Origin of the sequence: Cystobacter fuscus, from assembly GCF_044360685.1 — a bacterium.
Lineage (GTDB): Bacteria > Myxococcota > Myxococcia > Myxococcales > Myxococcaceae > Cystobacter > Cystobacter fuscus_C.
In genome coordinates this window covers 9,813,176-9,870,846 of record NZ_CP043491.1, presented here as the reverse complement: position 1 = coordinate 9,870,846, position 57,671 = coordinate 9,813,176, and the positions used below count along the sequence as shown (strand labels likewise).

General features: G+C 65.3%; 44 protein-coding genes and 1 pseudogene (2 of these 45 running past the window's edge). 19 read left to right on the top strand and 26 right to left on the bottom strand.

Translation table 11 applies throughout. The features are described from left to right. Window positions 1-866, top strand: partial view of a M16 family metallopeptidase gene (locus F0U63_RS40425; RefSeq protein ID WP_395838871.1) — the final stretch only. Its footprint begins 1,879 nt before the window's first position; the window shows 866 of its 2,745 coding nt (coding positions 1,880-2,745); its start codon lies off the left edge, out of view; it ends in the stop codon at window positions 864-866. Window positions 867-880: 14 nt separating this feature from the next. On the opposite strand, the gene F0U63_RS40420 is transcribed toward F0U63_RS40425, so the two are convergent. Then, on the bottom strand, window positions 881-1,624 hold the full coding sequence (locus F0U63_RS40420) for a glutathione S-transferase family protein (protein ID WP_395838868.1): 744 nt from the start codon (window positions 1,622-1,624) through the stop codon (window positions 881-883). A 260-nt stretch (window positions 1,625-1,884) separates the two neighbouring features. Between F0U63_RS40420 and F0U63_RS40415 the strand changes: the two genes are divergently transcribed. Further along, window positions 1,885-2,784, top strand: coding sequence for an alpha/beta fold hydrolase (locus tag F0U63_RS40415; protein WP_395838865.1), 900 nt, complete (start codon window positions 1,885-1,887; stop codon window positions 2,782-2,784). Further along, on the top strand, window positions 2,781-3,422 hold the full coding sequence (locus tag F0U63_RS40410) for a hypothetical protein (RefSeq protein WP_395838862.1): 642 nt from the start codon (window positions 2,781-2,783) through the stop codon (window positions 3,420-3,422). The genes F0U63_RS40415 and F0U63_RS40410 overlap by 4 nt, the downstream gene beginning before the upstream one ends. An 86-nt stretch (window positions 3,423-3,508) precedes the next feature. On the opposite strand, the gene F0U63_RS40405 is transcribed toward F0U63_RS40410, so the two are convergent. Then, on the bottom strand, window positions 3,509-5,569 hold the full coding sequence (locus F0U63_RS40405) for a 3-hydroxybutyrate oligomer hydrolase family protein (protein ID WP_395838859.1): 2,061 nt from the start codon (window positions 5,567-5,569) through the stop codon (window positions 3,509-3,511). Window positions 5,570-5,769: 200 nt separating this feature from the next. Here F0U63_RS40405 and F0U63_RS40400 point away from each other — a divergent pair, with 200 nt between their 5' ends. Beyond that, complete coding sequence (locus F0U63_RS40400) at window positions 5,770-7,338, top strand: CocE/NonD family hydrolase (protein ID WP_395838856.1); 1,569 nt, start codon at window positions 5,770-5,772, stop codon at window positions 7,336-7,338. Window positions 7,339-7,522: 184 nt separating this feature from the next. Here the strand turns inward: F0U63_RS40400 and F0U63_RS40395 are convergent, their stop codons facing one another. The 4 genes from F0U63_RS40395 to F0U63_RS40380 form a co-directional block, all read right to left on the bottom strand. Next, complete coding sequence (locus F0U63_RS40395; protein WP_395838854.1) at window positions 7,523-8,353, bottom strand: hypothetical protein; 831 nt, start codon at window positions 8,351-8,353, stop codon at window positions 7,523-7,525. 186 nt (window positions 8,354-8,539) lie between these two features. After that, complete coding sequence (locus tag F0U63_RS40390) at window positions 8,540-9,031, bottom strand: hypothetical protein (RefSeq protein WP_395838851.1); 492 nt, start codon at window positions 9,029-9,031, stop codon at window positions 8,540-8,542. Between the two features lie 50 nt (window positions 9,032-9,081). Beyond that, window positions 9,082-9,597 (bottom strand): SH3 domain-containing protein, encoded by a 516-nt coding sequence (locus tag F0U63_RS40385; RefSeq protein WP_395848501.1) that lies wholly within the window; start codon window positions 9,595-9,597, stop codon window positions 9,082-9,084. A gap of 84 nt (window positions 9,598-9,681) precedes the next feature. Further along, the gene (locus F0U63_RS40380; protein WP_395838849.1) at window positions 9,682-10,308 is read right to left on the bottom strand and encodes a TetR/AcrR family transcriptional regulator; all 627 of its coding nucleotides are present in this window, start codon (window positions 10,306-10,308) and stop codon (window positions 9,682-9,684) included. 283 nt (window positions 10,309-10,591) lie between these two features. On the opposite strand from F0U63_RS40380, the gene F0U63_RS40375 reads away from it, so the two are divergent. The 4 genes from F0U63_RS40375 to F0U63_RS40360 all read left to right on the top strand — a co-directional run bounded on the left by F0U63_RS40375 (window position 10,592) and on the right by F0U63_RS40360 (window position 14,215). After that, window positions 10,592-11,671: a hypothetical protein gene (locus F0U63_RS40375; protein ID WP_395838846.1), complete on the top strand. Its 1,080-nt coding sequence runs from the start codon at window positions 10,592-10,594 to the stop codon at window positions 11,669-11,671. Window positions 11,672-11,750: 79 nt separating this feature from the next. Continuing rightward, on the top strand, window positions 11,751-12,137 hold the full coding sequence (locus F0U63_RS40370; RefSeq protein ID WP_395838844.1) for a VOC family protein: 387 nt from the start codon (window positions 11,751-11,753) through the stop codon (window positions 12,135-12,137). A 13-nt stretch (window positions 12,138-12,150) separates the two neighbouring features. After that, on the top strand, window positions 12,151-12,843 hold the full coding sequence (locus tag F0U63_RS40365) for a Coq4 family protein (RefSeq protein WP_395838842.1): 693 nt from the start codon (window positions 12,151-12,153) through the stop codon (window positions 12,841-12,843). Between the two features lie 622 nt (window positions 12,844-13,465). Beyond that, the gene (locus F0U63_RS40360; protein ID WP_395838839.1) at window positions 13,466-14,215 is read left to right on the top strand and encodes an SLC13 family permease; all 750 of its coding nucleotides are present in this window, start codon (window positions 13,466-13,468) and stop codon (window positions 14,213-14,215) included. Window positions 14,216-14,651: 436 nt separating this feature from the next. Here the strand turns inward: F0U63_RS40360 and F0U63_RS40355 are convergent, their stop codons facing one another. Further along, a complete protein-coding gene (locus F0U63_RS40355) occupies window positions 14,652-15,983 on the bottom strand; it encodes a putative sensor domain DACNV-containing protein (RefSeq protein WP_395838837.1) in 1,332 nt (443 codons plus the stop codon). A gap of 408 nt (window positions 15,984-16,391) precedes the next feature. Here F0U63_RS40355 and F0U63_RS40350 point away from each other — a divergent pair. Further along, window positions 16,392-16,709 (top strand): annotated as a pseudogene (locus F0U63_RS40350) (DapH/DapD/GlmU-related protein); the annotation flags it as partial. Window positions 16,710-17,440: 731 nt separating this feature from the next. Here F0U63_RS40350 and F0U63_RS40345 read toward each other — a convergent pair. The 6 genes from F0U63_RS40345 to F0U63_RS40320 all read right to left on the bottom strand — a co-directional run bounded on the left by F0U63_RS40345 (window position 17,441) and on the right by F0U63_RS40320 (window position 25,320). After that, on the bottom strand, window positions 17,441-18,247 hold the full coding sequence (locus tag F0U63_RS40345; RefSeq protein WP_395838834.1) for a hypothetical protein: 807 nt from the start codon (window positions 18,245-18,247) through the stop codon (window positions 17,441-17,443). Continuing rightward, on the bottom strand, window positions 18,244-22,254 hold the full coding sequence (locus tag F0U63_RS40340) for a hypothetical protein (protein ID WP_395838832.1): 4,011 nt from the start codon (window positions 22,252-22,254) through the stop codon (window positions 18,244-18,246). Before F0U63_RS40340 ends, F0U63_RS40345 begins: the two co-directional genes overlap by 4 nt. A gap of 119 nt (window positions 22,255-22,373) precedes the next feature. Beyond that, window positions 22,374-22,823: a transposase gene (locus F0U63_RS40335; RefSeq protein WP_395838829.1), complete on the bottom strand. Its 450-nt coding sequence runs from the start codon at window positions 22,821-22,823 to the stop codon at window positions 22,374-22,376. A 186-nt stretch (window positions 22,824-23,009) separates the two neighbouring features. After that, complete coding sequence (locus F0U63_RS40330) at window positions 23,010-23,684, bottom strand: glutathione S-transferase family protein (protein ID WP_395838827.1); 675 nt, start codon at window positions 23,682-23,684, stop codon at window positions 23,010-23,012. Window positions 23,685-23,704: 20 nt separating this feature from the next. Continuing rightward, a complete protein-coding gene (locus tag F0U63_RS40325; RefSeq protein WP_395838824.1) occupies window positions 23,705-24,247 on the bottom strand; it encodes a hypothetical protein in 543 nt (180 codons plus the stop codon). Window positions 24,248-24,288: 41 nt separating this feature from the next. After that, on the bottom strand, window positions 24,289-25,320 hold the full coding sequence (locus F0U63_RS40320; RefSeq protein WP_395838822.1) for a histone deacetylase: 1,032 nt from the start codon (window positions 25,318-25,320) through the stop codon (window positions 24,289-24,291). A 280-nt stretch (window positions 25,321-25,600) separates the two neighbouring features. Between F0U63_RS40320 and F0U63_RS40315 the strand changes: the two genes are divergently transcribed. The 4 genes from F0U63_RS40315 to F0U63_RS40300 all read left to right on the top strand — a co-directional run bounded on the left by F0U63_RS40315 (window position 25,601) and on the right by F0U63_RS40300 (window position 30,469). After that, window positions 25,601-27,523, top strand: a complete 1,923-nt coding sequence (locus F0U63_RS40315) for a methyl-accepting chemotaxis protein (protein ID WP_395848500.1) — start codon at window positions 25,601-25,603, stop codon at window positions 27,521-27,523. A 114-nt stretch (window positions 27,524-27,637) separates the two neighbouring features. Further along, the gene (locus F0U63_RS40310; RefSeq protein ID WP_395838820.1) at window positions 27,638-28,081 is read left to right on the top strand and encodes a twin-arginine translocase TatA/TatE family subunit; all 444 of its coding nucleotides are present in this window, start codon (window positions 27,638-27,640) and stop codon (window positions 28,079-28,081) included. Between the two features lie 36 nt (window positions 28,082-28,117). Beyond that, a complete protein-coding gene (locus F0U63_RS40305; RefSeq protein WP_395838818.1) occupies window positions 28,118-29,329 on the top strand; it encodes a twin-arginine translocase subunit TatC in 1,212 nt (403 codons plus the stop codon). Between the two features lie 54 nt (window positions 29,330-29,383). Continuing rightward, entirely contained in the window at window positions 29,384-30,469 is a 1,086-nt protein-coding gene (locus F0U63_RS40300) for a potassium channel family protein (RefSeq protein WP_395838816.1), read from the top strand. 58 nt (window positions 30,470-30,527) lie between these two features. On the opposite strand, the gene F0U63_RS40295 is transcribed toward F0U63_RS40300, so the two are convergent. Then, window positions 30,528-34,226, bottom strand: a complete 3,699-nt coding sequence (locus tag F0U63_RS40295; RefSeq protein WP_395838814.1) for a choice-of-anchor A family protein — start codon at window positions 34,224-34,226, stop codon at window positions 30,528-30,530. Between the two features lie 340 nt (window positions 34,227-34,566). On the opposite strand from F0U63_RS40295, the gene F0U63_RS40290 reads away from it, so the two are divergent. Further along, window positions 34,567-34,995, top strand: coding sequence for a DUF1810 domain-containing protein (locus F0U63_RS40290; RefSeq protein ID WP_395838812.1), 429 nt, complete (start codon window positions 34,567-34,569; stop codon window positions 34,993-34,995). 34 nt (window positions 34,996-35,029) lie between these two features. Here F0U63_RS40290 and F0U63_RS40285 read toward each other — a convergent pair whose 3' ends face one another. After that, window positions 35,030-35,479, bottom strand: coding sequence for a hypothetical protein (locus F0U63_RS40285; RefSeq protein ID WP_395838810.1), 450 nt, complete (start codon window positions 35,477-35,479; stop codon window positions 35,030-35,032). A 704-nt stretch (window positions 35,480-36,183) separates the two neighbouring features. On the opposite strand from F0U63_RS40285, the gene F0U63_RS40280 reads away from it, so the two are divergent. Next, window positions 36,184-38,202, top strand: coding sequence for a DNRLRE domain-containing protein (locus tag F0U63_RS40280; RefSeq protein ID WP_395838808.1), 2,019 nt, complete (start codon window positions 36,184-36,186; stop codon window positions 38,200-38,202). Window positions 38,203-38,344: 142 nt separating this feature from the next. Here F0U63_RS40280 and F0U63_RS40275 read toward each other — a convergent pair whose 3' ends face one another. From F0U63_RS40275 to F0U63_RS40265, 3 genes are all read right to left on the bottom strand, one after another. Further along, entirely contained in the window at window positions 38,345-38,722 is a 378-nt protein-coding gene (locus tag F0U63_RS40275) for a hypothetical protein (protein WP_395838806.1), read from the bottom strand. After that, window positions 38,713-40,215, bottom strand: a complete 1,503-nt coding sequence (locus tag F0U63_RS40270; protein ID WP_395838804.1) for a phosphotransferase — start codon at window positions 40,213-40,215, stop codon at window positions 38,713-38,715. The genes F0U63_RS40275 and F0U63_RS40270 overlap by 10 nt, the downstream gene beginning before the upstream one ends. A 253-nt stretch (window positions 40,216-40,468) precedes the next feature. Further along, window positions 40,469-41,362, bottom strand: coding sequence for an SDR family oxidoreductase (locus tag F0U63_RS40265; protein WP_395838802.1), 894 nt, complete (start codon window positions 41,360-41,362; stop codon window positions 40,469-40,471). Window positions 41,363-42,301: 939 nt separating this feature from the next. On the opposite strand from F0U63_RS40265, the gene F0U63_RS40260 reads away from it, so the two are divergent. Beyond that, window positions 42,302-43,819 (top strand): class I adenylate-forming enzyme family protein, encoded by a 1,518-nt coding sequence (locus tag F0U63_RS40260; RefSeq protein WP_395838800.1) that lies wholly within the window; start codon window positions 42,302-42,304, stop codon window positions 43,817-43,819. Between the two features lie 45 nt (window positions 43,820-43,864). Here the strand turns inward: F0U63_RS40260 and F0U63_RS40255 are convergent, their stop codons facing one another. After that, window positions 43,865-44,050, bottom strand: coding sequence for a DUF952 domain-containing protein (locus F0U63_RS40255; RefSeq protein ID WP_395838798.1), 186 nt, complete (start codon window positions 44,048-44,050; stop codon window positions 43,865-43,867). 91 nt (window positions 44,051-44,141) lie between these two features. Between F0U63_RS40255 and F0U63_RS40250 the strand changes: the two genes are divergently transcribed. After that, on the top strand, window positions 44,142-45,947 hold the full coding sequence (locus F0U63_RS40250; RefSeq protein ID WP_395838796.1) for a hypothetical protein: 1,806 nt from the start codon (window positions 44,142-44,144) through the stop codon (window positions 45,945-45,947). Between the two features lie 15 nt (window positions 45,948-45,962). Here F0U63_RS40250 and F0U63_RS40245 read toward each other — a convergent pair whose 3' ends face one another. Then, on the bottom strand, window positions 45,963-46,709 hold the full coding sequence (locus F0U63_RS40245; RefSeq protein WP_395838794.1) for a pentapeptide repeat-containing protein: 747 nt from the start codon (window positions 46,707-46,709) through the stop codon (window positions 45,963-45,965). Between the two features lie 370 nt (window positions 46,710-47,079). Between F0U63_RS40245 and F0U63_RS40240 the strand changes: the two genes are divergently transcribed. Then, a complete protein-coding gene (locus F0U63_RS40240) occupies window positions 47,080-47,889 on the top strand; it encodes a hypothetical protein (protein WP_395838792.1) in 810 nt (269 codons plus the stop codon). A 28-nt stretch (window positions 47,890-47,917) separates the two neighbouring features. Here the strand turns inward: F0U63_RS40240 and F0U63_RS40235 are convergent, their stop codons facing one another. The 5 genes from F0U63_RS40235 to F0U63_RS40215 all read right to left on the bottom strand — a co-directional run bounded on the left by F0U63_RS40235 (window position 47,918) and on the right by F0U63_RS40215 (window position 55,645). Further along, a complete protein-coding gene (locus tag F0U63_RS40235; RefSeq protein ID WP_395838790.1) occupies window positions 47,918-51,763 on the bottom strand; it encodes a HEAT repeat domain-containing protein in 3,846 nt (1,281 codons plus the stop codon). A 660-nt stretch (window positions 51,764-52,423) separates the two neighbouring features. Continuing rightward, on the bottom strand, window positions 52,424-52,612 hold the full coding sequence (locus F0U63_RS40230) for a hypothetical protein (protein WP_395838788.1): 189 nt from the start codon (window positions 52,610-52,612) through the stop codon (window positions 52,424-52,426). Further along, a complete protein-coding gene (locus F0U63_RS40225) occupies window positions 52,609-52,767 on the bottom strand; it encodes a hypothetical protein (RefSeq protein ID WP_395838786.1) in 159 nt (52 codons plus the stop codon). Before F0U63_RS40225 ends, F0U63_RS40230 begins: the two co-directional genes overlap by 4 nt. A 68-nt stretch (window positions 52,768-52,835) precedes the next feature. Next, window positions 52,836-54,323, bottom strand: a complete 1,488-nt coding sequence (locus tag F0U63_RS40220; RefSeq protein WP_395838784.1) for an alpha/beta fold hydrolase — start codon at window positions 54,321-54,323, stop codon at window positions 52,836-52,838. Window positions 54,324-54,355: 32 nt separating this feature from the next. Next, window positions 54,356-55,645 (bottom strand): O-acetylhomoserine aminocarboxypropyltransferase/cysteine synthase family protein, encoded by a 1,290-nt coding sequence (locus F0U63_RS40215; RefSeq protein ID WP_395838782.1) that lies wholly within the window; start codon window positions 55,643-55,645, stop codon window positions 54,356-54,358. A gap of 390 nt (window positions 55,646-56,035) precedes the next feature. Here F0U63_RS40215 and F0U63_RS40210 point away from each other — a divergent pair, with 390 nt between their 5' ends. Then, entirely contained in the window at window positions 56,036-57,604 is a 1,569-nt protein-coding gene (locus F0U63_RS40210; RefSeq protein WP_395838780.1) for a sugar transferase, read from the top strand. Here F0U63_RS40210 and deoD read toward each other — a convergent pair. Beyond that, window positions 57,598-57,671: the 3' end of a purine-nucleoside phosphorylase gene (gene deoD / locus F0U63_RS40205; RefSeq protein WP_395838778.1), read on the bottom strand. The gene runs 643 nt beyond the window's last position; 74 of the gene's 717 nt are visible here — the last part of the coding sequence; its start codon lies beyond the right edge, outside the window — the gene reads right to left on this strand; it ends in the stop codon at window positions 57,598-57,600. The genes F0U63_RS40210 and deoD overlap by 7 nt on opposite strands.

The window sequence follows — 57,671 nt, the reverse complement described above, 5'->3', positions numbered from 1 at the left end:
AGGCCGCCCTCTATCCCCGGCATGTCTATGGGCGCGAGGCGTCTGCCGCGCAGCTCCAGAACGTGGGCGAGCGGGATGTCGAGGCGTGGGTGGAGAGAACCTATCGCCCCGCCAACGCGGTGGTGGCCATCGTGGGCGAACTGGACCTGGACGAGACGGAGAAGCAGGTCCGCACCTGGCTGTCCCAGTGGAAAGGCCCCGAGGGAGTGCCGACTGTCATTCCCGCGCCCGAGCTCGGTCCCGCGCATCCGGTCCAGTTCCTGCTGACGGCCAGTCCTGGAGCGACCCAGACGTGGGTGGCCTGGGGCTGCCCGCTGCCGGCAGCGGATGCCGCCACCGAGGCGCGCTATTCGCTGATGGCGGAGTTGGTGAGCACGCGCCTGTCCCGGCAGGTACGTGCCTCACTGGGGGCCAGCTACGGTCTGCGAGGGAGGGCCGTGGTGCGCGAGGGCGGTGCCGCCCACCTGGAGGTGCAGGGCGCGGTGGAGAATGCCCAGCTCGTGCCGGCGCTCGCCGCCGTGCGCCAGTCGTTGGGGGAACTCTCCCAGGGAAAGTGGAGGCCGGTGGAGTTCGAGGCCGCGCGCCGGCGGGTGAACCAGCAACGCGCGCTGTCGCTCGGTACCTCCGCGGCTCTGGCCGATGCGGTGCTCGACACCCGGGGCCGGGGGTGGCCCCTGGCCGACGTGGAGAACCATCCCAAGCATCTCTCGGCCGTCACCCCCGAGGCGCTCCAGCGGGACTTCGGGTGGTGCGCGGAGCACCTGGTGGTGTCGCTCCGAGGGGAAGAGGCCGTGATCCGCGGCGTGGAGGCGGCATGGACGCACGATGCCTCCACGCGGGCGCCCGAGTCTCCTCCGGGGGGGTGAGAGGACAAGCTCGGCTACGCCGTGCCGGGGCCCCGGGTGGCCGCGTCCACCCGGTCCAGATAGCGCGTCAGCCGGGGCCGCGCGTTGACCTGATCGCGCTGCCACGGGGTGAGGTCCTGGCGCAGGCTGAAGAGCTGGCTGAACAGGCCGAGGTCCGCGGCGGAGAACGTCCCCAGCCAGAAGCCCTCCTCGGGGGTGCGAGCCTCCAGCGAGTCGAGCAGTTCCTGGAAGCGCCGCCAGCACACCTCGGGGCCCGCGCGCCAGACATCACGCGCCACGACCCCTTTCACGATGCGCTTGCGCATCTGTCCGCTGATGAGGAGCCGCAGGGGCCTCGGCATGATCGAGAAGGCCTCATCGCGAAAGCGCGCCCAGTTGCGCTCGTCGGCCCAGCGGGCGCAGACGAGGAAGCCGGAGAGCGAGGTGTCGGCGAACTCCTCCCACAGGTTGGCCTCGCCGGCGAGCTTGGGGTCCGTGGTCCCGTGGAAGGTGCGGCCCGCGAGCTTCTGGAGGCGCTGGAGGATGTCGGTGGAGTCGCCCACCGCCTCGGTGTCGCCGATGAGCAGCACGGGCACCTGGCCGGTGGCGTGGTACTTCTTGAAGCTGCTGGGGATGCCATGGCGGCGCTCGTAGGGCAGTCCCAGGTACTTCAGGGCGCGGTTCGCCTTGAGGCAGAAGGGGGAGTAGCTCTCCAGGCCAGGGATACGGGTCTCCCCGAGTTCACACAGGACGAGCTTCGGGACGGTGGGGGTTGCCATGCGGGTTCCTCGGGCAGTGACGTGGGCCGCCACTTCCCACCATCCCCCCCGGGCGTCAATGGAGCAGCGGAAGGGTTGAAGGGGGGACCCGCTCAACGAACCCGTTGAGCGGGGTGAAGGACATGGTCCGGTTCTCCTTCGGTGGAGCCTGTCTGGGGGCCGCCGCACGGTGCCGGCGAGGACGCGCGTGTCACACCCGCGGCTGCGCCACGGAGAGATTGGACTCCCCACCCACGGGAAGTTCTGATTCGGTGTCCACCATGAGCCCCTTCCTCCACCCGCCCCGCCGCCCCTGGGCGTTCCTCCTGTTTCTCTTGCCGTGGCTCGTCCTCGCGGGCTGCGCGCTGCCCTCGCCCACCGAAGGCCGCCTCCTGCGCACCGGACCCACTCCCGTCGCCGAGGCCCTCTTCGAGGTGCGTGCCCGTCACACGGACCTCGTCCCGGTGCGGGTGGTGTTTCCCTCGGACTCGCGAGGACGTCCCACCCGGCCCGCCGACGGCTCGCGGCTCCCGGCGCTCGTCCTCGTCCAGGGCGCCTTCGTCCCTCCCGAGGATTATCTCTGGCTCGCCGAGTCCCTCGCGGCCCGCGGCCATGTCGTCGCGCTGCCGGCGCACCCACTCGACTTCGCCCTGACCGCCACCGACAATGGCCGCTCCGCCCGGCAGCTCCTCGCCCAGCCCCCGGAGGACTCGCTGCTCACGGACCTCGTGGACCCCTCGCGCATCGCCGTGGCCGGGCACTCGCTCGGCGGCGTCGTCGCCAGCAAGCTCGCGCTCGAGGGGGGCTTCGCGGCCCTTGCCCTGCTCGCCAGCTACCCCGACCCCGCCGACGCCGAGCGCGTTCCCTCGCTCGCGCTGCCTTCGCTCTCGCTCGCGGGAGCGTTGGACTGTTCGGCCCAACTGCCCCGCGTCCGGGACGAGGCCTCCCGTCTTCCCTCGCCCTCGGTGCTCGTCGTGCTCCAGGGGGTCACCCACTACCAGTTCACCGTCAGCGACCAGAAGGACCGGGAAGGTGGCTGTGCGCCCACCGAGCCACTCGACACCGCGCATGAGCGCATCACCGAGGTGCTCGCGCGCTTCCTCCACGCCGCGCTCGCCGGGAACGGCACGGGCGCCGATGATCTCCGCCAGGTGCCCGGCACCGAGGTGACCGTCCGATGAAGCCCCTCGTCTTCTGCTGTGCCCTGCTGCTCGCGCCCGTGGCCGCCGCCGAGGCGCCCCTGCTCACCGCGCGCGGCCGGGTGGACGCCTCGCACCTGTCCCTGCTCGGGGGAACGCAGGGCGTGGGCGTGGGCTTCCTCCTGGCCCAGGCCCCCCGGCCCGACGCCCGTCCCACCGCCTACGGCGGTGAGTTCTTCGTCCAGCCCACGCCCGGTGTGCTGGAGTTGCGCGGCGCGGGCCAGTGGCAGCTCACCCCGGGCGCGGGAGCCTTCAGCGCCTCGGCGCAGCTCGGTCTCACCGCGTATGGGGTGGTGCGGGGCCCGGCCGACGTGGGACTCGGGCCCCACGCGGGACTCTTCGTGGGCCTGGGTGGAACGCACGTGGAAGGCTTTCTCGGTGCCCAGGCCGGACTCGAGGCCTTCCTGCGGACGGGCGGACCGCGCGTGCCCCTGCGCTTGCTCCTCGGAGGGCGGGGGCGGTTGGGGGCCGTGGGCCTCGCCCTCTCCGCACGCGCGGGAGTGGACCTGGAGCGCGGCGTCCAGGCCACCTTGCGCGGCGACGTGCTGCTGGCCCTGGACTGGTACGGCACGGGCCCGAACCCGGAGACCGGACGCATCCCGGTGACGCCCCCTCCGTGACGCGGGAGGCCGCCTGGGCGAGAGGGGAGGGTGATGGACGGCGAGGGCTGGAGCCTGCTGCCCTGCTCCCCGCCGCCATCCGGAGCTTAGTTCGGGATGTCGATCGTGGTGCCGCTGACACCGATCGCGTCCGCCCCCGGCGACGCCGAGATCGGCGGCACATGGGTGTTCGTGATCGGCGTCGTCGCGGCCGTCCGCGTCACGGTGCGCACGACCTGCGAGGGAGGCAGCTCGGCGCCGCTCTTGAGATGGGCGAAGGCCGCGTCCAGCGCGCGGAACAGGTAGACGTGCAGCGGCACGATGTTGGCGGGCAGCACGCTGGCGAGGAAATCGAAGTGGTTGGCGTTCGTCACCTCGATGTAGCGCAGCTTGCTGTTGCTGCCCTCCGCCGCCGCGTTCAGACCCAGGTAGGCGCGCGACGCGTGGTTCACCGGGAGCAGCGCATCGCTGCGGCCCGTTACGATGATGGCGGGCTTGCCGTGCAGATTGCCTGTCGCCTGCACCTCGGCGAGGCCGGCGCGCACGCGGGCGCTTTGTGCCGCCAGCTCGCCCGTCAGCGGCGCGCCCGTGACGGCGTCCACGCCCATGGCCAACGAACGCAGACAGAGGAAGCCATCCAGTGCCTGGTCGGCCGCGTGGGTGGACGGGGAGATCGCCGCGCTGTAGGCCTTGGCGCCGCCCTCTGCGTTCTCATAGATCGGCGTGCCGATGATGCCGCTCTGGGTGGCGAAGCTGGAGGCCTTCTGCGCGGCGGTAAAGGCCATGGGATTGCCGTTCGCATCGGCGTTCGCCCAGCTGAAGCCGCAGACGTGGTCGGTCACCGAGAACTTGCCGTAGGCGTTCACGTAGGTCACCGCGATGGCGATGCTGCTCGCCGCGTTCAGGCCATGCAGCGGCTCCGCTTCCGGCAGCCAGCCATAGGCGTTCATGCGTGCCTTGGCATCGTTCATCTGCGCCGTCAGGTCGGCCCCCGACAGCAGGCCCTTGGCGGCGAGCGATGCGCAACGGCTGGCGACACCGGCGATACAGGGCTGGTACAGCGCCGCGTAGCTGGAGAAGTCGAGCAGCGACTTGCCTTGCGACGCCACGGCCGCACCGCCCAGCTTCACCGTGTAGCCGGTGCTGCTCTTCGGCTGGATCTGCGGCTCGGTCACGGCCACGGCGTCGATCAGCCCTCGCGTATCCTGTTCGGCGGCCAGCAGTGCCGCGCCCGCGCCGTTCGAGATGCTGGATGCCAGGGTCCAGGTGTTCTCGGGCGTCAGGCGCACGAGCCTGCTCTTGCCGTCTGGCGCCAGCGCGCCGTACTGCTCGTTCAGCACGTAGAAAGCGAACTCCACGGCCCGCAGCGTCATCCTGCCCCAGTCCTTCTCGGGGTTCTGCTGGGAGTGTGCGTGCTTGACGGCGATACGGCCGGGGTAACTGGCGGCATAGGCGCTGCGCTCCGCGTCGCCGAGGTCTGGCGCGAAGAGGGCGTCCTTGCCCGCCTCCGTGCGCGTCGCGCGCTGGCCGTTGCGCAGGTTGACGCTGTCGTCGTCGAAGGTATAGAGGCCGGTGCCGCCGCCCTTGTCCGTGTAGGCGACGGCGCAATTGTTCTTCAGGCCCCACTCGCCCGCGCTGCCGACCGCCCCGTAGATGCCGCGTGAGCCACTGGAGGAGCCGGTGACGATGCAGGGATTGTTGATGGGATCGAAGCCGGCTGGCACCTGCACCATCAGCGTCACGTTCTGCTTGCCGCTGCCGTCGTCCGCGTAGGCAATGTATTCGGTGCCCGCGACCTTGCCGGTGCCGGTGGTCGCCACGCCCGCCGCGTTCACGTTCGGGCCGTACAGCGTGCCGTAGCCGCTGTTGGCGGAGATATCGAGCACGGCCCTGTAGTTGGCGTAGATGGCGTTGCGGCGCAGCTCGGCCGCGGTGGGGTTGTTGGGATCGGCATAGGCGGGTGGAGTGGTGGCGGCAAGGCCGCTGGCGCCGAGGCCCGCGGTCAGCAGGTCGTCGCTGTCGCCGTCGTAGGTGGTGGCCGTGACCGTGCCGAGGTAACCGGGTTTCTGGTTCAGCGGGCCGCTGTCCTCGTCATGGTTCCCCTTGCAGGAAACCAGGGCGAGCAGCGTCGCGCTGGCAATGGTCAGTGGATGGGTCTTTTTATGCATGTCGTCATCTACCTTCTGTCGGGCAAGTGAGGCGGGGAGCGGAATCGGGCCAGGAGCCTACCCCTTCGGGGGACTGTGCCGCCTCTCCACCGGCCAGGCGCACAGCCCGCGTGCACCTGTCAGCGGCGCACCCTTCCCTCGGCACCAACAGGGCCCCATTCGTCCTCTACGGTTGTCGGGTGGGTATTAGTATTGGAGAGATGCTACGCCTGCTGTCCATCCTCCTCTTCTGCACCGCCACGGTCGCCCACGCCTCGGACACCTTCACGTTCTCGAGCGAGCCCGGTCCCTACGCCGTCGGACTGCACGTGCGCCAGCAGTACGACTACGCGCGCGTGTACCGGACCCGCCTCGACCTCGTGACCGGCCAACCCGCGACGGGCGAGCGGGCACGGCCGATCCAGACCCTGGTGTGGTACCCGGCCGCGCGCGGCGGCAATCCGGTGACGTTCGGCGACTACGTGGCCACCGCCGCCACGGAAGACAATTTCGCGCTGACCGCCAGCGACGCGCGGCGCGCGACGGATGCGCAGGTCGCGGCCTGGACGCGTGGCCGGCAGGCCCAGGTGAAGAGCGAACTGGCGCACGCGATGCGTGCCGTGAAGGATGCGCCCCGCCAGCCCGGCAAATTCCCCGTCGTGATCTACGCGCCCAGTTTCAGTGCGCCCGCGGCCGAGAATCCTGACCTGTGCGAGTACCTGGCCAGCCACGGCTACATCGTCATCGCCAGCCCGTCGCTGGGTGCGCGCACGCGCTTCATGACGAGCGACCTGGAGGGCCTGGAGACGCAGGCGGCCGACATCGCCTATCTGGTCGCCTATGCCCGCACGCTACCGCAGGCCGACACCGACAAGCTGGCGGTGGCTGGCTTCAGCTGGGGCGGACTGTCGAACGTGCTGGCCGCCGCGAAGGATGACCGCATCAAGGCCCTCGTCAGCCTCGATGGTTCGCTGCGGGGCTACACGGAATACGTCAACGGCGGCAAGGATGCGCCGAAGTACGTGACGCCCGCGCGTCTGGCCGTGCCACTGCTGTACCTGGCCAAGCGTCCGCTGTCCGTCGAGGAGCTCAACAAGCGCGAGATCGACACGACGTTCAGCCTGATGAACCGGATGAAGTATTCGGACGTCTATGTGGTGACGCTGCACCCGATGAAGCACGAGAACTTCTCGTCCTGGGGACTGCGCTTCGCCACCGACGGCGAGTTCGACGAGTACACCCGTGACGAAGTCTCGCTGGCGCACAGCTGGATGGCGCGCTACGTGCTGCGCTTTCTCGACGCCTACTTGAAGGACGACGCGGCCGGTCGCGCCTTCCTCGACAACACGGCCGCCGCCAACGGGGTGCCACGCCATATGGTGTCGCTCGACATCCGCCACGGCACCGGCGAGCCACCCACGCTGGAAACATTCGTTGGCCAGCTGGCGAAGCAGGGGTTCGGCCGCGCGATCGACATCTACCAGGCCCTGCACGCGCAGGATGCCAGCTTCGTCATCGGCGAAAACGGCGTCAATAGCTGGGGCTACCAGTTGCTGCGCGGCGGCCGGGGCAAGGAAGCGATCGAGATCTTCCGGCTCGGCACCCACCTGTATCCCACCAACGGCAACCTGTTCGACAGCCTGGCCGAAGCGTACGAGAAAGCGGGAGCCCGGGACGAGGCGATCCGCAATTACCGCCGCTCGCTCGAACTCGACCCGAAGAACAGCAATGCCGTCGAACGCCTGAAAGTGCTGGGCGCGCCGCCCGCGACGGCGGCTCCGGCGCCCTGACACTGCTCCCCGAGTTCGGGGAGGCGGGCCGCGCGGGTCACGGCCCTAGGAGCCTGTCGGAGTACCTCGGCTACCCACTACATGAGGGGTAGTGCGACTCAAACACACCGCTACGGTTGGTATGTAGGAGTCGTTTTTCGGCAGTACTCCGACAGGCTCCTAGGGCACTGAACGGCGAGCAGTCTCAGACGTTCACGTTGCTCAGGCGGGCCAACCCGATCTCGACATCCATCATCTTCTGCGCCCCCGTCAGCCTGGCGGTGTCCGTGGGCGAGCGGCTGGCGGCGGCGGCGAGTGCGCCCTGGCTCTCGGCGAGCATCGCCAGTTCGCCGTTGCCGATGCTTCCCTGCTGGACGCCCTGGCTGATGGCGCCCAGCTGCCTGGCCGCGGTCTGGGCCACGGGGCTGAAGGGCGCGAAGGAGGACTGCGAGCTGTTCTCGAAGGCCGACTTGCCGTTCAAGGCGTTGTTCATGCTCATCTGGGACAGTTGGGCCGCCTCACCCCTCGTGATCTGCCCATCCGCCGAGGCGCTCTTGGTCGCCTGGGCCAGCTGCTCCACGCCCTTCATCAACTGGCTGAGCTCCTGGGGGGTGATCTTCCCCGACTTCACGCCCTCGGCGATCTTGCCCAGCATCGCGCTCTGCTCCTGCTTCAGATTGTTGAGCACCTGGGCGCCGAGCTGGGGCGGAAGGGCGGTGTTGGCCATGCCCGGGTTGGCTGTCGTCGAGCCGTTGGTGAAGGACGATTTGATGTTCAGGGCGGTGTTGAGGCTCTGCTGTGACAGGTTGTTCATCTCCGTCATCGTCATCTTGCCGTCCGCCATCGCGCCCTTGGCGGACTGGGCCAGCTGCCTCATTCCCTGGAGCAACGGGCCCAGCTCCTGGGGGGTGATCTTCCCCGACTGCATGCCCTCGCGGAGCTTGCCCATCATGGCGTTCAGCTCTTCCTTCACGTTGCTCATCACCTGGGAGGCGAGCTGGGGCGGAAGACCACGGTTGTTGATGGACATGGACATGGGAGGCTCCCGGGCAATGGCTGGTGTTAGCGAAAGATAGCGTGGCGGAAACGCAAGTGTCCACGCCCAGACTGGAAAATTTGAATTTCCCGGGAATCAGGAAACGAGAAGGACGAAGGGGGCCCTGTTGTGGGGAGTGGTGGGTGCAGCTCTCGTATGCGGGGGGAGCCCCTTGTTTCTCCAACCTCAACCGATCGGATCCGGCGAGGGCGGGCCGCCGATGAAACCCGCCGGTGTCGTCAGGTAGCGCCCGGAGAGCGCGGACAGCACCCCGAGCAGGAGGAGCGCCGTTGCCAGCGCGGCCCGCTGTCTCGTCGGCGAGGTCAGGCGCGAGCGCAGGCGTGCCTCTGGTCCGACTTCCCCTAGCGGCAGCGAGATGACAAGCCAGACCAGTGAAGCCCCGAGCCAGACGGTCGCGAACAGACCCTGCCGATCCGCCTGGTTGAGCAAGGTGAACTTCGACAACATCCAGAGGCTCGTGAGTACGATCATCGCCGAAATCGCCGCCCCGATCAGCCGTATCCGCCCGAAGCCTCGGAGTCGAGCGAATGCTTCCAACGCGAGATCGAGCGTCGCCCCGAGAAGCAGGGGGATCACCACTGCGGCGAAGGGTGACGGAAACGCGGAGAGCGCGCCGAACAACGTTGCATAGATCCACGGCGCGGCCAGCAGGCCCATCAGCAGTGCACCGAGCCCCGCGGCCCCCGGGTCCCTCCGCTGTCCGGCCGTCATCGGTGTGCCCCCCGAGCAGGAGGAACGGAGACCCTGAACTCCCTTTCGAAGGCGATACGGGTGATGAGTGGCGCATAGCCATGCTGGTGCTGAAGCTGCCACCATGCGGTGATAGCTGTCGGTGGCGATGGCGATGATCCGCGGCTGGGCGAGCTGGAAACTGACGGAGGTGCGCGGGGCGTGGTCTGTTTCTGCTGGACCTGAGACCCGATGTGCTGAGGTGTGACGTCCGCCTTGACGTTCTGCTGGACGCCGCCCTTGGCCGTGTTCGTGGGCTGAACGTGCTTGAGCAGCTCCCGTGACACATACCCTTTCAAGGGCTTCCGGCTTTCGAGATGGCTCTCGACATACAGCCATCCCCCGGATCGGAGGACGACCTTGACCGTCTCGCCATGTGGCAGATCCGCTAGGGTACGCGCTCCAGGAGTTGGACCGCTCCGAAGCGCGGCACTCCAAGGGATGATCTTTCCAGACCACGGAAAGCTGTTGGGCTGCTGTGGTCCTGGTGGCATTTCGTCCTCCACGCCCCCTGATAGTACACCCGGCCCGAGCACCTCAATGCGGCCTGATGTGGCCAGGTCCGCGTGGGGGGCCCGTTACCGCCTGTTGTTCATCATGGCGGTGAGCGTCCCCAGCCACCGTGCCATGTCCTCGGGTGTATGGAGGGCGCGTCGATCCAACCACCACTCAAGCACCCCCATGTAGGCCGAGGCCATGAAGCGGTTCATGACGGGGACGGGCACCCCCTGGAACCGGGCGGAGACCTCGGCTCGCCCCATGTCGAGGTTCATGAGTTGCTCGAGGAGCTTGCGCAACTGGATGGAGAAGGCGCGCATGCCGCTCCGGCCAAGCATGAGGTGATACAACTCGGGGTACTCGGCCGCGTGCTGGAACCACTCCACCAGAGTTCGATGGAGCCGATCGGGCGAGTCACCCTGCCGATGACTCCTCCGCGAGAGCTCGAGGATCATGTCCCGCATGACGTGCGTGAGCAGCTCGTCCTTGTCGCGGTAGTGCTGGTAGAAGGTGCTGCGGTTGAGCTGGGCGCGCTTGGTGATGTCCTGGACGCTGATGGAGTCGAAGCCCCGCTCATGCATCAACCCGAGCAGCGCATCGCGAAGCATGGTGCGGCTGCGGTGCGCACGCGGATCCTCGGGGGCGGGCTCTGCTGGCTTGCGCGTGCCAGGACCGCCTCGTGCCTGTTTTTTCAATGGTTTGGGCATAGGGCAGGGTCTTGAAGACGCCTGTCTAGCCGCGCCCCGTCAGGCTGGCAACCCTCCGCCCCGCGGTTCTTGGCGAGCACGACGGCTCCTCGTGGTCTCTTGGGTGCTCGTCGGCTGCTCGCGTCCCATGTGTGTGTGCGGACTTCTTCGACATTCGCGCGCTCGTGTCGGAGAAGTGGCGCCCCGTCGGGGTTCATGGGTTGTGCTCTGCTTTCCGTGATGGCACATCCCTCATCGTGGTTGCCGATGAAGCGGCGAGATAAAGCTTCCAGGGAGCAAGGTGATGCTGACCGAAGCACGAAAAGACGAATTGGCGCGGATCCTCCGCCCGGTGGCTCCGCCGCGCGAGTTGGACAACGTCTATTCGCAGGAGCAGTTGCGGCGTTTGCTGGGGGTGGTGCGCAGCAGCGGGCCGCACAAGCTGATCATCGCGCAGCATTTCGCCTCCGCCGAGGAGCTCATCGCCACCTCCGCGGGTGGGGTTGCGGAGGGCGTGACTCCGACGCTCGACATGTTCCTGTCGCCCACGTTCCGTAACTTCTACGGGAACTACTCGACCTGTCTCTTTCCCGAAATCAATGACTGCTTCTATAACGACAAGTTCCTGGAGCTGGCGAAGGGCTACTGGGGGGCCAGCTACGCCAAGCCCCAGATGATGCTCTTCAATGTGAACGGCCCGTGCGGCAATACGGACCCCGGACACCTGGATTCGCCAAGCTTTCGTGGCGTCCGCTATGAGAATTCGCCGACCTGGCTATGCAGCGTCATGGGGAAGTCGGGGCTGTTCCGCGACTATCTCATCAAGATGGCCCAGGTCATCACCTGGTTCTCGTATGACCCTCAGAGCGGATTCACCTATTGGCCCGACGGGCCTCGCGCGGCACCCAGGCGCCTGATGCCGCCCATCTACAATCGTGGCGTTCTCGTCCAGAACGAGATGATGGTCCATCGCGGTGAGGCGAATGGGCCTGTCGAGCAGCAATACCCGGCGGGGCTGGACTTCTCCAGTGTGTTCGCCGGGGATCCCAGCAGTGGCGAGCACTGGATTGTCAAAACCGGTGACGCGGTGATCGCGCGTTACCATACAGACGAGCTGCGCTTCCTGGTTCACTGGTCGGCCGAGGTGTTCGAGGACTTCGCGGAGTTGAAGAAGAACATGGACCATACCTCGGATCTCACCTTTGAGCAGGTCTTCGACACCCTGATCAAGGACGTGCGCTCCAAGGGCATCCATGTCGAGACGCCCACGGATCCACTGCATGATCCCGTGTTCATTCGCACCATCAACTCGGCCTACGACATCGGGCGTCCAACGTCCTATCCGCCAGAGGCGCCGGTGTCGCGGTTTCGTACCGCGGCCTGAGTTCCAGTCGCGACTTTCCGGAAGGGGCGGCTCGAGAGCCACCCAGGGCATTGAATAGGAGAGAGTCTTGCCAGGTGCATTGAAGACGAAGTTCGGGTTCACGAAGCTCCTCGTCGACAACCTCGAGGCTTCAGCCGGCTTCTACAAATCCGTGTGTGGTCTGGTGGAGACCGGGCGTGTGGATGCCGCCATCGCGGGCAGGAACATTCGTGAGATCCTGTTCGCGCCGGGTCACGAAGGGGGCGCTACTTTCGTTCTGCTCAAGTTCCTCGATGCTCCCAAGCCGGCCAATGACGAGGTCATCCTCGGGTTCACGACCGACGATGTCGAGGCCTTCGTCGAGCGCGCGAAAGCCGCTGGCGGCGCGGTGGCTCAGCCCGCTTATACCGCCGTCGAACACGGAGTGAAGGTCGCCTTCGTGACCGACGTTGAAGGCCATTTGCTCGAAGTCGTCCAACCGCTCTGACGGAAACAGCACCATGCTCGAAAGCACCTCCTCGCTCCCCAAGCTTCCCGAGAATCCCTCCCTGTTTACCCGCCTGCGGGTGGGCCTTCAGGCGCTCAAGGTGTTGCAGGTCGAACCCACGAATCCCGCCTACGGCGCCCTGTTCTACGACAGCGTGGAGATCGGCCTGTGCGCGGCGCTCGCCCGGGACTTCTCCCGCCATGAGGAGGGCCGCCGCCTGCTGGCCGAGAGACCCTCGTTGCGTGCTTCGGCCCTGGACATGGACGCGCTGGAGAAGTTGCCCTCGGGGTCGCTCGGCCACACGTTCGCGCGCTACTTCCGGGATCAGGGACTGTCGCCGATCGAAACACTCTCTCCGCCGAAGAACGATGCCCAGTACGTCGCCACGCGCCTGCGAGAGACTCATGACTTCCACCACCTGGTGACCGGCTACGACACGGATGTCATGGGTGAGATGGAGTTGCAGGCCTTCACCCTGGGCAATCTCCACCTGCGCACTTCGTTCCTCATCCTGCTCCAGACGGCGAAGTTGCCTCAGCGAGTGCCCGGATTCGATGCGGCCCAGTACGCCCGGCGGTTGTGGGCCGCGTTCCGGCGCGGCAGCCAGTCACGGCAGCTCGCCAGCTTCCGGTGGGAGGATAACTGGGCGACACCGCTGGCCATGCTGCGCGAGCAACTCGTCGCGCCCGCGCCGCAGTGGAACTGACGCCCTCGGGGTTCTGGGATGAGGTGGGGGCGTTCGTTGTTGAGATGGCAGCGCCACGAGCGCTTCCATCACCCCATCGCCAGGAAGGATCATGTCCATGTGGGTGCTGACCCCTATCGCTTCGTTCACGGCTTCACGCCGGGCGCGCGGGGAGCGACCCTCTCACATCGAGCGCTCGCCCGGCTGCATCGGTTGGGGACTCTGCCGGAGCGGGATCTGGTCGCCGACAGAACCGCCGCCGGGTGGCTCGGGGATGCCCTGCGCTTGGCGCTGATCCTCGTGCGGCGCTTGCTCCCGGAGCGTGGCGTGAAGGGCGGCGAGAGCGTCTTGCCTCAACGTGAGTACGTGACGGAGGCGCTGCTCACGCCTGGCTCCCGGCTGGTGGGAAAGGAGCTTCGCTACGTCACCGAGGGATTTGGGATTCCAGTGTGGGGACTCGTGCGCGAGGGCGTCACGTTGCCTCCCGAGCCCGGGGAAGTGCTCGTGGCCCGGGAGCACCTCATCATCGCTGGCGGCCTGGATGACATCCTGCGTGTGAAGAATCTGCGCAGCATCGGCCTCAGCGCCGCGCTCCGGATTCCCCGGGGGCGAGCGACAGGCGTATACCCTCGTCGAGGTGTCGGTGCCGCCGACGTCGGGCCTGGCCGGCAGGTCCTTGCGCGACATCCGCTTCGCGGAGCGCTACGGCCTCGTGGCGCTGGCCATCCACCGCCACCCCACGCTCCAGAGCGCCCATCAGCATCTGAGCTTGATGGGCAGCTTCAGGGGGAGGGATGCCCTGAACAACCTCCCCCTGGCCGTGGGCGACATGCTGCTGCTCGGTGGGCCCGAGAGACGTGTCCGTGAGCTCGCGCGGGACGAGGAGTTGACCGTGCTCGGCAGTGTCGAATATCAGCGGCCGCGCTACCGTCGCGCCGTGCTCTCCGTGTGCATCTTCGCCAGCACGGTGGCCATCGCAGGGCTGCGAATCACCTCACCGGCCATCGCGGGGCTGGCGGGTCTGGTGGTGATGGTGGCGGCGGGGTGTGTCGACACGCGCACGGCGTTCCGCGTGGATTGGCGGGTCGTCATCATGATTGGCGCGTTGCTGGCCCTGGGGTTGGCGATGGAAAAGAGCGGCGTGGGAGCGTTGCTCGCGCGGGGAGTCATTCCCCTGGTGGGCGTCGTGGGACCCTGCGGAGTGCTCTGCGTGCTCATGATCGCCACCGTCCTGCTCTCCGTACGCCCCTGGAGCCGTCCGCCGCATTGGTGTACGGCCCCCGGGCGCTATCGCTTCCGCGACTTCCTGCGCGTGGGCACGCCCCTCTCCGTGCTGATGCTCGCGCTACTGACGGTGGCCGTGCCGTTCGTCTGGCCATTCACGACGGCATGAGCGCCGAGGATTCATATCCGACAGGAGGGGCCGCATGCCCAAGGGGTCGTGGTGGTGGTCCGCCGGGGTGGCCGCGTTGCTGGTTACCGCTGGGTGCAAGCAGCAGGCTCGGCAGCAGGGTGCATAAGAGGAATGGGGGCAATGTCGAGGGCTGCTCTGGGAGTGCCAAGCGGCGGGTTCACCAGGCCGCCCGCCCAGGAGGGGCGCGGCAGGGGCCGTGGGCCTCTTGGCTGTCTTGAGCCTCAACACCACGCGGCCCGAGGGGGCTGTCGCGTCGGGGCTAGGCGCGCACTCTTCGTGGGTAACCCCAGGTGCTCCAGAATCGCGCGCACCCCTGCTGCTCCCTTCACGTAACTGACTTCACAGAACGAAATGACATAGCTCCCATGCACCGCCGAAGATTCCTATTTCCCGTTCTGCTGACAAACCGCTTGGATCAGAAGAGGCCAAACCTCCTCATCTGAATGTCCGACCAGACCACCACTGAGGATCCAACACGCTTAACCGCCTTTGCTCCACCGTCCTGAGAAACCACGAACACCGCTGCGTCGTCGAAGCTTGAAGCAAAACGGAAAGCTGAACGATGGCGTGTGCCAAAGGCATCAATGGACACTACGCGACCTTTAGAGCCGTCCGCAGAAGACGCGAACCACACATCACGCAGACTCGGAGATGAAGCGACAACCTCCGCACCAAATCCAAGAACTCTCAATCGATCCGTCATCACGATAGCCCCATCAACTCCACTAAGAGCAGTGATAAAGCCAACAGATTCTTCAACGGCTTCGTTCGCCTCATCAAGAATTCCATTCAAGATCCCCTCCCGTCTAAAATCATCTTGTTTTATTGCCCCCCTTTTGATTTTCATCGAGTGCTCGCGATGACGCTGGCTCATCACGAGAGACTCTTTCGCGGCACTCCAGGCGGCATTATGACTGCACTGATATTTAACCAAAAGACGATCAGTCAGCCGAGTATCATCCAAGGACATTTCATCACGAACAAAAATAACCACTCCCCCATGTCCCATCTCAGCAATCCTCTGAATCAGGCGTGAAACCAAATCGAGATAAAACCTACGTGAATAGTTGTCACCCCTTTCGTTAGCCAGACTCGTCTTCTTGTCGCCCACTTCCTGACGAACTTCCTCTCTCAAAGAGCGCGCCCCATTTAAAAAAAAGCTGCCGATTGGACCTCGATCCAATACATCTGACAACGGCTCAACGAACTGGCCATCACGCAAGCCGATAAGGAGCACACCTTCAGTAGAAACAAGTAGAGACGCTGGCTCAAACGAAGCGATGGTAACCGCAGTAGGTGGCGGATACCCGATGTCTGAATCACCACGAGCAAAATCCCACCAAGACCCGCCTGTATCAACAAGACCCCAAATTGATAATTGTCCACTCGGATTCTTGGGATTCGGCTCGACAGCAATCAAGACTTTCGTTGGATCAGTAGCAGGAGCAAGTCTAAGCAGCTCTCCAACAGATAAGGGGCGTGGTGTTTTGAATGGGACGACCGTGGTCTGAGATATGTTTCTTGAAAGAAACTGGTTCGGTGACTGATACGTACTGGGAAGCAACGCCAAGCGAAACACCGTTCGACGGTGCTCCTCAGTTTTAAAGCTGGCTTGGAATGCAACCGAGAGGCATTCCCGAAGAACTTTATCGCTGGGAATGCGCGGCTTGGGTTGCATCAAGGTTCGATAGGACCGCCAAGCTTTTTTAAGAGGAGGAATGAGGTCAGTAGGCTGTACGTATTTCATACGAACGCATCATACCAGGATAATGGACGTCCCGTTCATCCCTCCCTTAGGCTGCACGCGCAGCTCCGGCTTAAAGCACGTTCCCACACTCTGCCGCACCAACTCGTCGTACAACCAGCAGCGCACATCCCCCTACCCGCGTCACCCCTGGCTTCACCACCTCGGCTGAGAACGCCTGCTTCACAACCTGCTCCGTGAGCGCCACCAGCTTTCGGTAGTGCTCCAGCCCCTCGGGGATGCGCGTGTCCAGGTATTCCTCGATGAGCGGCGCTGAGCCTGCCCCAGTTTAATGGCTCTCCCGCGGTTTGTGTGCATCCCCCGGCATTCGGCTGGCCGCACGAGAGAAGCTTGCCTGCCCGCATCGGGTGGAGCACATGAAATGCGGGAGAGCCACGTAACCGGGGCAACCCCATCATTGAAGACGGCGCCTTCCTGGGCAGCCGCTGCATCGTGGTGGAGGGCGTGGTGGAGGAGGAGGCGGTGCTGGGCGCCAACGCGGTGCTGACGGCGTCCACGCAAATCATCGACGTCACCGGGCCGGAGGAGAAGGTCTACAAGGGCCGGGTGCCGGCGCGCAGCGTGGTGATTCCGGGCATGCGTGAGAAGCAGTTCCCCGCGGGGAAGTTCATGGTGCCGTGCGCGCTCATCATCGGGCAGCGGACGAAGTCCACGGACCAGAAGACGAGCCTCAACGCCGCCCTGCGGGAGTTCGCGGTGCCGGTGTAGGCCCGAAATCCAATCGCACCCGCATTCCGTAGATAGAGTGGAGTGGGGTTGAATGTGACGATGGAGCACCTAGACGACATCCTGTCGGAGTGGGCCACCCTGGACGCCCCGGCTCGGGACGCCGCCGAGCGGCACCTGGCGGGGTGAGCCTAGTACTACAGTGGGACTTCCCCTCGGAGAGGGGGCCGCGCTCCTCCGAGGGAACTACTACTGTAGTACTAGTGCCGGACCGAGGCGGCCCGGCTGTTGCCGGTGCGTGAGGGGCTCACGGCGCTAGTGGACTGTCCGCGAAGTAATTCAACATAGTCGTTGGGGGCGCAACGCCCTACCCGGAGGCGCCGCCCGACGGGCTGATACCGGGTCGGAAAAGCGGTGTCCGCCCACTATGTTGAAAAACTTGTCGGACACTCCACTAGTGGTGTCGGTGGAGCCTCCGCCCCAGGTGCTGGCGCGGGTGATGGAGCAGATGGAGGGCCCGGGGCGGCTGGCCCGGTTCGCGGACCGGGTGGCGGCGTTCTTCGACACGCCGGTCCAGGCCGCGCTCCCCTCAGGGGCGCAGCACCTTCGCCCAGCCCACTCGCGGCATCCGCTACTTCTTCGACTCCTTCCTGACCGCTGTCCCAAGTGCCACGCCCCCCTCCTATCCTGTTTGGGGAGCGGGCCGATGGATTGCCTTGACGGTGCAGCGTTCACGACGTGTCGAGAGCGAAAGGAGAGTGGCTACATGCGAGTCAGTCCTCCCCGAGGATGAAGCCGACGTGAGCCACGATAGCGTGGCAAGCCGAACCCACGAGAACACCGAGCGCGTCGTCGGTCTCTCGCTCACATACATCTAAGATTGTCCTGAGGTCATTGCCTGGCGACGGTTGCCAAGCAGCCCCCACCCTATGATGCTTCGGCTCAACTCCGTATGATTTTGCCCTTTCCTCGATACGCTTCCATCCCGCAGATGACATCTCGAACCCTGCTCCTGCTGTTGGCCCGACAAAGAAGTCCACGCCCTCAAGCTGACCTCCTTCATGAATGAAGTGATTCCGGAGGGCATACGACACCGCTATCGGCCAGCCGAAGGTGTGGCGAACCGAGTAGAAGGCGACAGCAGCTGTCTTCGATTTCGTCTGCTCACCTACGAAATGAGACACGAGCTGAGGGAGGTTTTTGGGGTCGTTCAGCGAGCTTCTGATGCAGAACACCTGTCCGACCATTCCTACGAGCCGATCGGCCAACGCCCACTTCGTAGCAAGGTATGCTTGCACGCCGATCAAGCGAACGTGCTGGTACTTCGCACGCGTTGAACCTAGCGGCACGGTGTCACCGGCGTCCGCTTGGCCTTCGAGGCCGGTCAGCAGTGCGCGTGCCGCAGCGCGTGCTGCAAGCATCCCTCTCCAATGTTCAATGTCGGACCTGAATGCGGCGACCACTTTGAACTGACTCTCAACTTCTGGTGCCAGATTCCCGGGTTGACGCAAGAGGGAATTATCAATCTTACCGAGGGTGGACTTGGCGTCCTGTAGTCGGTCCTCAAGTGTCTTGCTCATTCGCCGCGCTCCTCCTTGGCCCGCTCCTCCTGCTCATGGAGGTCAGCCTCCGCGATAATTAGACGGTACTGCCAAAAAGGGCGAAGGTCCTCGTCAGCTTCGGCCTTGAGCGCTGTTTGAGCGGCGTCGACTGCACGCATGAAGATCACCGGCACTTCGCCTAGCGTCCCCGACCACGACTGAACCCCTTGTTCATCTAATGCACCGAAAATCGAGCGGAGAATCTCCGACCCATGAGGCATCCCGGCACGAATCGCCGCCTTGGCGATTATCCTCCATGGGCCGCTGCCCACTGCGTAGGCCCTGCCAATGCGAGCGAGGCGGCGTACGAGCTCAGGTTCGACATCGGCTTGGAGCCGAGTCTCCACGGCGGCGGGCACGAGCAGCCCCTCGGGATCGACATCGTGCAGCACTTCGGGCAGGTGATAGCCCACGCTGCCGTTGTCGCTCACAAAGCTCAGCAACGCGTCCAGCGCCTTTGTGACTTCGATCTCGTTAACGTCTGAAGCGGTGATCCTACGAACGTATTTGCTGATCCGTGCGTGGTAACTGACGGCCCGCGCCGTGTTCTCGCCGCGCTGCATCGCCTCTTGGTCGCGCCGATGCTTGAGTGCGCTAGGTAGCCAGCTCACGTCAACATACCCGATGCGCTTGAGTATCTCCTCAAGGTGCCACTCCTCGTTGTCGCCGAAATCGTCGAAGTCGGGAAGCAAGAGGAGCTGACTTAAGAGCCATTTCGCCAAGTCTTTCGGGAGCTGGGCCACGTTGGCCTCCCGTACAGCCCAGTAGACGGCATCGATAAGACCGCGCACCGCCTGCGGCTGCCTATCTGGGGAGATCGCGAGCAGAACCTCCTCAAGCAACGGTCGCAGCGTAGCCCAGTTATGCTCCAGCGTGAGCGCAAGCGCGGCAAGGAATGCTGCGCCGTGCCCCGTACTCGTAAACAGCGGGCCAGCCCTCCTCATGAGCGCGTGTTCATCAACGGTGAAGTCACCGACCTCGCGCAGTTTCGGGACACGCCCATAAATATGCAGCAGCAGGTTGGCACGTTGGTTGTCGCTTCCGCACGCGGCCATGAGTTCGGTCACAAGGACGTGCGCCCGCTCTGGATGGTCTCCCTTCCGCACAGAGGCGACCCAACTCACCGCTGTCGTGACACCGAAGTTCGAGCGGGGCGATACACTCGACTGCTTAAGGCAATCTTTTACAAAGAGCCGCACGATGTCGCTCGTCGCAGCATGCTCACCAAGCGACCAAGCTACGTCCGTCAGCGAATGGAGCTTGTCGTCTTGACCGAAGAAGGAGATAGCGCGATCTATGAAGCTCGTGATTTCCTCCGGCTTCGAGGCAGATGCGAGTTTGGCCCCCTTTGCAGCAGCACGTGTTCCCTTTTGCTCCCAGTCGTCGTGGCTCAGGAGCGGCTCAAACTCCTTCGCCAACTCGTTGGTTGCATACAGGTTCTCCAACTTGATGCTTGCGTCCTTAAGGTTCGGATCGGATTCAAACCGGCGGTGCCAGTCCCAGATCTTCCGAGCAGCCCCCAATTCCTCCATGCTCGCGTGCCGCCGAGCGAGTGCTTGGTACGCCCAGACGAGATCGTCGAGCAACGGAGCGTAATACTGATCGCTTCTTCCTCTACGGCAAAGCTGATTGATGTTCCGATGGGCTTCCGCTAACACATGCCAGAGCTGGATGCGACTCTCTAGTGGCGTACTATCTGAGGACAAGGCTGCCTTCACTTGATCGAGAAGCTCCCTCCTTGCTGCCCACGCTGAGTGTTCCGGTCCGATGGCAAAGGTCTGGATGTGGAAAGCATGCTCGTCGTTCCAGGTTTGTCTTCGCTCAAGCGCGACCACGGGCTGGACGAGCGCCTTGAGCAGAGCGGTTTGCCCGAGTGTTGGTGGTCGCTGCGTGAGTTCAGTCAGCAGTTCAATGCCGAGTTGTTTGGCGGTCTCATCGAACTCGCTCCAAAACTGCGGCCCACCTTCGAGGACTCTCTTAACCAAGGCATCAGCGCGCTTCCCGTCGTTGGGAAGACCTCGTTTCAGCCTAGGCGCCAGTTCCGCTTCGGCCTCGGCGAGAGCACATAGCTCTCGGAGGAGCACTTCACGGTCGTCAGCCGACTCAGCGCCCATCGCACCTTGGAATAACGGCCACGCGAGCGCGAGAACGATATCGCTCTGTCCGACAATCTTCGGACCAAAAATGCCTTCGAAGGTCTCGTCGAGAGTGGGTGTTCGCCTCATCGTCATGGAGAGAGAGGCGGCGGCGCGCGGGTGGAATGGAGCGATGATTTCGAGGACGCCAGCCAGGGCGAGACGTTGGCTCGCAGTCATCGTCGGCACTGCTTCTTCGAGCGCGCCGAAGAAGCCTGCAAATAATTGCAAGTCGTATCCAGAGAGGCGAAGGAGAAACTCCGTTCGCGCGAGTGAGACAAGAATTGCGCGACCAAGTCCGTTGAGCGGGCCACGGAGAGCCGCAGAGCGCACGGTTTCGAGCAGCGCTCTCGCATCCTCGGACGCGACGATGGGCTGATTCCCAAAGCCGACATCTGCGGAGAGCCAATTAAGGAGCACATGGTCCCGGAGCACGTCGGGCTTCAGTTCCACAAAACGATTGTGTGCACCACGCTCGATGAGTACCCGTCGACCAACAAGAGACGCCAACTTGCGCTGTACCTCGACAACAGTACCTGCGCCGCTGCCTTCACCGATCATCTTGATGGTGGCATCGTCCTCCCGGTTTACCGTGCCAACGAGCGCAACCCAGCGAAGCAGGTCGCGAACGGACTCTGGTGAGGAGTCCGATTGGCTGCGCATGATCTCGTGTATGTACTCGTCGGCAAGGTCCTTTGCGTTCGCCGGAATCTGCTTGAGATTACCGTGGTCCTCAATGTGTTGAACGGCAAGCGTCAGCCACACTGGATGACGAGAGAATCGCCTGCTGAGCGTGTGCGCAGTCTGTCGCCGGTCGTCTTCAGACAGCTTCCCAAGCGGGCCGGTTTCGAGGAGCGCTGCACACATCCTCTCAGCGTCGGTCGAAGGAAGCGCGGCGATTGGTAGTTCCCAAACCCGTGGCTTCATTCGGGCGCCACGAAGAAAGCGGAGCACAGGGTCCTTTGGCGACCGAACTGCAACAGCCATTTTCCACCGTGCAGTGCGCCCCACGCGCCCGCCGAGTTGCTCAGCGAGCTGCTGCAAGATAGACTCGTCCGACGGTTCGTCGATTAGGAGCAGAGTGGCTCGCTCGGGAACGACGCTTTCGAACCATGCACCCGTGGCTGCCATACTTGCGACGTTTGCCCAGAGCACCTGCCACTCGCCCTCGCTCATGAGCATCTCCCCGGCCTCTATAAGAAGGCGGGTCTTTCCCATCCCTCCAGCCCCGTGGACGACCAGGAAGAGATGTGGTGACGCCAAGAATTCTCGTATTTTACTGAACTCTAGCTCCCTGCCGCAAAACGGTCCTAGCTCTTCCCGCCGTAGGAACGGCTCTTGGTGTGGGAGGCGCTCCTTGACTTCCGGGAGCGAGAGGAATGCTCGCGTTTCGTTCTCGAAGAAAGAACGATGAATCTCAGGATGCTTGTCGAGGAGAGCGTTGAGGTTCTCGCGCTCCCAGTAGTCGGCGACGAGCCCCTGCTTGGCGAAGAGTGGAACCACCTCAGCATCCCATATTTGCTTGTCGGTCGGGTTGAACGCTGAGTTTGTGACTAGCCGCCAGTGCGTCACGCTCTTCCATTGCTTGTATCGGCCGTGACTCGGCTGGCGGTACTTCTCAATCTTCTCGGCCTCGCTCTTGGCGTCGCGAATGGCAGCAGCAGCAGAACCGTTCTCGTGATGCTTCGCCTGAAAGACCCGCGTGCCGTCGCCTGACCGCGCATCCTGCCCGCCGTCTTTTCCTCGGCGACCGAACAGCGCTGCATTCGGATCTTCGAAGAAGACAACGGTCGTCGCGAGCGATTCGAAGGTGACTCCGCTCGTTATCGCCCCCCATTTGCGCTCAGCCATGACGTTCTCCATGTTTGAACACTCGCGCCCAGCGCTACGGCAGATACGCGCTATGCCCGTCCGCCAGCGCCCGCACGCGAGGCGGCTGGTCGAGCCCTATCGTCGCGCGGGCGTCGACGTCAAGCGCATCGTTCACGACGATCGCGCCGTCGTCGGCCACCGTGATGCAGCAGCGATCGAGCGTATAGGCGGGATGGGGTCCGTGTTGAGGGATAGAGCTGGAGCCGAAGGGTCCTCAGCAGCCGCTCCACCTCGCCTTGTGTAGGCGGCGGCAACAGCTCGAAGCGCACGCCGCCCTCCCTCGGCAGGAAAACACCGTCCGGAACCAGCGAGTGGAAGTGCGGCGTCACCTGCAAGGCCGAGCCGAAGAACTGGATGAACGACACGGCCCCTCCCTGCACATCGCGGAGGCCCTGCCGCTGTGCCCTCCGGCGCTGCAGGGCGAATACCGCGCGCAGGAAGACGGTGAGAACGTCGGTGAGCAGCCCCGCATCCTTCAGCAGCACCCACCGCACCCGGTGCGGAAAGGACAGCGTCCACTGCCGGTAGGGCACGTCGCGCCAGGGCACTCGCTACCGCCAGGCTCCCACGAGACTCCGCCAGGCCCCCTCTGGGAGTGCCCGGCGCGGGTTCGATTCCCTCCGCCTCCACTGGATGAAGAAGGGCCCCGGACGCCATCAGGCGAGCCGGGGCCTTCTTTTTCGTCCGAGGTTCGTGGGGCACATTTGGGGCCCGCTGGCCTGGTGGCGAGCTCTCTAGCGCTGGATCATCGACTGGGCGGACTTGACCGTGGCGCCCGGGTTGTTGAGGTCGAGCTTCGTCTCGTGCGGCACGGTGAGGCCCTTGCGCACCGCGGGACGCTGCTCGATGGCGGCGAGCCAGCGCTGCAGGTTCGGCAGCCCGTCCACGGACACGCCCGACCAGGCGTGGATGCGCACCCAGGCCCAGTTGGCGATGTCCGCGATGCTGTAGTCCCCCGCGAGGTACTCGCCGCGCGACAGCTGGGTGTCGAGCACGGTGTACAGCCGCCGCGTCTCGTTCTGGTAACGGTCGATGGCCGGTTGGATCTTCTCCGGGAAGTAGCGGAAGAAGACGTTGGCCTGGCCCTGCATGGGCCCCACGCCCGCCATCTGGAACATCAGCCACTGCGTCACCCGCGAGCGGCCCTTGCGGTCCGGGGGCATGAGCTTGCCCGTCTTCTCCGCCAGGTAGAGCATGATCGCCCCCGACTCGAAGATGGGGAAGTCACCCTCCTCGCGGTCCACGATGGCCGGGATGCGCCCGTTGGGGTTGATCTTCAGGAAGTCGGGCTGCTTCTGCACTCCCGTGCCGATGTCGATGGGGTGCACCGTGTAGGGCAGTCCCAGCTCCTCCAGCGTGACGGAAATCTTGTAACCATTGGGCGTTGCCCACGTGTACAGGTCGATCATTGGCCGGTCTCCTCCGTGCTTCAGGCCCCAAATAGCTTCTGGAGCACCTCGCGGTGGTAGTTGGTACTGCCCACGTGCGTGGAATGCCACTTCGCCGACTGGCTCAGCCGGTGGAGCACCGCCTCGAACTCGGCCTGGCTGGTGTCGCGCAGGGACAGGTACAGCCGCGCCGCCCCCCGCAGGTACGAGAAGAGCGGGTGGGAGTCGCGTCCCTCCGGCTTGCGGCGCAGCTGGCGATAGAGCCGCTCGAAGGTGTCGTCCGTCTCGGGCTTGCCCGTGGCCGCGCAGTAGTTGGCGGCCGTCGACTCCAGCAGCAGCAGGAAGGCGTGGTACTCGGGCGGCGGCGTCCGGCTCAGGTCCGGTGGCACCGCCGTTCCCGTCCACAGGCGCGAGACGGGCTGGAGCGTTACCAGCACCAGGCCCTCGTTGCCCATCACCGGCACCGCGTCTCCCACCGCCAGCACCTGGCCCGCCTCGTCGCGCTGGACGGGCACCCGCAACAGCTCGGGCTGCTCCACCTTCAGGCCCGCGCGCTGCAATTTCTCCACGGCTTCACGATCCACGTCTCACCCCGGCCCTGTACGAGTCCTCGTCGTGCTCCGCCTCACTGGCCCAGCACGGGCCAGTAGGGTTGGAGCGCCTCGCGGCTGCGGCGCAGGGCATCGGCCGCGTCGCGCGAGACACCCTCCACGAAGTGCTCCTCGCGCCGCCCCGCCATCACCTCCACGCACGCGTGCACCGAGCGCGAGAGGCCCTCCAGCGAGTAGCCCCCCTCGAGCAGCAGCACGAGCCGTCCGCCGCAGAAGTCCCGCGCGAGCTGCTGGAACGCCGTGCACATGGCGGCGAAGCCGCGCTCGGTGACGACCATGCCGCCGATGGGATCCTCGCGGTGCGCGTCGAACCCCGCGGAGATGATGACCAGATCGGGCCGCCAGGCGCGTGCCACCGGGAGGAAGAGCCGCTCGCAGATGGCGCCATAGTCCGCGTCATTCGAGCCCCCGGGCACCCCACAGTTGACGGTGTAGCCCAGGCCCTCGCCCTCGCCGATCTCCGTGGGGGCCCCCGTGCCCGGGTAGTAGGGGAACTGGTGCGCGGACATGTAGAGCACGTCCCGCCGCTTCCAGAAGGCCGCCTGGGTGCCGTTGCCGTGGTGCACGTCCCAGTCGAAGATGAGCACCCGCTGGGCGCCCAGCCGGCGCGCGGCCTCGGCGGCGATGGCCGCGTTGTTCAGCAGGCAGAAGCCCATGGCCTGCTCCGGCTCGGCGTGGTGGCCGGGGGGCCGCACCAGCGCGAAGGCGTTGCGGGCCCGGCCCGCCATGACCTCCTCCACCGCCTGCACCGACGCCCCGGCCGCCAGCACCGCCGCGTCGTAGCTCTCCGGGGACAGGGCCGTGTCCGGATCCAGGCTCGTGCTCTTGCCGCGCAGCCCCTTCAGGGCCTCGAGCAGCCGGGGGGAGTGCACCGCGGCGAGCTCCTCGTCGGTGGCCGGGCGGGGGGCCCGGCGCTCCGTCCCTGGAATCGGCTGGCTGTCCAGCAGGCTCAGGATGCGCTCCAGGCGCGCGGGGCACTCGGGGTGCTCGGGTCCCGGGTCATGCTGGAGGAAGAGCGCGTCGGTCAGCAGCAGCGTCTGGGTCATCGGGTCTCCCACCCATGCAGTATGGCCGGGCCGAAGTCCAGACGCTCGCCATCTCCCCCTCCAGCCAGGGGATGGCGCGTCCGGCAGGCGATGGAGCGCCGGTTCCTTGCCCTTCACGGGAGAACCTTCCTACAGTCCGGACGCCTTGCTCAGACGCCTGAAAAAGCCCGGTCTTCGAGTCGCTCTCCTCGCCACGTTCACCCTGACGCTGTCGGTCATCCTGGCGACCCTGTACGTCTCCATCTCCTGGTTGGTCTCGGACTATCTCGAGACCCGGTTGATGGAGCATGGCCGCGCCAAGGCGCAGGAGCTGGCGGGCATGATGGCCCGGAGCGATGCGGACAAGCTCGCCATGAAGAACATCGCCGGGTTGATCGACTCGGACAAGGACTTCGTCTACGCCGCCATCGTCGCCAGCGACGGCGACATCCTCGTGGATGGGGGTCAACTCCCGCAGCGGTTGCCGGAGTGGCAGTCCCGGTTCTTCCGGCCGGGCGCCGAGTCCTCCTTCACCCTGCCCAACGGGGACCGGCTGCTGACGGAGCTGGCGCCGGGGCCCCGGTGCCTGGCCGAGTCGTGCCGGGCGGTGGTGGTGGTGAGCTTCGAGGCCCTGCGCGCCATGCAGCGCCAGCTCACCGTGATGCTGGTGTCCGTCTTCGTCATCGGGCTCGTGGTGGTGGTGACGCTCGTCTACTTCGTCACGCACAAGCTCATCCTCCAGCCCCTGGAGCGGATGATGGCGGTGGCGCGCAAGATGGCCGAGGGCGACCTCACCAACCGGGTGACGGTGGACGCCGGAGGCGAGCTGGGCCAGCTCGCCGAGGCGCTCGACAGCATCGGCCAGTCCCTGCGCAAGACGCTCGGCCAGGTGCGGGGCGTGTCCGAGGTGGTCTCCAACGTCATCGAGCAGCTGTCGCGCGCGGGCAACACCGTGTCCTCGGGCGCCGCCACCACCCAGGGCCGGGTGGCCGAGACGTCTTCCTCCATGGAGCAGATGCTCGCGTCCTTGCGCGGCATCGCGGAGAACGTCGAGGTGCTCTACCAGAGCGCCGAGGAGAGCAGCTCCTCCATCATGGAGATGGCCGCCACCAACGACGAGGTGGCCGAGAACGTCCAGGCCATGGCGGGCAGCGTGGAGGAGACCACGAGCGCCATCGAGGAGATGACGTTCTCCATCAAGGAAGTGGCCAAGAACATCGACGAGCTGCGCGACTCCACCGAGGAGACCAGCTCCTCCATCAGCCAGATGGACAGCTCCATCAGCCAGGTGGAGGCCAACGCCAACGAGACGGCGCGCCTGTCCGAACAGGTGTCCGAGGACGCCAAGACGGGCGTGGAGGCGCTGCGCAAGACGATGAAGGGCATGGACCGCATCAAGGAGTCCAGCCTCACCGCCTCGGGCGTCATCGACAGCCTGGGCCGGCGCATCTCGGAGATCGGCAACATCCTCAACGTCATCGACGACGTGGCCGAGCAGACCAACCTGCTCGCGCTCAACGCGGCCATCATCGCCGCGCAGTCGGGCGAGCACGGCAAGGGCTTCGCGGTGGTGGCGGACGAAATCAAGGACCTGGCCGACCGCACGGGCAAGTCCACCAAGGAGATCGCCGACCTCATCAGCAGCGTGCAGGAGGAGAGCCGCAACGCGGTGCAGGTGATGAACCTGGGCGTGCGCAACGTGGAGGAGGGCGTGCAACTGGGACTCGAGGCCGAGGCCACGCTGCGTAAAATCAACGACAGCGCCCAGAAGTCCACCCAGATGGTCAAGGCCATCGCCCGCGCCACGGTGGAGCAGGCGCGCGGCAGCAAGCAGGTGACGCAGGCCATCCAGCGCATCTCCCAGACGGTGCAGATGATCTCCAAGGCCTCCAACGAGCAGGCCAAGGGCGGCGAGCAGATCATGAACAGCGCCGAGCGGATGAAGGCCATCACCGTGCATGTTCAGCGCAGCAGCCAGGAGCAGGCCCACGGCAGCAAGCAGATCACCCGCTCCATCGAGAACATCAACGAGATGGTCACCCACCTCAACCGCGCCCAGAAGGAGCAGACCAAGGGCAGCGAGCAGGTGCTCAAGGCGGTGGAGGCCATCAAGGGCGTGTCCGACCACCAGGCGCGCTCGGTGAAGGCGCTGGAGGAGGCCATCGACAGCCTGCAACGCCAGTCCGAGGTGCTGCGCGCCGAGAGCCGGCGTTTCAAGGTCTAGGAAGCGGGCCTTGTGTCCGCACTGGACGGATGCCGGGCGAACAGGCACTCATCGGGTTGCACCCGACCGCCCGGGGCGTCATAACCCGGGGCGGTTCATTCGGAGTCCGTGCGCATGTTCAACGTCGGTGCAGGCGAGCTGATCTTCATCTTGGTGGCGGCGTTGGTCGTGCTCGGCCCGAAGCAGTTGCCCGAGTTCGCCCGGGCCATCGGCAAGTTCGTGCGCGAGTTCCGCCGACAGACCGACGACGTGCGCACGGTGGTGGAGCGCGAGTTCTACAAGATGGACCAGGAGTTCAACGACGAGCCGCGCCCCCCGGTGCCCATGGGCAAGCCGGCGGTGCTGCCCTCGCCGGTGCCGGCCGTGTCGCCCGAGTCCCTGTCCTCCCTTCCCGCGCCGGAGGCCTCGCCCGACACCCCGGTGGCGCCCGTGCCAGTCCCGGGTGCCCTGGCCGCCGCGGCCTCCGCCGACTCCCCCGACCTGTCCGCCCCCTCTCCCGTTCCCACCGCCGAGCCCCTGCCCGGCACGGTGGCGCAGGACCCCTCCAAGAGCGGCTAGCCCCCGAGATCCGTACCCGTGGAAAATGACCTTCGGATGAGTTTGATGGAGCACCTGTCGGAGCTCCGTTCCCGCCTGATCAAATGCATCGCCGCGGTGTTCGTCCTCGGGGCCGTGTCGCTCGTGTTCGCCCGGCCCATCTTCGGCCTGTTGATGCGGCCGGTGCTGGATGCGCTGCCCCCGGATGGGCGCGCGCTCGTCTACACGTCGGGCATCGAGGAAATCAACGTCCTCATGAAGGTGGGCGTCTACTGCGGCATCTTCCTGACGACGCCCGTGCTCCTGTGGCAGATCTGGGGCTTCGTGGCGCCGGGGCTCTACCCCGAGGAGCGCCGCTACGCCTCGCCGTTCGTGTTCATGGGCACGCTCGCGTTCCTGCTGGGCGGACTGTTCTGCTACTTCGCGGTGCTGCCCTCCATGTTCCAGTTCCTCCTCAACGAGGAGGAGAGCACGGCGACGGCGCAGCGGCTGGACGTGGGGCGGTTGAGGGCGGACGACGCGCTGCGCTTCTTGAGCATCGGCGAGGCCGAGCGCGCGGGAAGGCTCGCCCAGGAGACGAGCGCGGCGCTCAAGGCGGACGGCGCGGGGGCCATGCCGGAGGCCTCGCGGGATACCTCGGAGAAGGTGGAGCTGGAGGCGCGGCTGAGCGGACTGGGCCGGCTGGTGGACGCGGCGGCGCAGGGCTTCAACACGGTGCCGGCGCGCGTCGTGCTGCGGCAGACGGTGGAGAAGCGCGCGGAGGCGGTGGAGGCGTACGCGAAGGAGGACTTCACGGCCTCCAGCCGGGCCATGGACGAGGCGGCGAGCCTGCTGGCGGGCGTGGCGCCCTCCCGGGCCGAGGAGCTGGCGGGCCTGTGGCGCCTGGAGAAGGAGCTGGCGCTGGGCAAGGCGCGCTACGTGGCGCAGGCGTGGACGCGGCCGATGCTCACCATGGAGGAGCAGTTGTCGCTGGTGCTGCTCCTGCTCCTGTCCTTCGGCATCATCTTCGAACTGCCGATGGTGATGGCGCTGCTGGGCGTGGTGGGCATCATCAAGGCGAGCTTCCTCATCAAGTACCAGCGGCACGCCTTCGTCGTGTGCCTCATCCTGGCGGCGATCCTCACGCCCACCGGTGACGTGGTGAACCTGTCGCTCATGGCCGGGCCCATGCTCATGTGCTACGAGATGGGCGTGATCGCGGTGTGGCTCATCGAGCGTCGGCGGGCGAAGAACGCGGCCGAGACGGGCATCACCCCGACGGGCGCCTGAGCCGGGGCCCGGCGCGGGTGGCCGGAGCCGGGGGGGCGTGCTAGGCACGGGGGCGTGTTGGTGACTCCCCCCCGCCGCCGCCGTCTGGCCAATGACTTGCGCTACCTCGTGGCGCTGCTGCGCCGCTTCCGCCCCACGGTGCTCATGGCGGTGGTGCTCTTCGGCTTCATGCCCCTGGTGTACCGCTGGCGGCACGTGGGGGCGGACGGGCACGGGGTGAGCCTGGGCAAGGCGCTGCGCCACGTGTACTTCCTGCTCTACGGGCAGCCCTCGCTGGATGTGGATGACACCCTGTTGATGGTGCTCGACATGGTGATTCCCCCGGTGGGCATCGCCGTGCTGGTGGACGGCGTGGTGCGCTTCGCCTACCTCTTCTTCGCCAGGCACCGGCAGGACAAGGAGTGGTTTGAGGTGATCGCCGAGACGATGAAGGGCCACGTGGTGGTGTGCGGCGCGGGGCGCGTGGGCTACCGGGTGGTGTCACAGCTCCGGGCGCTGGGCCGGGACGTGGTGGTGGTGGAGAAGCGCGAGGAGGCGGCCTTCGTGGCGGTGCTCCGCGACGAGCAGGTGCCGCTGCTCATCGACGACATCCGCAGCCAGCAGTGCCTGCCGCGCACCAACGTGAAGGAGGCGGCGGCCATCGTCTGCGCCACGGATGATGACCTGGCCAACCTGAACATCGCGCTGGATGCCCGGAAGGTGAACCCGAACATCCGCGTGGTCATCCGGCTCTTCGATGACGACCTGGTGGCCAAGGTGCGCGACACCTTCAAGGCCGAGGCGCTGAGCAGCTCGTCGCTGGCGGCCCCCGCCATGGCGCTCGCGGCGTTGGATCCCCGCATCATCCACTCGTTCCGCATCGGCACGCACCTGATGGTGGTGTCCGTCTTCGAGGCGCGCGAGAAGCTGCCGGGCATGACGCTCGCCGAGGTGCGCGACCGCTTTGGCGGCCTGGCCCTGGCCATGCGCCGGCACGGGGGAGGGGAGGAGCGGCTTCATCCCCCCGGGAGCACCCTCATCGAGCCGGGAGACCTGCTGACGCTCCAGGCGGAGTACGAGGACTACCGCAAGCTGCGCGACTTCACCCTGGAGACCGAGGCCCCGGTGTTCGCGCCCCCCCGGCCCGAGTCGATGTCCTGAATCCCCTGAAAGGAGCCGAAGGGGCCACCTGCGTGGAGGGGCCCCTTCGGCGCTTTGCTCAGGGGCAGAGGTCGCGGTCGGTCAGCGGGTTGAGGTGACCCGAGGACTCACCTGTCAGTGACACGGCGTAGAGGCCGCCCTTCCAGGAGCCCTGGTTGAAGGTGACACGCGCGTTGGGCGCCAGCAGCGTGCCCTGGATTCCAATGCGGCTGGCGTCGATGCGGGTCGCATCCACGAAGTTGAAGATCACATCCCGCGGATTGATGCCGCCGCTGTACTTGATGCCGAAGCTGGGGAGGGAGACCGAGGCGCCGCGGATGTTGACCACGGCCAGTGAGCCGGCCGGCGCGGTGAGGGAGAACAGCGAGATGCCGTTGAAGGCGCTGGCGTTCACGTCGAAGACGTTCGAGGACGGATTCGTGCCGTTCAACATGATGGCGCCCCACGACTTGATCGTCGTCGTGCCGTTGGCCGGCGTGCGGCCGAGCTTCGAGGACAGGTCTCGCAATTCCGCGAACCGGGCCACGAAGTTGATGGGGGTGCCCTGCGTCGCGTGGCCACGCCGGTAGATGACGCTCCTGTCGGTGCTGTAGCTGCCCCCGTACCAGACGTCTCCCCAGACACCGCCGCGGGAGAGGGCCAGGTTGCCGCCGGCGACCAGCATGTTGGCGGTACCCTCGCTCGGCAGCTCGTCGCCCACGGAGAAGTCCGTCAGGGTGATGTCGCCACCGGCCGCCAGCTTGCCCGCGATGTAGTGACCCCCGGTGTAGTTCTCGAGCAGGAACAGGTTGTAGTCGCTCAGGTGGATGTTCACACAGCAGGACTCCACCGTGAGCTGGCGGGCCGCGGTGCTCACGTGCCCGGCGGGGTCCGTCACCGTATAGGTGACCGTGTACTGGCCGGCCTGGGATTGATTGAGGTTGCTGGTGACGACGATGTTCGAGGTCACGTCTCCGGCGCAGACGTCGACGGCCGTGGCGCCCGGGTCCTGGTAGGGCGTGCCGCGGCACTCGAGGACGGAGGGCCCGGGGTTCAGGCTGATGACCGGGGCCTGCGTGTCCTGGACCTTCACGGTCCGGTCACTGGAGGCCGTGAGACCCACCCCATCCGTGACTTCGTAGTGGACGGTGTAGGTGCCAATGGCCGAGCTGTTCACCCCACCGGTGGTGACGATGGCGGAGGTCAGATCCCCGCTGCAGATGTCCGACGCGGTCGCGCCCAGCTCCAGGTAGGGGTTGCCGCACTCGAGCGTCACCTGGGAGGAGCCCACCAGCCGCAGGTCCGGAGGCGTGGTGTCCACCACCGTGACGGTGAAGGTTCCGCTCGCCACATTGCCGTGACCGTCCTGGGCGCCGCAGGTGACCAGGGTCGTGCCCAGGGGGAACGTGGTGCCGGACGCCGGCGTGCAGGTCACTGGAACCGTTCCGACGACCGCGTCGGTTGCCGTCGCGGTGAAATACGCCACGGCGCCCGCCGAGCTGGTTGCCTCGAGAATGAGGGGAGCGGGCAGCTGCAACACGGGCGGCTGGAGGTCGAAGAGGCACTGGCCCTGTGCGCTGCAGTAGTTGCCGGTCGAGCAGTCGGCGAGCGTCTCGCACCGGGTGAGGCAGGCGCTCGCTCCGCACACGAAGGGATCGCAGGTGGAGGTGGTGGGGCTGGGGCAGGAGCCGCTGCCGTCGCAGGAGGCCGCATGGGTTTCGGTATTTCCCGAGCAGCTCGCCTGCCGGCACACGGTGTTCGCGGACGGATAGACACAGCTCGTGCTCGCGCCGTTACAGGTGCCGCCACAGAGGGAGCCATCGGACGCGCACGCCGGGCGGCCACCCACCGGAGCGCCGGTGACAGGTGAGCACGTCCCTACCAGGCCCGGGAGGTTGCAGGCCATGCACTGCTCCGTGCAACCGGTGTTGCAGCAGACACCATCCACGCAGGAGCCGCTGAGACAATCATTGGCGCTCGAGCAGGTTTTCCCATCAGGTGCTTTCGGCGAGGAGAACTGGGCGGTGAGCACCGTGTCCGAGGTGACGAGGAAGTTGCACGGGTTGGCGGCGCCGGTGCAGGCTCCCGTCCAGCCGACGAACGTGCTGCCCGGGGCCGCGGTCGCGGTGACACTCACCAGGGTGCCCTCCATGAACTGAGCGGTCGCCTGGGTGCAGTCCGTGTCGCAGTCGATAGCCACCGGGCTGGTGACGACCCTGCCCGTTCCATTGGAAGCAGAGGCCTTGTTCACGGTGACCTGGTACAGGCTTCCAATCGAGTCGGTGTCGACGCCCTGGTTGTTGGTGGGGTCGTTGTCCACCACTCCCGCGGGGGCGGTGACAGAGGCCAGGTTGGAGAGGCGGCCACTTCCCGAGCCGTTGACGACGGTGGCTCTCAAGGTGAAGACCGCCTTGGCATTGACCGGCAGGTTGACCGTCGCGTCGATGTTGCCCGTGCCCGCCGGCGTGGCGCAGGCTCCACCGCCAGGCGTCGTGCAGGTCCAGGTGGCGGAGGTGAGCTGCGCGGGCAGGGTGTCCGTCACGCGCGCGCCCGTCACCGCCGAGGGCCCATGGTTCGTGACCTCGATGACGTACTGAACGGGCTGTCCCCAGGTGACCGCGGCGAGGCCGTCACTCTTGGTGAGCGACAGATCCGCGTACACCACGCCGCGGGTGATGAGGGTCTCGACCAGGGGTCCGATCAACGGCGAAATATTGTCGGCGCGAACGGTGTAGCTGCCATTGCTCACGCTCCCCGTGGCCGTGGGCGCAATCTTCACGGTGAGCTGGAAGGTCGTGCTCGCGGTGGGATTGAGCGCCCCCACGTTGCAGGACACCGTTCCCGTCGCGCCGACCGCCGGGGTGGTGCAGGTCGCGCCCGGCGCGTTGAGCCCCACGAAGGTGGTGTTCGCCGGCAGGGGCTGGGTGACGATGACGTTGGCGGCGATGCCCGGGCCAGAGTTCTTCACCAGATAGGTATAGGTCAAGGGGTCGCCGGCATTCGCCTCGGCGGGGGCACTCGCGGCGATCGACAGACCTGGAAGGAAGGCACCGAAGCTGTCCACATACGCGTGGCCGTAATGGCCAGACTGGGAACAACCGGCGGCGACCACCGTGAGTTCAACCTGGTCCCCGATGTCGAGGTTCGCCGCCCCGGGGGCGACATCGAAGATCTGCCAATCCGTGTAGAGCACCTGGGTCGACGGATCCGTCTTCCAGGGGACTCCGGGCTGGTTCGCGTACGCGAACTTCGAGAACAGCTGCTTGTTCTTCGAGGCATTGCGGACCACGACGTAGAAATAGGGCTGCTGGGCGGCCGTGTGCCCTGGGTTCTCGAGGACGGGCGCGAGCGCGAAGCGCAGGTGCACCTTTCCATCCGCCGGATCGACGTCCGCGTTGGTGATGCTGAAGGTCTGACGCAGGCTGTTGGTGTTCCTGCTATTGCCCTGGCTGTTGACCACCGCGGACCACCGGCCATATTTGGGATAGCGAAGCGTCGAGCCCGCGCTGAGTCCCACTGGAATCTTCGTTTCCGTCTCACCCCCCACGGCGGCGGTCCGGATCGCTCCTCCGGAGCTGAGGTTCAGATCGGAAAGGGTGGCCGGAGGAATGGCCCTCAAACCGCTGACATTGAGGTTCGTACTCACGGACCAGCCGCTCAGGGTGCCATCCTCGAAGCCGCCATTGGCCACCAGCGGCGCTTCGAGATGACCGAGCGTGGGTTGTTCGAGAAGCGCGCTGTCCTGCGCATCCGGCTCCGCGGCACACCCCCACAGCAACAGGGTGGTCGCTACAAGGAATAAGGTAGAAGAAGCAACGGACGGGTGTCTGCTTGGTGTCATGTATGAGCCCCCCCCTACTGATCCGGCGCGAGTCGCTTGCGTGGGCGCTAATGGCTAGCTTCAGTCAGGGCGCGAACATAGATCGCAGAACAGAGAAATAAGTCAACAATTTACCAGAAGGGTGGAATCGCGGCCCGAAGGGTTCGCATGCCAAGTAGTCCACTCGATTCCTTGTCTGGAATTGATTGCGCGTTGTTGAGGTTTTTCCCATCCAGCATGGGTTGCCGCGTGCGTGAGGCCCTTGTTCCTCCGCCGCGTGCGTGCGTAGCGTCAGGGCATGAACGACGATCCTCACGACCTCGCCCGCTTCGTGCGCGCCCAGGATGACGGTGGCACCTATGATCGGGCTCTCGCGGAGCTGCGCCGCGGACGCAAGACCTCGCACTGGATGTGGTTCGTGTTCCCGCAGATCGCCGGCCTCGGCCGCAGCGCCATGGCCCAGCGGTATGCGATCGCCTCGCTCGACGAGGCACGGGCGTACCTCGCGCATCCGACGCTGGGGCCGAGGCTCATCGAGTGCGCGGGGGTCGTGGCCGGCACGTCCGCGCCCTCCGCGGAGACGATCTTCGGTGACATCGACGCGCAGAAGCTCCGCTCCTCGATGACGCTGTTCCTGCGCGCCGACCCGTCGCGGCCGGTGTTCCAGCGGGTCCTCGACGCCTTCTTCGGCGGGACGGCCGATGAGGCGACGGACCGCCTGCTCTGACCTGGGCGGCTGACGGGGCGAGAGCCCCGTCACCTCATGTGCCGACCCAGACTCCGCTGTTCCCGATCTCCGCCTTCTTGAGGTCGGCGAAGGTCGCGTACTCCTTGGGCGCTTTGTGGTTGTAGCTGTCGTAGCTGTACCACTTGCCGTTCTCCTGGCGAACGGTGAAGAAATGACCCTTGTCGGTGTTCGCGACGATGCCGACTCCTTTCTGCTGGAGCGCGGCGTCATTGCCTTCCTTCAAGCCGAATTGCCCCAGGGTGGCGGGATCATTGCCATCCAGCACCATCGCGAGCGCATCCTCCTTGGGGAGGCCAATGTCCGTATAGACGCTGGTCGCCTTGTCGATGAAGGCATTCTTGGTCACCTTCCCGTCGGTGAAGTGATGCAGCGCATAGAAAGCGCAGAGCTTGTTGTCGGGATGCGTGTGCGGCTGCGCGAGCCATTCATGCTTGACGGCCTTGGATGAGCCACCGTACCCCACGGAACTGGTCGATACGTTGTACGCGGCCTGCTGCTGGGGCGAAGGGGGTTTGCCCTTGGCGTAGGGGTTCTGGTACGCCGGCGCCGGCTGGCTGAACTGGGTGGTGTGCTGCTGGGTGGGAGGGGGGGGGTCGGTGTCGCCGACGGGCCCTGCGCAGGTTTGGGGAGGGCCGCTCCACCCACCGCGGCACTCTGTGCCGGCTTCGGGGATGAAGGGATCTTCGGAGCACTACTGTTGATCTTCGGCATTCGATTTCCTGATATGTCGTTGTCGCCAGCTCCTGGGGGCTGACAGACGGGGGGACAATGAGTGTAACCGGTTCGCCCTCTATACCACCGCCGTACTGGTTCCCGGGAAGGGGTTCAAGTGTGGACTGGGCGGACATTCGCAGGTGTGATACAAACGGGGATGTATCCCTACCAGGTCCGTGGGAATGCCAGCACGTCGCTCTTGTCTGCTCACCTGGGGAGCAGGCGAACACGCGCCGGCAAAACCAGTCATGGGCTTGCTTCTTGAGCACGACCTTCCCTGGGTCCAGGGAGGTGCCTTCCGGTGCCCTCCATTTGCCCCTGTGTGGGAAGGCCGCTTCTCCACGCCGTGCGTCGACGCGTGGGCTGGGCGCACAACTCCAGGGACAGGCTTTCTCCAGCCACCGGCACCGGGAGTGCAATCGCCTCCGGGGGGCATCCGTCCGGGAGGCGTACATGCGTTGGACTCAGTGGTGGAGGGGGCTGGGGCTGCTGCCCGCCCTGGGGTGGGTGGCGGTGGGGTGTGGGGGCGTCGCGGAGTCCGAGGCACCGGGAACGGCCGCCGAGGTCATGATGCAGTCGGTGGAGGCACGGACGGCGGCGGAGGACTGCAAGCCCATCACCCTCTACACGCAGAGCGGCTACGGACCGAGTCACGACACCTACGTGGTGGAGGACTCGCCGAACATGAACTACGGGGCCGCGACGAAGCTGGTCTCGGATGGCGCTCCCCGGCAGGAGACCTTCCTGCGCTTCAACGTCTCTCGGGACGAGCCCATCGTCAGCGCGAAGATCCGGCTGTTCGCCAAGGCCGGTTCCTCCAATGGCCCGGCCCTCTACGCCACCAGCACGCAGTGGGACGAGAACTCCCTCACCTGGAGCACCCGTCCGGCGCCCGTGGGGGGGCCGCTGTCCAACCTGGGGGAGATCACCTCCGAGACCTGGGTGGATTACGACGTGACCGCCGCGGTGAAGGGGCCGGGCGACTACGCCTTCGTGCTGCTTCCCGAGGGCGGCGATGGCGTGGAATTCGGCTCGATGGAGGACACCCGGCCCCCGCTGCATCCGATGCTCATCCTGCAGCATGCCCATAGCGAGTGCACCTACCGCGGCACCGGCGGCACCGTGTCCAAGGTCTTCCAGAAGGGCGGCGCGGGAGACGAGCAGGTGCAGGTGATGGCCACCGACGGCACGGGGGCCTTCGTCGTCGCGGGGACCTATACGGGCAATGGCTCGCTCGGCGGGGCGACCTTTCCCGGCCAGGGAGGGCTGATGCTCGGCCGCTTCCGCGCGGATGGCTCGCATGAGTGGTCTCGCGCGTACCCGCAGGCGGCCGCGTCACTGACCGCCACGGGCGTGGCGCTGACCCCACTGGGCAACATCCTGGTGGTGGGCACCTACGCGGGCTCGCCGGACCTGGGCACCGGACCGTTCCCCTCCACCAGCGTGTGGTACCCGGGCACCTTCATCGCCAAGTTCTCTCCGAGCGGCCAGCTCGTCTGGGCCAGGGGGTTCTCCGCGATCGTCAACGCGGCGGAGGGGGATGCCGGTGCCATCCGGGCGCAGGCGGTGGCGACGGATGCCAATGGCAGCCTCATCGTCACCGGGTACTTCTACGGCTGGACCGACCTGGGCGGCGGGGAGTTGTTCGCGGGCCTGGGCAGCACGGCCTACGAGGAGCCCGCCCCGGGCATGTTCATCGCGAAGTTCTCCTGGGAGGGCGAGCACCTCTGGTCCCGGGCCTACTCGGGTGGCAACTCGGGAGCGGAGGGCCAGTCGCTGGCGACGGACAGCGCGGGCAACGTGCTGCTCGGAGGCTACGTGAGTCTCTCCAACGTCGAAGAGGACGTGCTGGGGGCCACGGGTCCGCGCAACCCGCTCATCGCGAGGTTCTCCCCGGAGGGCGTGCTCCAGTGGGCGCGCGTCCTCCATGGTGCCAGCGGACGGGTGACGGGTGTGGCGGCACTGCCTGGAGACGCGGTGGCCTTCGGCGGCGACTTCATCAAGAGCTTCACCTTCGGCGGCCAGACGGTGTCCAGCGCGGGGGCCGGTGAATTCGACGGCGGCGAGGAGGACGTGTTGCTGGGAGTGCTCGAGGCCTCGGGCGCGGACCGCTGGGCACGCCGGTATGGCACCCTGACCGGTGAGTACGTACGCAGGATGGTGGTGGACGCCTGGGGGAACCTCCAGGTGGTGGGCGTCTTCAGGGGACGCTCGGACGTGGGCGGAGGCACCATCGGCGCGAACTGGCAGTTGGCGCATGGCTTCGTGGCGAGCTACGGGCCCAACGGGGCGCACCGCTGGTCCCGCGCGCTGGCCCCGGACCTGGACACTCTGGACCCGGTGCTGCTGGCGGTGACTCCGGAGGGCGCCACGCTCGTGGGTGGCACGTACCTGGGCACCGTCCAGGTGGAGTCCACCCGCTACGGCCCCTCCGTGGGGCAGGACCTGCTGCTGCTGAAGCTGGCGCCCTGAGGCGCCCCTGCTCGAAGGGGCGCCAGGGCCGGCGTTGGTGCGTCTCACTGGACGTCCTGACGTCCGGACTGGGTGCGGGCACCCCTGCATCGTCGGGTGCCGACGCCGGCACGGAGGCGTCGGCTGAACGCTTCACCCTGTGTCAGGTGGCCGCGAGCTTGCCGGCGGGCGCATCCACCTTGTCGCCGGGTACCTTCGGTACGTGAAAGACAATCAGCCGCACCTTGTGGGGCACCGGCACCGCGCCGTGCACGTCATTGGGCTCCAGCACGAGCAGATCTCCGGGCTGAAGGTGGAGCAGCGTGCCATTGACCCAGTAGTCGGCCGCATCGAGGAAGTAGAAGATCTCGTGGAGCGACTGGTGGTGGTGCTTGCTCTCGGTGAAGTTCGCGGGGTGCTCGACGAACAGGATGGCCGTCTGGTTCACCGGAACGTTCACCGGCAGGTCGAGCAGGGGCAGGACGACCCGCCCATCCGGGCGATGCCCGGGCACCACGTCCGCACAATGCACTACACGCATTCGGCTGCATCCTTTCTGTCGGTCCACGGGTCCAACGGGGCGGGGGCCGACGTGAGATCCGCGTAGAGGCTGTTGATGAGTTCGAGCCCGCGTGCGTAGCAGGCGAGCGCGACCGTGTCCTGCTGATCCCGGGCGATGTGGAAGGGCATGACGCTGCACATGTGGGCGGCCTCGGCCAGACGCACCTTGAGCAGCCAGTAGGGATCGCCCTGGCTCCACCCGGTGGCGGTGAGCCAGGATCGGATGCGCTCGCGCACCCTGCGGTAGAACGCCACCATGCGCGGCGAGGTGAGGGTGTAGTTGATCTCGTCTCCCTGCGCCTCGACCCGCACGTGGCCATCGTGGATCAGGTCGTACATGGAATTGACGGAGTGCCAGATCTTCCCCAGGTCGTACGCCACGTCGTAGCCGTCATTCCCGCGGGGATCGATCAGGTAGAAGCGGTAGCTGTTCCTGTCGATCAGGATGTTGTCGAAGTGCGGGTCTCCATGGGTGCGCACCAGATGTTTGGGCGTCAGGATGCGCAGCGCATGCTGGTTGTGCGCCAGGGCCGTGACGAGCTCGTGGACGTTCCTCAGCCACACTCCGTTCACCCGCACCTTGTCGGCGCTCCACAGCGCCTGCCGCTCCGGAAGCGCGCTCGCGGTCTCCGCGAGTCTCTCCTCGATGCGGCGCAGATGGGTGCGCCACACGTAATCGCCAGGCGCGGGTCTCTGGCCGACAGGATGGATGTCTTGCTTGAGGACGGCGAGGACCCGGCACGCCCACCTCGCCGCTTCCGCCTCGTCGATCTGTCCGGAGAGGATGAGCCGGCGCAGCGTGGGGAGGTGGTGGTAGGTGAGGTCCATCGAGACGCCGTACGGTTCGATGCGGTGCTCGACCACTTCCGGGAAGTGCCGGCTCGCCGGGCCCTCCAGGCCGCGCAGCCAGTGGATCTCCTCGGTCAGCTTGCCGCGGCCGACGCCCATGGCTTCCTTGCGGACGGTCCGGCGCCCGGACGCGGCATGCAGCCGCAGGTACGTGCGGGCGTACGAGCCGCCGGCCAGTTTGTTCTCGACGACGGTTTCATTCCCGTGGATGTCCCGGGAGAGCACGGCGCCCCGGAGCCGGATGCGGCGTGACAGGAGGCCGATCGCTCCAGGCCAGGACAGCAGGAAGTCGCTCTCCTCGAGGGTGGCGCACAGATCCGGCCGCTCCTCGCCTGTCAGGAGGATGGCTCCGAGGTAGCTCCCAGCGATGGCGGTTCCAAGGCCGTCCAACTGCAAGGAGGTTCGGCCTTCCTGTTGGGCCGCGGCCTTCGCCGACTTCCCGCCCTCCACCGGGTCGCCCACCAGCACGGTGGCGGTGGTGAGGTTCGCGAAGGTGTGCAGGACCTCCGGCCGGATGGTGCAGGAGCAGTCGAAGATCAGGACGTTGCCGACGCCGCACCGCAGCGCCTCGGCCAGTGTTCGGGAGCGCTCCTCTTCGTCCGCGGGCGATGTCTGTTTCACCATCTCCGGCCACGAAGTGCATTCGCAGATCCCTGTCTCCTTTGCTTCCGAGAGGATCGTGATTCGGTTGACGAGGCCATTCAGGACGGCCTCTCGCATGCGGTCCACCACACAGATGTGGGTATCGGGGTGTCGCGGGCAGATGGTGTTGCGCACGATGACTTCCAAGCAAACCTCCCTTCGCCAGAACAGAAATGGGGGGACGGGGGCCCCTGGCGGGCCCGCGTCACGTCGCGTACGAAAATGCTGGGATGGCTTACGCCTTCCACGCTCCACCGAGCGATCGCACGTAAGCGGCGGCGCGCTCCGAGACGCCGGGGGGTGGAGAGATTCCCAGCCGCTGCAAGCGGTGGGTGTGCAGCCAGGGGCGAGCGGGTTTCCTCGGTCCCGAGGTCTCCGGCGGGGCGGGAACGGGACGCAGCAGCGAGGACGGCAGGCCCGCGGCCTCCGCCAGCTTCACCCCCCAGGCGTATTTCGTGAGGCCTTCCTGGGTGGCCACGTGGAGAATGCCCTCGAGTTCCTCGTCGATGGCGCGGGCCAGCACCGTGGCCACGTCGTAGGACCAGGTCGGCTGTCGCTCGAAGTGATCGTCGAGCTCCACGGGCTTGCCCTGCTCCAGCGACCGGAGCATGGCCTCGATCCATGTCGGCTTGCGGCCTGGGACCGGTCCTCCATAGAGGACGGGAAGGCGGACCATCAGGTGGTGGGGAACCCGGGCGGTGTGCTCCTCTCCACGCAGTTTGGTTGTTCCGTAGATTTGCAGCGGCCGGGGCTGGCTGTCCTCGGTATAGCCATGACCCGAGGTGCCATCGAACACATACTCGGAGGAGATATAGACGAGCTTCGCTCCATGCTCCGCGCAGGCCCTCGCGACCTGCTCCGTGGTCTGGGCATTCAGCCGGTACGCCATGTCCGGGTCCCGCTCGCACGCCAGCACGTCGGGACTCGCGATGCAGTGCACGCAAATCTCTGGCGTATGGGTCCGGAAGAACTGTTCGACTTGACTGGCGTTGGTCGCATCGATCCGGTGAAGCGGGGCGCGGTCCGAGCCGTGGGACCAACCGAGCACGTCATGCTTCGCGCCGAGTACCGCCAACACGTGGCTGCCCAGCATGCCGCTCGCACCAGTGACAAGGATTCTTCGAGACATAATCGTTTGTTTCTCCACGGCGGCGCGAGGCATCCGCCGAGGCTCGCGGGCCCTGCGCCGCGCCAGATTCGGCGGGTCGGCATCAGGAACCGCATGAAGAACAAGGGGGAGGTGAGCCGGTCAGACCCACCATGTCTTCCAGACGTGAGAACGTGATGCGTGATTCGAGAAACAGCAAGCCGCGCATTTGTCTCGCTCGAAGAGCAGGTCTTCAAGCGAGGAGAGCTGCGCGTGTTCGAGGGGAGGGGGCGTCCCGTGCGAGGGGAATAATACTGAATCCCTGAACAAACGGCAATGTTTAATCGCGCCTGTCCGTTATCGCGGAGCCAGGAACGGCTTTGCTCTCCAAGATTGTTTTATTGTGAGAAAACCAGGCATGAGCTGGATGTTTGCCAGGCGTATTTACTCTTTGACTGACTGTAAACCGGTCCCGCTCCGAAGGAAAAGCTGTCATGGCCCGGGCGGAAGGAAAGGGGAGGTATCCATTCCCTCGTGAGTTCACATTGATTTCACATCCATGCCCAGGGGCCCTGGGTGGCCCGCTGTCCGGACCGACGCATACCCCACGTGCAATCCCTCTCACCTGGGGACAGTGGCATCCCACTTGTCGAGTTGGTCGCCAGGGGCACGTTCGACTTCCGCCGCGGACCTGCCTCGGCAGCTAGATGCGAGGGGAGACGCCACGCACGAAGCTCAGCACGAGGACGAAGTGGAGCGCGCGGGCGGCGAGCGTCAGCGCATGGATGACCTCGTATCGACGCGCCGCGAGACTGACAGCTGTCCCGCTCCCCGAGTCCCCAATCGTTACCGGGTGATGGGAATACGGGAGGGTTGCTTCTCCCTGCTTGAGAAAACCTTGGACGCGCTGCTCCTCCCGGCGATTCCCGGCGCAGGGGTTGAGCGTTGAAGTCCCTGGAGCGCTGTCCCATAGTGGTTCGCATGACCGACATCATGTTTCCCCAAACCGTTCTCGATCGGATGCGTGACGACGGAGACCGGATCTGGTTCGAGCACGGAAGCCGGGTGGTCACCGCGGCCGAGCTCCTGCGCACGACCCGGCGCGTGGCCTCGGGCCTGCGGGCCGCCGGTGTGGGACCGGGCTCCGGCCTGGCCGTGTCCGCCAGCGTCACGCCGGATGCCTTCGCGGCGATGATGGCGGCCTGGGCTCTGGGCGCCCGCATCGCGGGGATCCGTCCGGGGTTGACGTCCGGGCAACTGACACACCTGCTCGGCGATCGCGTCGACGCCCTGCTCATCGATCCAGCGAACAACACCGCCGAGATGCGTGAGGCGGCCGGGAAGCTGCCGGTGCTGTGCCTCGGCGCGGCGCCGGACCTGCCGGATATGCTGGCCGCGGCGGACGATGGGGCGCCCCTACGGGCCTCGGGACGGCCAGGCGACGTCGCCCGGATCATCTATACCAGCGGTAGTACCGGCAATCCCAAGGGAGGCGTCCAGACGTACGCGGCGATCAGCCAGGATTGGCCGGCCTACCCCGAGCTCTGGAGTCCCACCATCCGCGAGATGGCGTCCGGGATGCAACGCCATCTGCTGTTCGGCACGCTGAACAGTCAGGTCGCGCTGGACTACGCGCTGGTGGCGCTGCTCTCAGGGGGCACTGTCGTCATCCCGGAGACGATGGACTTGCGGCCGTTCTTCCCGACCGTGATCGCCCGCCACCGCATCACCAGCAGCATCCTGAGCGTGCCACGGCTCTACCAGATGCTCGACAGCCTGCGCACGGACCCGGTCGATGTCAGCAGCCTGCGCACCCTCATGGTCTCCGGCTCGCCGTTGAACCCGCAGCGCTACGCCGAGGCGCTGCGGCGGCTCGGCCCGGTGGTCTTCCAGGGCTATGGCCAGACGGAGGCGGGTCTGCTGACGATGTTGACGCCCCGCGAAGCCCTGGCGTCGAAGGGGGCCCTGGAGTCCGTGGGCCGTCTTCATCACAGGGTGAAAGTGGAGGTTCGCGGCCCCAACGGCGCCCAGATGCCACCTGGAGAGGTGGGCGAGCTGTTCGTCCAGACGCCCTACCAGGCGTCGGGTTACTGGGCGGATCCGCAGGAGGCCGCCGAGGTGTTCGTCGAGGGTTGGATTCGCACCCGTGACCTGGGCTACGTCGACGGTGACGGTTATGTGCACCTCGCGGGCCGGGCGCGCGATGTGATCATCGTCAACGCGAATGTCTATTACGCGGGCCCCATCGAGCGGGTGCTCGCCGAGCACCCCTCCGTCGATCAGGCCTACGTCGTCGGCAAGGATGACGAGCAGACCGGGGAGGCGGTGCACGCCTTCGTGGTGCCGCGGCCGGGCGCGCGGCTGGACGTGGGTGAACTGCGGGACTGGGTGGTGAGTCGATTGGGGCAGGCCTGCGCGCCGCGCACCGTGACTTTCATCACCGAGGTTCCCGTCGGGCCGAGTGGTAAGCCGAACAAGCGCGCGCTGGCCAGTCGCTGACGGCGGAAGTCAGGGGCGGGATGGGAGCCCCGCGAAGGGTGGGGCTCACGGCACCTCGTTGGGGAAGACATGCTGTCCGTCTTCGCCCAGCGGCAGTGCGACCTCCGACAACACGGCCGACATGGGCAGCGGGCCGTACAGGTGCGGGAACAGTCCCGGGCGACGGCCGCCCGAGGCTGGCTCCCAGCGCAGTGCCGGGCCCAGTGCCGCCGCGTCGGGCTGCATTTGCACTGGGTCGCCGCGGCCTACGAGTGTGCTGGCGGTCTCTTGCCTTCGCGTGTCCGCATGGGGGATCGTGGGGGCGCTGTCCAGGAGATCCTCCATGGCCCCGCCCGTTGCACAACAGACGGCTGTCCGCGTTGCTCCCGTGTCCCACAAGCAGCCCGCCCGGGACGTCATCAGCATCGTGGTCATGGTGGGCGGTACGGTGGATCCGATCAACAGCGATCCCAAGGCCCGCTCCGCCAGCTACCGCAATCCCAGGGTTGCCGCGCCCCTCGATCCCAAGAAGGACAACGATCCGGATTGGTACTGGGGTACCAATAGACTGCTCCGAGAAGAATTGGAGAAGCTCCAGAAGAAGTACCGCAGCCTGTACCTCTTCATCGCCCATGGATGGACCGGCGACAACTCGCCCACCAACCGACGTATCGCCGGAGCCTATCTCGCGGATCGGTTGTGTGGAGGCAATGGCGAGCAGGCCTACTACAAGGGCTTCCTCCAGAGCGAGGTGTCCATCCACCTCATCGGGCACTCGCATGGCGGCAACGTCATCAACGAGTTCACCCACCGGGCCGCCACCTCCAAACAGTGGCCGAAGCAGTGGAAGATTCGCAGCATCACCTACCTGTCCACGCCCTTCTTCAAGCGGCTGCATCCGGTGGACACCGGCGCCTTCGACAAGGATTGCCGCGTCCTCAATGTCTACTGCAAGTACGACCTGACCCAACGTGTCATCGCCGACTTCTCGCTCTTCCCCCTCAATGACGTGCTCCAGCAGGTGCGCGCCTCCGAACTCGTGGAGCGGATCGCCCAGGTGAAGTTCGACACCGGGCGCCTCCAGAGCGCCATGCTGTCCGTGGATGTGCAGCTCACCGGGAAGAAATGGTACCAGCTCGATCCCAAGCTGCTGATGGATGCGAAGGAGGGCAAGAAGCTCTACGAAGGGGTGCTCTCCACCTTGAAGCAGCTCCACGCCGTGTTCGACAAGGCGCGGCAGATCGTCGACAGGCTCCACCAGGGCATCGACTACCCGGTGCCCAAGGAGCTGGACGCGAAGCTGACGAAGCATCGTCAGGTGATGAGCGACGCGCTCGCCTCGAAGTTCCGCCTCCGGCTGGACGAGATCGAGCGAGGGCTGGACAAGACGGAGAAGGCCTTCCAGGCTCGCCTCAAGAGCGGCAAGTTTCCGCACCAGGGCTTCTTCGAGGATCTCCACGTCACCGCGTTCCTGCTGCCGTTGGTCCGGTTCCTCTCGGTGGACCGTACCAGCCTGAAGGGGCCACTGTGGGACCTGGTGCATGAGCTGCTCAGGGAGCAGATCCACGAGTTCGACAACACGGGGACCTCTCCCTCCGCCCAGCTTCGGGGGACGCCGTTCGCGAACCGGATCGTGGACCTGCCCATCACGACCGAGGATCTGCTCTTCGGCAAGGGCAAGGATGCCGCCTTCGACAAGTTCATCGCGCGGCTGGAGGGCATCGAGGCTCGCTACGCACAGTCCCCCGCTCAGCACGCGCTGATGGACCTGCTCTTCACGCTCATCGCCCAGATGGAGCCGTTGAGGACCGTGGTGTCCAAGTGGGCAACAGCGGTGGATTGGTACGAGGGCATGGTGCGCAGCCAGGCCTGGGTGAAGTCGAAGCTGGGAACCCAGACCGATCAGGACAAGCTGGTGCTGCGGTTCGTGCAGACGCTGGAGAGCTACGCGCTCATCTTCAAGGACCGGGACTGCGGGTCGATGCAGGTGGATGATCCGAAGATCAAGCTGGAGGAGGGGGATCCGCCACTGGGCAGCATCCCCTACCTGGCGATCAAGGCGCACTCCACCAGCCGCATGAAGCTGTACCCGAAGGTGAAGACGGCCCTGGAGGGTCAGTTCAATACCCTGCCGCGTGCGGGGGGTTGATCAGGCGCGTGCCGATCAACGGGAGCGGGTGGGGATGCACCGCCCCACGGAGTCCTTGCCGCACTTGCTCTCGTCGGTCCAGGAGGCACCCGACAGCCGTGCCTCCGTCAGGTCCGCCCCCTCCAGGTTGGACAGTTCCAGATTGGCATCGCGTAGATCCGCGCCTCGGAAGATGGCTCCCGCGAAGTCGCAGTTCGCCAGGGTCGCATCCCGGAGGTTTGCTCCGGAGAGGTCCGCGCGCCTGACGAGCGCGCCTCCGCCGGGGACATCGTAGAGATGCCGCTTCTTCGAGCGGCGGTAGGGTCCGCTCTGTCCGTAGAGGCTGCTGTCCTCCAGGTTGACGCCGCGCAGGTTGGCGCCCTCGAAGTTGACGGACTCGAGGTTCTTGGCGTTGCGCAGATCCACCCCCTCCAGGGTGGCGCCCTGGAGTTGAGCGCTCAGCAGCCTGGCATCATCGAGCCGAGCCCCGCGCAGGTCCGCCCGCCGCGCGTCCACGCCCTCCAGTCCGGCCTCGGTGAGGTCGGCGTTGCGCAGGTTCGCGCGAGTCAGCACCGCGCCCATCAGCGTCGCGCCCTTCAGGCGCGCCCCCTCGAGGTTCGCGCCCTCCAGCGAGGCGTCCTTGAGATCGCACCCCTCGCACTCGCGCGTCTCCAGCAGGCGCCGGACGGTCTTCTCGCGCTCGCTGAGGCACCCGGACAGGGCGGGGGCACCCAGCAGGAGGAGGAGGGAGAGCAACCGGCCGTGGCACACCTGGAGTCGCATGATCCCGGAGTCTACCCCGTTCCCTCGTGCGTCGCTTCCGGGCTCGCGACCCCGGCCGGGTGGCGGATGAGCCTGCCCTCACTCGCGCCACCCTGCGCATGCGCCCAGGATTCACACGAACCGCAGGAGAGCCACGTCATCGGGGCAAGCCCACCGTACTTCAGGTAATTACGTCCCTCCAAGCGTGGGCTCCCCTCGGAGAGAAGGACAGGAAGACGAGCCATGGCGCGAGAGCTGGACGTGAAGCAGTGGCGGGACGCATTGGTCGAGGCATGCGAGAACGGGGATGGTACTCGCGCGAGAACGCTCGTGTTGCAGCCGGGCCCTCGCAGGGCCAGGGCTTTGCTGGAAGGCATGCTGGAAGACCCGGATGCGCTCGTACGGCAGGTGGCGAGTTGGGGCCTGGGCGATGGGCGGCGCGGCCAGTGCCAGACGCCTGGAGCAACAACTGCCCATCGAGGAGTCCCGCCGGGATCATGACGGGGCCTCCGTCGTGGAGGCCATCACCCAGGCGTTGGGTCGTATCAAGGAAGCGGGTTCACGGGCGACTTTGGTGCGCAGGCTGCAACGGTTGGTTCCTGGCAGGGACACTCTTTCGGAGGTCAATCCGTTGGCCCGAGCCCTGTGGCGCCACCGCCATCCCGACCTGTTACCGAGTATTCGCGAAGCGTTGGAGCAACTCGACCTGTCGGAGTTGAACTCCCTGCGGGGGTTGCGACTACTTCTGGAGAAGTCACCCGAGGAACTTCGCACGTGGGCCCAGGACATGTCGGTGCCCGTGAAGGACAAGACGGAAGTCCTTACGGTGCTCGAAGAAGAGGTGCCCGACGCATGGATGCCTACTCTTTGCGCCTTTATCTCCACGGCGGAGGCCATGGTCGATGATGCGGTGAGCCAGGATGGAGAGGCTGCGTACTTCTGCGAACGCTTGCTGCTCCTCGTACTTGGGCAGGAGCGACTCCTTCCAATGGTTGCTCCTGAAGTCCGCTCTGGTTTGCGCATGCTGGCCCGGAGACTGCTCGCTGCCACGTCTCTTAACTGTGCCACGCGAGCAGCCAGCCTCCTGGCGTTGATAGGCCAGCCGGAGGATGTGGCTCTCCTGGAGAGACACCGTCCGGCGGAGCCGATTCTGGCCAGGCTCTTCGATGAGGCGGCCCAGGTGCTGCGCCGCATCCAGTAAAGAGAGGGCTCAACGCGACCAAATATTACTAGTCATGATGCATGGAATGCGTGCTAACGCGCCCATAATGAATCGATAGTCGATATAAGGCTTCGTATGCGGCCTCAGATGTTCTTTTCTCGAATGTAATGTTGTAATTTTTTTTGTTGAGATTTTTCTTCCAATATTCCACTAGGGGTCCACGGAGTTCTGGTCCCAACTCTTCTCCTCCCACTTTTTCCAGGGCGATTGCTGCTACATCGCGAACATTTGGGGCTACGTCACTGAGGAGGGAGCAGAGCTTGGGGAGAAGGTCACGAAAGGAGGCTGAAAAACCGGAGCTAATAATTGCCTGAATAGCAGCTTCCCTCATATTCTTGTTAGGAGACTCCAATAGCCTTGGGAGAGTAGCGCGTACCTCTGGGGCTGCTGCTGCGAGACGTTTCATTGCATTGAGCGCTGCTCCCCGAACATATTTTGGAGCCTCAACGAAAAGCCGTAAGAGAGTCGAAAGAGAGTCTTGGGATAGTGCTGCAGAACCGAGATCAGAAAGAGCATTGACTGCAGAAAAACAGACATTAGGGTCGGAGTCTTGCAGCAAAAGCGCAAGCGCATGGGAAGATTCGTTAGAAAGCGCAGCAGGTCCAAGACAGCCAAGAGCATTGGCGCTTGCTTGCCTCACTCTTGAATCTGCGTCGCGGAGTAGCGCGCCAAGAATTTTAGTACACTCGGGAGATAGCTCTTTAGGGTCAATATCTCCTATGTTCTTGGCTACCAATGCTCGAACGCGTGGATCAGGATCAGAATAACGCATCAGGGGGATTGATGCCAATGGAACCACGTCCCTCCTGATAACTACTGATGGCACATCTTCAGTCTCAGTTTCATCTCCAGATAGTTCGAAATCCCACGAGTACCAATCAGCAACGTCTCCCCAGATTTGGTGGTGTGGACTTGTTGTTTGATTCTGTTTTGACGGAATCAGGATGTGCCAAAAATAATGGTGGTGGGAATGAATCCACTCGCGCATCAGTAGATGGGAGTGGCGTTTCACTGCGTTCTTTCTCTTCAAGTCAGGCTTGTGGCTTGATTGAAGCTGTTTGCCATTGATGACTAGCTCAGATTCTTCGTCTAGGCCGGGCGTCCAGTAATCTAGATGTCGAGTAGTGTTGTTCGACAGAAATTCATTGGTAACACGAAGAGCTGCTTGTTTTGTTGTTACTTCAGGATCGTTGGAAAGGAGGGTGGTTGCAGTGATGATTTCTGTTTTTTCTAATTCGGTGGCGTACTTCTTGAAATTAAGTAGCGTCTTGACGGCGAACCATCTGACTGATGGGCTTGAGTCTTGAAGGGCAAGAACAAGAACAGAAACAGTTTTTTTGGGCAGCCGTCGGTAGGGTGTGCCAACAAGCGATCGAATTGCTTCTTCCCTGACTCTAGGATTGGAATCACGAGTCAAGTTTATTAGCATGTCTTGGGTGACAAGATCGCTTCTCACGCGTATCGAGCTTGTCAATGTTCTCACCTCTCCGCTTTCGTTGAGCAGAAGAAGAGCCCTGAGTACATCTAAAGAGGGAGCAGATGAGAAAATACGTTCAAGTGTATTGGCGAGTACTTCGCGTACATTGGAATTTGAGCTTGAACATCTCTCGATCAGTGAGGTCCGAATGTAGGCTCCTTCAGAAGTAGGAAGCGCGTAGATGAGAACCTCAATAATCTGATTCCTCTGCTTGTTGTGAGGAGTGTCGAACAGAGCACTCAACAATCGGTCAATGATTTCCCGCCGGAGGGTCTCATCCATGCCAAGTTTTCCCGTGTCACAAGTACATCGGGCAGCGAAGAGCAAGTCTCGCCGAAGCGTTTCCTCCATCCAACTCCCAGCATCCATTATTGAGCGAATTAGGCTTGATGTGAGTTTTCGGGCCCTACGACCAAGCCGTTGGTTGCTCGTTAAATGTGCTACTTCTAGTAATAGAACCTCACGCCACCACGGATCATGTAGATGAGCGAGGGAATATTCAATATAGTTGTCTTGATCAGCGATGGCACGGGCTGCCAAGTATTCCTGAAAGGTCAAATGTGCAAAAGCGAAGACTCCGGGCTCTCGTTCGACCAATAGTCCTGCGCGCTCTTCGATTAGTTCCAAGAAGCTCTCGGCGCGACGCATTGACTGACGCTCTTGGTAGCCATTTTCCTGGAAATAAGAAGCAATGACTTCTATCAGTTCTGAACGATCTGCCTCTAGGCCTTGCTCGCCGCGCTTGTGGAACCATAAGGCTGCAGACTCAAGCACCATTCGCTTTTCGTCCCGATCCAGTTCACCAATTTGAGCCAGATCCCGAGCTGATTCGCCTCCTTTGGTTTGATCCCAATACCCAAGCATCATTTCGATGCATTCCTGGTAAAGTTCAGCGCGCCTCTGAGGGAGCCCAACTCCGCGCTGATGCACCATTGCGAGAACCGAGAGTAACAATGGGTTTGGAGCCAATGTGCGTACACGCACATCGGAATGAATGGCCATTAACAAGTCTTCAGCTTGCCGACGAGCTTCAGTTCGAGCTTCTTCATTGTCGGTCAAGCGGTCTACTGTAACGGCTTCGTACCAACTCTGGGCAAAAGCCTCCATCTCTTCATCATCAAAATCGCGAATAGTGCAATCTATATAGAATGGTGACAGGCGCTGCTTTGGCTCGCCCTCGTACCCTCTTGGGCGAGAGGTAAGAACAAATCGATTGGAACGGTAGTGTTGTGTGATCGTAACTATTTCCTCTGCGATGCGTGCGCGCTTGAACGGGTCTGCAACCTCGTCCATGCCATCGAGCAAAATAATACATCGACCACTTTCCAAGGCCCGATCAAAAAATCCATTTGGGAGCATCAAATGAGGTGCGGTGTTGTGGAAATGATCTTGAAGGAATTTGGGCAGTAACTTGGGGCCGAGGTCACCCAACTCTTTGCGTGCCACGAGGTTGTCTAGGAATCGATTGAAGTCGCGTAGCGCCACAAAAATTGGCATGCGCGATTCATTGAGTGCGAGTCGGTCGCTAACATGCGTATGCGAGCGACTGAAGGTGAGTGCCAGGTATTTGAGCAGTGTTGTCTTTCCAGCCCCAGGAGCGCCTAAGATTATTAGGTGATTGTGTGCGCGTAGAGCCTCTCCGGGTGAGAGTGCGACAGAAACCTCTTCTATTGTGCTTCTGAGGATAGGTACAACTCTGGAGCCAATCTGGGAAGAGTGACGCTCGGCGGGATTGTCATCAAGAGAAGGTGAGTGTCGCAATTCGGAGGAGTGCTGGCGCCGACGCTCGACAGCCGTAAGTGTCACGAAGACTCGTTCTAGATCTACGGCAAGCGGCTTATCCGAGGCCACCGAATAAAGAGTTAGTTTTCCGTGTTTGTCGATGACGTGCCGACGGTAATTATGCTCAGCTTCTGTGTCGTCCTCTTCAAATAATGACCAGAGAATGTTTGAGTTGTCAGCGGTGAACTTACGGCTTTTGTCGAAGATGATTTTGTATGGGGCGTTTTGTACCTCCGGATGTGTTCGGAGGTATTTTTTAAAATCGACCCAATAGGCCGTTTGGGAGTTTGGATCGAATATGAAGATAATGACTGGGTTTATGAGGCGTGCCCAGTAGTTAATATGGTTGGAATCGCCATAGTAGTCAAATCTGTCGGTCTTTTCGTTGCGGATGTATGATCGACCAGCCTTGCTCTGAACCTTGATGATTTTGCCGGTGGCGTGCCCGCCTTCATCGAACAGCTCAATTTCACCATCAATGCCGACGTCCCGTGTTGACGTGACGCGCCAGACATGCTTCATCCGGCGCACCTGCGTCGAAAGGTAATCAATCCCTTCCTGCTCCATCAGGTCTTCTTCACGAATCCGAGTCATCGAGCTGGTTCCTCACTGGACTGACACTGTAGTACCCCGGCAAGGGGCAGTCCAACGGTCATGACAGCGGCGCGAATGGAGCAGGGAGCGAGTCTTGATAAACGGCAGAACGTAGGATCAATGAGGCCGTAGGGGCTTCAGCCGAGGGGGGGGGCGGGGGCTGACGGGTTGCATGTGCGCTGTGATCTAGTCCGGTGGATAAGCCGCTTAGCCCTCTTGGGGCACACGTCTACCCAGGCCGTCCTTAAAGTCGGGGCGCGGCAGAGAGTCTGGGCCTGTAGGTAACTGCTGCTTGGGCTCCACTCACTCCAGCGCCAGCACGCCACGCGCTCCGTAGCGACACCTTTGTTCCATGTTCTGCCTGTCATTTGTATGCAGGTGCGTGTTGTCGTGAAGTGAGAAGCCCTTCATGAAGGCGCACAGAGGCTGCTGGCTGCGCGGGGGTCTGACGTCCCATTCCGTCCAGCGCCGACGCTGCGCGGCGACTGCTCTTGCTTGGCTTGCTGTTCGTCCTCGGGCACTTTGCACGGGCAGGGCTCCTCTTCTCTCCAACAGTCGGGCCCCCAGGGCTACAGCAATCTTGCGTTGGATCTCTTCCAACACACTTCTACGTGAGAAAGGGGGCGTCACCGGCTGGAAGCCGCTCGCCCGTCACGAGCGCTACCGTGCCCCCTCGCGCGGGGAGGCCCGCGCCACCTCCAGCACCTCGGCGAGCAGACCCGCAGCGGTGACGGCACCTCCCGCTCCCGCGCCCTGCACCCGCAGGGGCCACTCCGCGTGCCGCTCGGTGGTGAATGCCACGAACGTCTCCGAGCCCCACAGTCGCGCCGCCGGGTGCTCCCGCGTCACGACGCGTGGCCCCACCCGCAGCGCCGGCCGTTCTCCTCTCTTGGGGGATTCGGTGTGCGCAGATAGCGCAGCATCCGGCCCTCGGAGCGCACGTCTTCCAGTCGCGCGGCGAAAGTCTTATCCAGCGACTCCATCGAGGACAGGAAGCGGCCCACGTCCTCCTTGTGCGAGCAGTTCCTGGGGCACGGGGGGGTTCCACCTCGATGTCCTCCTGGGGCACCCTCTATCCCAGCTCCCGGGGGCGGATGAGGGCCTTGCGCGCCACCTCCAGCCCAGACAGTTCCTCTCGCGGGTGTTGCTCGGTGTAGCCCTGCTCCCGGACGAGGCCCACGGCCTTCGACAAGGACACCCCCTGCGTGAGCTGATCACTCATCGAGGGCAATGCCCTGAGGCTCGGCCCCTCCCCGGAGGCGACCGCTGCCCCGGTCCTTCCTCCCGGCGGCAGGGCGAGCGCGCGCCGCAACAGCGTGTCGAGCGGCTCCCACTCGATGAGGAAGCCGTCGTGGCCGTAGGGGCTGGAGAGCGCGGCGTATTCCGCGTGACGGCCCAGGTCGCGCAGGCTCCGGGCCAGCCCGTCCATGTGCTTCGCGGGGAAGAGCTGGTCCTCCTCGATGCCCACGCACAGCGCGCTCGCCTGGATGCGCGGCACGCCCCACTCTCCCCGGGCGTTGGGCTCGGGAGCCCGCGAGAGATCGTGGTGATCCATGGCGCCCAGGAGCGCCAGGTAGGACCGGGCATCGAAGCGCGCCCGGAGCTTGGTGCCCTGGTGTTCCAGGTAGCTCTGGATGGGGTAGTGCCCCCGCGAGGACCAGTCCGGGGCCTGGGTCTCTCCGGGCCGGGGCCGGCCTCGTCCGTGGTGCGCGTCCATGCCCGGTTCCGCGCGGTAGGTGAGGGTGGCGAGCTGGCGCGCCAGCTCCAGTCCCCGCTCGGGGTTGTTGGGATACCCGGGGTCCGCCAGCAGCGTCTGCCGCGCCACGTGGTTCCACCCCACCACCCACGCGCTCGCCTCGCTCGCGGCGGCGATGGGTGCCATGCGCTCGAAGCGCTCGGGCGCCAACACCGCGAGGCACAGGACGATCATCCCCCCGAGCGAGCCGCCCGTGACGAGCGACACGCGCTCGATGCCCAGCGCGTCCAGGGCCTGGAGGATGGCGCGCGCCTGATCCCACGGGGTGATCGTCGCCGGGAGGTGCGTCTCGTCGAGCCGCGGGTCTCCCTTGAGCAGCGGTGCGGGGGGCCCGAAGCGCGCGTCCTCCCCGCGCCGGGGAAAGCCCTCGTCCGCCGGGCCCGAGCTGCCATAGCAGGAGCCCAGGTTGTTGAAGCACAGCAGCCGCACCCGCTCTGGATCCAACGCGCGGCCCGGTCCGATGACGGGCTCCCACCAGCCGCCCGGTCCTCCGGCGCGCATGTCCCCGGTGAACGCGTGGACGAGCAGCACCGTGGGCACGGACGGGTCGGGGGCCACGCGCTCCGGGTGCAGGAGTGAGTCGGTCCGCTCGTCCAGCTCGGCCCGGGTGCGGCGCACGACCTTGAGGGCGTTGGCCCGCACCGACTCCTCGGAGAGCAGGTGCGCGCGGGATTGGAGCCAGGGGAGATCCCCGGCGGGTCCCCACCACCAGCCCCGCGCGATGTGGGCGCGGATCCGGGCGCCGGCCTCGAGGGGCAGGTCGGGCAGGGGAATGTCGAAGACGCGGGAGGTGGGAGTGGACATGGAGGGTCTCCTGGAAGAAGCGAGGGAGGGGCTCAGGCCGCCGAGAGCGCCTGCTCCAGGTCCGCGGTGATGTCGTCGATGTGCTCCAGACCCACCGACAGCCGGACGAGTCCGTCCGTCACGCCGGTGCTCAGGCGCTCCTCGGGGGTGAGCTGCTGGTGGGTGGTGCTCGCCGGGTGGATGATGAGCGAGCGCGTGTCACCGATGTTGGCCAGCAGGCTCCACAGCTTCACGCCGTCGATGAGCCGCTGTCCCGCGTCCACGCCGCCGCGCACCCCGAACGTCACCAGGCCGCCCGAGCCGTTGCGCAGGTACTTCCGGGCGAGCGGGAAGGAGGGATCCTCCTCCAGGCCGGGGTAGCGCACCCACTCCACCTTCGGGTGCTGGCGCAGCCAGCGGGCCACGGCCAGGGCGTTCTGCGAGTGGCGCTCCACGCGCAGCTTGAGCGTCTCCAGGCCCAGGATGAAGGCGTGCGCGTTGAAGGGGCTGAGCGCGGGGCCGAGGTCTCTCAGGCCCTCGATGCGCGCCTTGGCGATGAACGCCGCCGGGCCGAGCGCCTCGTGCAGCCGCAGGCCGTGGTAGCTGGGGTTGGGCTCGGTGAACTCGGGGAAGCGGCCGTTGTTCCAGGGAAAGTTGCCGCCGTCGACGATGACGCCTCCAATGGAGGTGCCATGGCCGCCGATGTACTTCGTCGCGCTGTGCACCACGATGTTGGCTCCGTGGCGCAGCGGGTTGAAGAGCGCCGGGGACAGGGCCGTGTTGTCCACGATGAGGGGGATGCCCGCCTCCTTCGCCAGCGCGCCCAGCGCCTCGAAGTCCGGGATGTCCAGGCGCGGGTTGCCGATGGCCTCGATGTAGAGCGCCTTCGTCTTGGGCCCGATGGCCGCGCGCACCGTCTCCAGCTTGTTCACGTCCGCGAAGCGCGCCTGGATGCCCAGCCGCGCCAGCGTCACCTTGAAGAGGTTGTACGTGCCGCCGTAGAGGCTGGTGGCGGTGACGAACTCATCGCCGGCCTTGAGCAGGGTGAGCAACGCGAGCGTCTCGGCGGCCTGGCCCGACGCCACCGCGAGTGCTCCCACGCCGCCCTCGAGCGCGGCGATGCGCTTCTCGAAGACGTCCGTGGTGGGGTTGGTGATGCGCGTGTAGATGTTGCCTGGCTCCTTGAGCGCGAAGAGATCCGCCGCGTGCTGGGCGTTGCGGAAGCGGTAGCTCGCCGTCTGGTAGATGGGCACCGCGCGCGAGCCGGTGGTGGGCTCGGGCTCGTAGCCGGCGTGCAGGGACAAGGTCTCGAAGTGCTGCGAGGGGGGTGGCTTCGTGCTCATGGGGTGCTCCTCGGGTGGGGTGACACCACGGGGACACCGGAAGCCCTGAAACGACCGAGCCCACCGGCCCCTCGTGGGGGATGGTGGGCTCCGCGCGCTCTGCCACTGGTCGACGGACGTCGGTCAACCGGTGGCGGGCGGGCGCCCACCACTCGGCATCAACATTCGACGGCTGTTGCGAACCACGGAGTTCATGACGGGCGGCAAGATGCGCCCCGTCCGCCATCTTGTCAAGACATCCGCCGTAGCGGATAAGTGACGAACTCGAAAGCAGGCGAGCGGACGTGCCGGGCGCGTGCTTCAGGAGGACGTCTTCCATTCATCACCTGGAGCAGGGCACCGGAGGGGGGCCCCGTGGACTAATAGGAAAAGCAAGGAGAAGATGCGGGGGTGACCCCCTCGGTTCCTCCCCCCGCTCCAGGCAAGTTCACCGCGTCGGGCCGTTTCGCGGCGGTCAACGCGGCGGTCAAGTCGCTCTGGCTGGTGCCGCCCCGGGTGATGTTGCAGCGCCGCGCCTCGCGCACGCTGCTGATGCACGCGCTGCGGGCCTCCGCCCGGGTGCTGTTGTTGCTGGCCGCGGACGCGACGGCCTTCGTGCTGGCGCGCGCCGCGCTGAACACGTTCAAGACGAGCCACCGCTTCGAGCCGCTCGACGCGGCCACGCGCTGGGCGTTGCCTCCGCTGGGGTCCGCGGGCGGCTGGCAGATGGGGGCCGCGCTCGTGGTGGGGCTGCTGGTGGTGGGGGCCTACCACTCGGGGGATGACTGGCGTTCGCCGCGGAAGATCGTCAGTGGGGTGTTGCTCGCCGTGGGCCTGGTGCTCTGGCGAGACCTGTGGCTGCGCGGCATCGCCCCCGTGGTGGTGCACTACCTCACGGCGGTGGCCGGCCTGGGAGTCGCCCTGGTGGGGACGCGCCAGGGCCTGGCCTGGCTCATCGCCCGGCTCATCCGCATTCCCTTCTTCAGCTCGCCCGCCGAGCGCGTGCTGCTGGTGGGAGACCCGGAGGCGCCGGAGAGCCGCCGGGTGCGCGAGCGCCTGGAGCACTTCGGCGTGCTGGACATGATGGGCTGGGTGTCCATCCAGAAGAACGTGCGGGTCTCCGGCGAGGACAAGCTGCTCGGCTCGTTGGATGACCTGTGGAGCGTGCTGCAGAACAACTCCGCGGACACCGTGGTGCTCTGCGGCATGCTCGGGGACGCGCAGCTCAGGCAGTTGCTCGAGGCGGTGGACTCCGCGGGCGTGCGGCTGCTCGCCGTGTCCCGGTATGACCGGCTCGGCGGCTGGGTGCGCCCCTCGCCCATCTCCTACCGCGCCATGCCCTTCATGGAGCTGACGCTGCCGTCGCTGCGCGCGCAGCAGCTGTGGGTGAAGCGGTGCGTGGACGTGGTGGGCGCGGGGCTGGGGCTGCTGGCCATCTCGCCGCTGCTCGCGCTGATCGCCGCCGCCATCAAGCTCGACTCGCGCGGGCCCGTCTTCTTCGCCCAGGAGCGCGTGGGGCGCGGCGGCCGTACCTTCCGCATGATGAAGTTCCGCACCATGCGGGTGGGCGCGGACGCGGAGAAGGCGAAGCTGGCGCACCTGAACACCAGCGGGGACGCGCGCCTGTTCAAGATTCCCAATGATCCGCGCGTCACGCGCGTGGGGGCCATCCTGCGCAAGTGGAGCCTGGACGAGCTGCCCCAGCTCTTCAACGTGCTGCGCGGGGAGATGTCCATCGTGGGGCCCCGGCCCTTCTTCGAGTCGGACCTGGCCACCTACCGCGACCACCACTTCGGCCGGCTGGGGGCCCGTCCGGGCATCACCGGCCTGTGGCAGGTCAGCGGCCGCAGCTCCATCACCGACTTCGAGGAGGTGGTGCGGCTGGACTGCGAGTACATCCACCGCTGGTCGCTCTGGCTGGACATTGAAATCCTCCTGCGCACGTTGCCAGCGGTGCTGCGGCGCACGGGCGCCTACTGAGCGGCGGCCACGTCCAGGGCCAGTTCGATCATCTCGTCGAACGTGGTCTGGCGGTCGGCGGCGCTGA

What these genes read in the sequence shown, in the direction of transcription:
- F0U63_RS40420 (WP_395838868.1), bottom strand. Translation starts at nt 1,624, where the DNA reads ATGGCAACCCCCACCGTCCCGAAGCTCGTCCTGTGTGAACTCGGGGAG.
- F0U63_RS40415 (WP_395838865.1), top strand. Translation starts at nt 1,885, where the DNA reads ATGAGCCCCTTCCTCCACCCGCCCCGCCGCCCCTGGGCGTTCCTCCTG.
- F0U63_RS40410 (WP_395838862.1), top strand. Translation starts at nt 2,781, where the DNA reads ATGAAGCCCCTCGTCTTCTGCTGTGCCCTGCTGCTCGCGCCCGTGGCC.
- F0U63_RS40405 (WP_395838859.1), bottom strand. Translation starts at nt 5,569, where the DNA reads ATGCATAAAAAGACCCATCCACTGACCATTGCCAGCGCGACGCTGCTC.
- F0U63_RS40400 (WP_395838856.1), top strand. Translation starts at nt 5,770, where the DNA reads ATGCTACGCCTGCTGTCCATCCTCCTCTTCTGCACCGCCACGGTCGCC.
- F0U63_RS40395 (WP_395838854.1), bottom strand. Translation starts at nt 8,353, where the DNA reads ATGTCCATGTCCATCAACAACCGTGGTCTTCCGCCCCAGCTCGCCTCC.
- F0U63_RS40390 (WP_395838851.1), bottom strand. Translation starts at nt 9,031, where the DNA reads ATGGGCCTGCTGGCCGCGCCGTGGATCTATGCAACGTTGTTCGGCGCG.
- F0U63_RS40385 (WP_395848501.1), bottom strand. Translation starts at nt 9,597, where the DNA reads ATGCCACCAGGACCACAGCAGCCCAACAGCTTTCCGTGGTCTGGAAAG.
- F0U63_RS40380 (WP_395838849.1), bottom strand. Translation starts at nt 10,308, where the DNA reads ATGCCCAAACCATTGAAAAAACAGGCACGAGGCGGTCCTGGCACGCGC.
- F0U63_RS40375 (WP_395838846.1), top strand. Translation starts at nt 10,592, where the DNA reads ATGCTGACCGAAGCACGAAAAGACGAATTGGCGCGGATCCTCCGCCCG.
- F0U63_RS40365 (WP_395838842.1), top strand. Translation starts at nt 12,151, where the DNA reads ATGCTCGAAAGCACCTCCTCGCTCCCCAAGCTTCCCGAGAATCCCTCC.
- F0U63_RS40355 (WP_395838837.1), bottom strand. Translation starts at nt 15,983, where the DNA reads ATGAAATACGTACAGCCTACTGACCTCATTCCTCCTCTTAAAAAAGCT.
- F0U63_RS40345 (WP_395838834.1), bottom strand. Translation starts at nt 18,247, where the DNA reads ATGAGCAAGACACTTGAGGACCGACTACAGGACGCCAAGTCCACCCTC.
- F0U63_RS40340 (WP_395838832.1), bottom strand. Translation starts at nt 22,254, where the DNA reads ATGGCTGAGCGCAAATGGGGGGCGATAACGAGCGGAGTCACCTTCGAA.
- F0U63_RS40330 (WP_395838827.1), bottom strand. Translation starts at nt 23,684, where the DNA reads ATGATCGACCTGTACACGTGGGCAACGCCCAATGGTTACAAGATTTCC.
- F0U63_RS40320 (WP_395838822.1), bottom strand. Translation starts at nt 25,320, where the DNA reads ATGACCCAGACGCTGCTGCTGACCGACGCGCTCTTCCTCCAGCATGAC.
- F0U63_RS40315 (WP_395848500.1), top strand. Translation starts at nt 25,601, where the DNA reads ATGGAGCATGGCCGCGCCAAGGCGCAGGAGCTGGCGGGCATGATGGCC.
- F0U63_RS40310 (WP_395838820.1), top strand. Translation starts at nt 27,638, where the DNA reads ATGTTCAACGTCGGTGCAGGCGAGCTGATCTTCATCTTGGTGGCGGCG.
- F0U63_RS40305 (WP_395838818.1), top strand. Translation starts at nt 28,118, where the DNA reads ATGAGTTTGATGGAGCACCTGTCGGAGCTCCGTTCCCGCCTGATCAAA.
- F0U63_RS40290 (WP_395838812.1), top strand. Translation starts at nt 34,567, where the DNA reads ATGAACGACGATCCTCACGACCTCGCCCGCTTCGTGCGCGCCCAGGAT.
- F0U63_RS40280 (WP_395838808.1), top strand. Translation starts at nt 36,184, where the DNA reads ATGCGTTGGACTCAGTGGTGGAGGGGGCTGGGGCTGCTGCCCGCCCTG.
- F0U63_RS40275 (WP_395838806.1), bottom strand. Translation starts at nt 38,722, where the DNA reads ATGCGTGTAGTGCATTGTGCGGACGTGGTGCCCGGGCATCGCCCGGAT.
- F0U63_RS40270 (WP_395838804.1), bottom strand. Translation starts at nt 40,215, where the DNA reads ATGGTGAAACAGACATCGCCCGCGGACGAAGAGGAGCGCTCCCGAACA.
- F0U63_RS40265 (WP_395838802.1), bottom strand. Translation starts at nt 41,362, where the DNA reads ATGTCTCGAAGAATCCTTGTCACTGGTGCGAGCGGCATGCTGGGCAGC.
- F0U63_RS40260 (WP_395838800.1), top strand. Translation starts at nt 42,302, where the DNA reads ATGACCGACATCATGTTTCCCCAAACCGTTCTCGATCGGATGCGTGAC.
- F0U63_RS40250 (WP_395838796.1), top strand. Translation starts at nt 44,142, where the DNA reads ATGGCCCCGCCCGTTGCACAACAGACGGCTGTCCGCGTTGCTCCCGTG.
- F0U63_RS40245 (WP_395838794.1), bottom strand. Translation starts at nt 46,709, where the DNA reads ATGCGACTCCAGGTGTGCCACGGCCGGTTGCTCTCCCTCCTCCTCCTG.
- F0U63_RS40240 (WP_395838792.1), top strand. Translation starts at nt 47,080, where the DNA reads ATGCGCTCGTACGGCAGGTGGCGAGTTGGGGCCTGGGCGATGGGCGGC.
- F0U63_RS40235 (WP_395838790.1), bottom strand. Translation starts at nt 51,763, where the DNA reads ATGACTCGGATTCGTGAAGAAGACCTGATGGAGCAGGAAGGGATTGAT.
- F0U63_RS40220 (WP_395838784.1), bottom strand. Translation starts at nt 54,323, where the DNA reads ATGTCCACTCCCACCTCCCGCGTCTTCGACATTCCCCTGCCCGACCTG.
- F0U63_RS40215 (WP_395838782.1), bottom strand. Translation starts at nt 55,645, where the DNA reads ATGAGCACGAAGCCACCCCCCTCGCAGCACTTCGAGACCTTGTCCCTG.